The following is a 57671-nucleotide window of genomic DNA, read 5'->3' as shown; positions in this document are numbered from 1 at the left end:
TTGCCGTAACCATATTTGGCATAAGGTCTGCGTGTGCATGTGTATCATTCATATGCATAATCGTTAAGGAATAATTATCATTTGATTCAGCAGCATATGTACTTGTTGGTAGAATTATAGATACCAATAATGCTAATGTTGAAAAAATACTTGCCAGTACAGCCATTTGATTCCTATCTTTCATTCTAAAATTTCCTCCTTTTTTTATCGTTAACACGACATTTATCGCATATTTTGTCAACGATTCTCCTATATTGTAGATATACTGTATTAACCTGTTGTTAAAAGTTTGTAAAACTACGTAAATCTACAATATCCTTTCAAATATTCTCTATAATACGACCTTTTTCCTCCCTTATATTCTATTAATTAAATATGTTAATATAAATGAATGACTAAAATTGTTTTGCCAAAATAGCCAATCGTGATAGCTTAGGAGTGTATAAAAATCATGAACAAGAAAGACGTAGGAAACATACGAAAACAATTCAAGATAAACAATGATAAATTGAAAATCTCTGATATTTTTAATGTCTATATCATGAAAGAATCAAGCGAAATTTTTCATTCCCAAAGCCAGCCATTCGCTATGCTTGATCAAGATCAGCAAGAGCTGTTTTTAAATAATTTTAAAAAAATGCTCGCAGGTCAAATGGATGAAAAGCTCTTTGAACTCAAATTTAAGAGAGATGCTGAGAACAGCAGCCAGCTTATTCTCCATCAAGGACTGCTAAGCAGTGAGGTCGATGATTGGAAAGACCAAATGTTAAAGATTGTAGAAAAAATGCTCGCAATCAGACAATATGAAAAAGATATTGTTGTCACTTTCATTCGCGGAGAGTATATAAAGCCGATGAAACGCCGCAGTGAAGAGTCGGAGGAAAATGAACGGGATACTGTTTTCTCTCATTCGTTTATTTTATGCAGCATCAATAACACACAAGATCCTAAAAAAGAGCTGTTGTTCGATTATGTTGATAGAGAATTTAAATACAATATCGTATTAGATCCAATCATTAATCTTCATGCTCCAATGGGCGGCTTCCTTTTCCCATGCTTTACAGACAATGCAGCGGATGTTAACCATATCCTCTATGCAGCTGGCAAGGTTCATGAACCTGACTATGCATTTATTGAAGAGGTTTTAAACGGAGAAGAAATTATGACAGCACAAGATGATAAAATTGTGTTCGAAGAAATCATAAAAGATGTAACTGGTGACCAATTAAATACCTCCACCCTCTCGAACGTTTATGAAGAGATAAACCGCATGATTACAGAAAATGAAGAAGAAGAACCGCCTAAATTGGACTCTAAAGACGTGGAACAAGTCTTGAAGATGAGCGGAGTAGAAGATATAAGCACAGAAAAAGTCGAATTTGCCTTTAAAAAGATTATCGATGATGACAAATACGAGCTCAAAGCAAGCAATATTTTGCCTAAATTCACCTCTAAATCTATTAAAATCAGTACGAAAATTGCTAATATCGCTATCAGCCCGCCAGATTTACGCTATGTTAAACAAGTAGAATTCAGCGGCAAACGCTATTTAATGATTGAAGTAGAAGAAGATACGGTGATTGAAGGATTTACGATGATTCCAGAGGCTTTTGTAGGGAACCCGAAGGATGAATGATTGAAATAATTTAGGTTCTGACTGTGCAAAGCTGCCGTCGGAACCTAAATTTTAAACTATATTATCTTTTAGTAGTCTCGACTCCTAAAATCGTTAGGAAAACTATTAGTTTTGAAAAATTCATCTGATAATTTCTAACTAACCATTCAAAAAAAATAAAAAAGACGCTTTTTCCAAAGAAAATACGCCTTTCTGAATGAAAACCAACCTGCCTATAGATTGGTTCCTCTCCTATTCATTTGCATTGGCTTCTGCTGCCACCAAATATTTGTCTAACAGTGTATCTAGGTCCTTATCCACCCTGCCATCTTCTGCAAGCTGGCTTGCTTTTGATAAGGCGTCACTCCAGTTGCCGTTATCAATGGCAGATTTAATATCCATTAATCCAGCCACTCTTTTATGTAGATTCTGTGCTGTTTCATCCTTTGGCTTCTGCTCAAGTGCGAGTTCTAGTGACAGCAGAGCTTTTTTTAAGTCCCCGCTCTCAATTGCTGTTTTTGCTGCCTTCATGTCGTTTTCATATGTTTCCGAGCTGCAGCCAGCCAGAAACAGGGCCATTATGCCAATCACAGCCCATTTTCTCATCCGATACCCCTCCACTGCCTGATGTCCTGTCATCAACCAGCAAGGACTAAAGGCAATCTATTTTCCCATATGGCACTTCACCTTTTTTGAGAGTGAAGCATGCCATAATAACGCTTTATTTCTCCCACTATTAATGTTAACAAATAATACATGGTGGTCAATACTTCGGGTACACTACTATATTCCTATCTATATGGTAAAAATAGCGAATAATGAAAACGTTTGTAATTTTAAGGTAGACTAACTTAAGCCGAAGGATACTCTCCTTCGGCTTTTTCCTTATTAATAAGCTTTTGCCCAATAGACAAGTGCATCTGCTTTTTTGCCGCAGCATACACATGTATCACTGATTTTTTCTTGTTCGAAAGGCATGCATCTCGAAGTTGCTCCAGTTTCTTCCTTGATTAAATCCTCGCACGCTCTGTCACCACACCACATCGCTTTTATAAAGCCGGTTTTTGGTTGGTTTGCTTGGTTCTTAAATGCTTCAAAATCAAGGGCTTGATGGGTGTTAGCTTCGCGATGCTCGCTTGCTTTTGCGAGCAGGTTTTTCTGAATATCTGAAAGCAAGTCTTCCAATGTTTTCTCCAAGCCTTCCATTGGCACCGCCAGCTTTTCGCCTGTATCTCTCCTGACAAGCACGACTTGTTTTTGCTCGATATCCTTTGGGCCAACTTCAAGGCGGACAGGAATTCCTTTCATTTCATACTCGTTGAATTTCCAGCCTGGCTTTTTATCACTTGCATCCAAGCCTGTTCGGAAACTGCCTGCTAGCTTATCTTTTAGCTGATAGGTAAAATCAAGCACACCTTCTTTATGCTGAGCAATCGGAATAATCATCACTTGCGTTGGAGCAATCCTTGGAGGCACAACTAACCCTCTGTCATCACCATGCACCATAATCATTGCTCCGATAATTCTCGTTGTAAGTCCCCAGGAGGTTTGCTGTACATAGCTTTGAGCACCGTTTCGGTCCGTAAATTGGATTCCGAATGCCTTGGCAAAATGATCGCCTAAATTATGAGATGTGCCTGATTGCAATGCCTTGCCGTCATGCATCAGACTTTCAATTGTATATGTGTATTTTGCTCCAGCAAATTTTTCCTTTTCTGTTTTCTTCCCTTTAACGACTGGAATGGCTAATATCTCCTCACATATCGCTGCATAAACATGAAGCATTTGTACTGTTTCTTTTTCTGCATCTGCTTCTGTTTCATGACAAGTATGTCCTTCCTGCCAGAGGAATTCTAATGTGCGCAAAAATGGTCTTGTTGTTTTTTCCCATCTAACAACATTTGCCCATTGATTATATAGCTTTGGCAAATCACGATAAGAATGGATAATATCTTTATAATGCTCCCCGAACAGCACTTCAGAGGTTGGACGGACACATAATCTTTCTGCAAGCTCTTCTTCTCCTCCATGCGTCACCCAAGCCACTTCAGGAGCAAAGCCTTCAATATGGTCCTTTTCTTTTTGAAGGAGGCTTTCTGGAATAAAAAGTGGCATATATACATTCTCATGGCCTGTTTCCTTAATGCGCAAATCCAATTCATTTTTAATATTTTCCCATATAGCAAAGCCATATGGCCTGATGATCATTGATCCGCGTACGCTCGAATAATCAACCAGTTCTGCTTTTGTTACTACATCGGTATACCATTTCGCAAAATCATCTTCCATATTCGTAATTTTTTCTACAAAATTGCCCTTCATCTTGTCACTCCCTTTTTTTAAAACACAAAAAGCCCTGCTTTATTAGGGACCGAAAATCGGCGGTACCACCCTAATTTAAAGCAAGGCTTTACACTCAAACATGATAACGGTTTAACACCGCTGCAGCTTATGCAGAACGAAAAAGGCAGGTTCAAAGGCCGTGCTATAGGTCCCTTTCAGCATAAAAGACCCTCTCTTCTAATAGCCGCACCGTTTTACTAATCCTTTTTATTGTTTCGTTATTTTTTTAACATGATAATCAATAGATTCATTATTGTCAATTTTCTAGAAAAATATTACGAATTTATGAATGATTTTTCTTTCTCATATGCATTTAGTGAAGCTTGAATTCCTTCTCCTGCTGAGATTTTTGCTCCATGTCTGATTAAGGCTGCTTCAAGGCTTGCCAATGCAAACAAGACATTTTCTTTTCGGCAGCTGTAGCCCATCGTTCCGATTCTCCAAATTTTCCCGTGCAGAGGACCGAATGAACTTGCAATTTCTACTCCGAAATCATTAAGCATCATGCTTCTGACTGATTCTGCCTCAATGCCTTCAGGAATCTTGATACATGTTACTGTTGGCAGCTTCGAGCCTGCGTCTCCGAACAGTTCTAAGCCCATTCCTTCAATTCCGGCAATTAATGCTTTCTCATGAAGTTTATGGCGCTTGAATCTTTGCTCTAATCCTTCTTCAAGGACAATTCTCAAGCCTTCATGAAGTGCATACAGCATAGATGTAGCCTCTGTATGGTGGTTAAGCCTTCTTGGTCCCCAGTAATCTTGAAGCTGGGCCAAGTCGAAATAATTAGTGCGGATCGCAGAAAATGCCTTTCTTTCTGCTAATTCTTGTTCTGTCGCAATGCCTCGCTCGACCTTTTTCCGTTGATTAAGGATGCGTTCCACCCGCTCATTATACGTAATTGGTGCATTTCCTGACGGGACAGATAAGCATTTCTGGTTTCCTCCGATTATTGCATCAATATACCAGTTATCTGTCTGAACATCTGTGCCGCCAATCGTTGCAACTGCATCAACAATAAACAGGACATCCTCTTCCCTGCATGCCTTGCCTATTTCTGCTAACGGCTGCATGCAGCCGGTAGAAGTTTCGCCATGGACCATCGCAACAATCTTCGGTTTCACCTTCTTCATTTCCGCAATTACTTCTTCTGGATCAAAAACCGTGCCCCAGTCCCGATGAAGCAAATGGATTTCAGCACCATATCTTTCTGCGATTTCTGTCAGCAAATGACCAAACCGGCCGTAAATCGGGATAAGCACTTTATCTCCAGGCTCGATCACACTTGCCAGTACTGCCTCAAGTCCAGATCGGGATGTACCGTCAATTGGAAATGCCCATTCATTATTTGTCTTGAAAAGTTGTTGGAGCATTTTCATCACATTGTTCATAATGTCCGTAAAGGCAGGGTCAAATTGTCCTAGAATAGGATTGGACATTGCCCGGAGCACCCTAGGGTCCACTTCAACTGGACCTGGGGTCATGATGGTTCTTAAAGGTGTATTGAGTTCGCCAAACATTATCATCTCTCCCTTTCTATTAGTAAGCCAGCTTATGCAGCAACTCTATTAATACGGTAACGCCATTTTTCAAGTCTTGAAGATTGGTAAACTCATCTGGAGAATGGCTGATTCCATTTGTACTCGGCACAAACAGCAAAGCTGTCGGACAGTAGGGTCCAAATACCTGTGCATCATGACCAGCACCGCTTGTCATTGTTTTGTATGGAAGACCGGTGTCCTGCAGCACTTCTTCTGCTTGCAGCTGTAATTCGCTGTTCATGGCTACCGGCTTTACATCCAGCCATTGGTCTATCTCAATCTGAAGCCCTTTTTCATCACATTTTTCATGAAAGAATGCAAATAGACTCTCACAATATTGCTGGATTGCTTCTTCTTCATGATGACGAACATCCAATGTAAACACTACTTCCTTAGGGATAACATTCGGCACATTCGGAGAGGCCGTAATACTTCCGACCGTTGCTACTAAACTGTCAACAGCACTAGCCCTGTCCATTGCATGAAGAATTAGCTGTGACGCAATATGCAGGCTGTCTTTTCTGTACATCATCGGTGTTGTACCTGCATGATTGCTTTCACCTGTAATCTTTATCGTAAAGCGGCGCTGGCCGACAATATGGGATACTACTCCAATTGATTTTTCTTCTTTTTCCAAAACCGCACCTTGTTCAATATGCAATTCTATGAAGCAGCCAATATCCGTTCGTTTGAGACTATCACTTTCCGGGATAAACGGAATTTTATTAAGGGCTTGAGCCATAGAAATATCCGCCGTATCAAAAAGTGTCAAGCTTTCGTCCTTTTGATACCTGCCAGTGATTGACCCTGATCCCCAAAAAGCCAGCGGAAAACGGCTTCCTTCCTCCTCGCATAAAGATACTACTTCTATCGTTTTCAGCGGTTTTCCATATTTCCCAGCAAGATAATTAACAGCCAAGCAACTTGCGATAATTCCATATCCGCCGTCATATTTGCCGCCATTGACGACCGTATCGATATGAGAGCCAGTCAATATCGATTTTGCTGATTCATCTGTGCCTTCAAGCTTGCCGAATAAGTTTCCGACCCCATCAAATTGTGCAGATAAGCCAATTTGCTCCATCCTGATCTTTAAGGCTCCTTGTGCTTTTGCCCAATTTTCATCATAAAGGAGGCGCGTTACTCCACCATCTTCCGTTTGCCCATATTCAGACAGCCATTGAAGCCAGCTGTCTATTTCTTGTTCGTTCACTTGAATGGATGTTTTCATCATTATGCCTCACTTCCTCCTAGCCTTCCTACCAAGTTTTTAACTTTATCGCCTGCAAGTTAGTTTTTATTAATTAATGATAAAGACGATATTTCCTGAATTCATTAGAGACTATGTTAGAATTATCTAAATTTTTTGTGCAAATTAACTAAGTTGCCGTTATAATAAAAAGAAATAAAACGGCATATCAGAAGGAGGCTAATATGAAACTGATTGATCTTCTTAATAAACCTGCATTTCATGACATTGAAATCCTTGCTGGAAAAAACGGTTTAGGTAGGGAAATTAAAAATGTCACCATGATGGATGCGCCAGACATCATCGACTTCCTGTTTGAAAATGATTTTCTCGTCACGACTGCCTACCACTTGAAGGAGGATCCGGCACTGCTGTTGGGGCTCGTTCAATCTATGCATAAACAAAAATGCGCCGGATTGGGTATAAAAACACACCGCTTCTTAGAAAGTATTCCGGAAGAAGTTATCCAATATGCTGATACCCATCAATTTCCCGTCTTACAAATCCCGCTGGAGAAATCGCTTGGAGAAATTGTCAATACTACACTGCAATATATGCTAAATGAACGAACGTCTGATTTACTGACTGCTTTTGAAACGCATAGGAAATTTACACAGCATATTTTAAAAGGCAAAGGCATAAAAAAATTGCTTGACGATTTATCTAATATGATTGGTCAGAGGGTCATTCTGCTTGATCAGCATTTCCAAATCCATGCTTCTTCCCATTCGAAACACCCAATCAGTGAAATGATCATGAATTTATATGCAGAGGATTTCCGCCTGTTTTTAAACAGCACTTCCTGTACATGCTTTTCTTCCAGATATACAGAAGAAGTATTTGCGGCATTTCCAATCCATACACCTATCGGCAAACCAGCATTTTTGATTGCGCTTGGCAGCCTGCCTATTCACGATAAAAATTTACTTTTGACAATTGAACAGGCTACAAATGTCCTCACCTTTGAACTTATGCGGGAAAACACGGAAAGACAATATGCCAGAAGAGCACGCAATGAGTTCTTTTTAAACATGGTAGAAGGACGAATAACTTCAAAAGAAGAAATCACCAGCAGAGCCAAAGAGTTTTCCTTAACAAACGAGCTCCCCTCTCTGATGATTCTTGGCAAGGTTGATCAAAGCAATGTCCATAAAACATTCGCACAGCACCAGCTTGAAACAGATTATCTGTATGAATTCCTCGAGACAGAAATAATAAAGGCACCTTTTCTCACGCAGCTGTTTGTAAAAGGAGATCATTGTATTCTCATCATGGAAGCCGGCGATTCTAATGTAGAATTCCGTTCACAGGCAATCGACTATTTAAAAGATCTTCAAGGTAATATAGAAAAAATCTTCAAAAAAACGATGTCATTTGGGCTCAGCAACATCAGTCATCAGCTCGTTAATATGCAGAATGCTTATAAAGAGGCATTGAGTGCTTATCATACAGGTTTGCTGTCAGCAAAATCACAGTTTATTCAAGTGCATCGTCCGAAGGATGTTTCGGAAATGCTGCGAATTATCCCAGAGAAGGATTTACAGGAGTTTTGTGATCATATCTTTCAAGGGCTGTCGAATAAGCAGCAGGAAGAAGATGCCCAAATTCTGCTTCATACATTGTCTGTTTATTTGGAAACACATTGTCAAATATCAGAAACAGCGAAAAGGCTATTTGTTCATCGCAATACTGTTATTTACCGGTTGGAGAAATGCGAAGAGCTTTTAGGAAGAAGCCTGAAAGACGCAGATACAACCTTCCATTTACGCTTGGCATTTCGAATTAAATCGATTTTGCAGGTACAGCAACCAACTGCAGGTGTAAAGTAAACTATATTTTCTAAATATTTTGTACATTATAACCAATGACTTATTTTTACCCACTCTTTAATATGTTAATTAACATAACCTAACATGTTAGATTAATTAACATTAAGTATGAGAGAGTGATAATGATGACAAAAACAAAACTGAACAACGGGAAAATTTTTTCCTTAGGTCTTCAGCATGTGCTGGCGATGTATGCAGGAGCTATCCTCGTGCCATTATTAGTCGGGAGAGCCTTAGAGCTGACAGCAGAACAGCTTGCGTACTTAGTCGCAATTGATTTGCTTACATGCGGTATCGCCACACTATTGCAAGCATGGAAAAACAAGTATTTAGGGATTGGACTCCCTGTAGTATTAGGGAGCTCCTTCGTTGCCGTCACGCCGATGATCTCTATCGGCACTAACTATGGCATTACTGCCATATATGGAGCCATTATCGTAACAGGTTTGTTCATCATCATTTGCGCACCGCTCTTCAGCAAAATTGCGAAGCTTTTCCCGCCTGTTGTCATCGGAACAGTCGTGACAATCATCGGGTTATCGCTAATACCATCAGGAATAAAAAACATGGGAGGCGGAGCTGCAAGTCCGGACTTCGGTTCTATCGAGAATCTCGCCTTATCCTTTAGTGTATTGCTTTTCATTCTTATTTTAAGCCGTTTTTCAAAAGGCTTTGTTCAGTCACTATCTGTATTAGCAGGTATTATCGTTGGAACAGCCGCAGCTGCCTTCATGGGAAAAGTCGACTTTTCTCCAGTTGCAGAAGCAAGCTGGTTCCGTTTGCCGAGTGTTTTCTATTTCGGGACACCTACATTTGAAATCGGTCCGATTTTAACGATGCTGGTGGTTGGAATTGTTATTGTCATTGAATCCACAGGCGTTTTCTTCGCCCTCAGCAAAATATGCGAAAAGCCGCTGTCTGACAAAGACTTGACTAGAGGGTATCGGGCAGAAGGTGTTGCCATCACACTCGGAGGGATTTTGAATGCCTTCCCATATAATACCTTTGCTCAAAACGTCGGCCTTGTACAGCTGTCCAAGGTAAAGACCAAAAATGTAGTAGTTGCAGCTGGCGGTATCCTAGTATTTCTTGGTTTGATTCCAAAAATAGCGGCATTTGCAACCGTCATTCCGACACCCGTTCTTGGCGGAGCAACAGTCGTGATGTTCGGAATGGTTGTATCATCAGGTATCAAAATGCTCAGTACTGTTGACTTCAGCAAACAAGCAAATCTGCTAATAATGGCTTGCTCTGTTTCGATCGGTCTTGGCGCCACTGCTGTTCCTGACTTATTTGCCCAACTTCCTTCCTTCTTGCGCATCATCGTCAGTGACGGCATTATTTCCGGAAGTCTTGTTGCCATCCTTTTAAATCTGCTTTTCAGTATGAAACCGAAAAAAGAAAAAGCTCTCCAAGAAGCAAACCCTGTTCTGGAAGGCCAATCTTCCTAAACAAAAAGGCTGCAGCTCATGCTGCAGCCTTTCATTATTAATTGCCGATGCTTGTCAGCTCAGCAGTTCTGTTTAACACTTGCTGAGGATCAACTGTAATTCTAGCTACCTTTGTGTCCATCGCGGCACTAGCTACCGCTGCAGCTACTGCAGGGGCAACACGCGGATCGAATGGACTTGGGATAACATAATCTGGATTTAATTCGGACTCTTCAATCAAATCAGCAATTGCACCAACTGCAGCTCGCTTCATTTCCTCGTTAATATCTGTCGCACGCACATCTAATGCTCCACGGAAAATTCCCGGGAATGCTAGCACATTATTCACCTGGTTCGGGAAGTCAGATCTTCCAGTTCCGACAACGGCAGCTCCTGCAGACTTCGCCTCAGCTGGAGTAATTTCTGGAACCGGGTTTGCCATCGCGAAAATAATAGCATCCTTATTCATTGTTGAAACCATCTCACTCGTTAATGCACCAGCAACTGATACGCCAATGAATACATCTGCGCCTTTTATCACATCACTTAAAGAACCAGATTCTTTGTTTATATTTGTATAAGCAGCAACAGATTCCTTCACTGCATTCATCCCTTCAGGACGACCTGCGTAAATTGCCCCTTTTGTGTCACACATGATCATATTTGTAACCCCGTATGAGTAAAGCAGCTTTGTAATAGCAATCCCTGCAGCTCCTGCTCCATTTAAAACAATCTTAATATCTTTCCATTCCTTCTTAACAATTTTTAAGGCATTCAGCAGTCCGGCAACTGTGACAATCGCTGTTCCATGCTGGTCATCATGAAAAACAGGAATGTCCAATTTCTGCTTAAGACGCTCTTCGATTTCGAAGCATTGTGGTGCTGCAATATCCTCCAGGTTGATTCCGCCAAAGCCGGCAGCCATTAACGAGACTGTCTCCACGACCTTATCTGGATCTGTAGTGTCTAGAGCAATCGGGAATGCATCCACTCCTGCAAAACTTTTAAAAAGAATAGCTTTCCCTTCCATTACAGGCAAAGAAGCAGCTGCTCCGATATTGCCCAAACCAAGAACTGCAGTGCCGTTTGTTACAACACCAACCATGTTTCCTTTCATTGTATAATCATAAACCGTCTCAGGCTGCTCATGGATTACCTTGCAAGGTTCTGCCACACCTGGTGAATATGCTAAACTCAAATCCTGTGCATTCTTCACCTCTACCTTTGCGTTCACTTCCAATTTACCTTGTTTTTCTTGATGCATTCTTAAAGCATCTTCTCGTAATGACATAGAATTCTCTCCCTTTCGCTTATCCATCAGAAGCCTATCCCAAATAAATACGGAAGCACTTCTGACCATTTTTCCTTTTATAAATTATCCATGTAACGATGATATAACTTACAAAATGAAATGGAAACTTTAATAAAGTAAAAAAAACGGAGATATTGTGAGGATTTTATGAACATTCTTAGACAGCAGGAAAAAACCTCTAACAAAGTTAAAGGTTTTGGTTGGAAGAAGACATTTCTTACTTCTTAAAATAGATTATTCAAGCTTGTCCAAAAGGATTGCCTGTTTATCCTCGCCGATTGTAATTACATGCTTGACCATATCGACAAACAGGCCGTTTTCAACAACACCTGTTATGTTATTCAATTCTTTTTCCAGCTGTTCCGGGTCTTTTATTTCACCGAATTGGCAATCAATGATATAGTTGCCGTTATCGGTAACATAAGGACAGTCCCCTTGCATTCTTAATGCGGTCTGACAGCCAAAGCTTTGAATATACCCTTCTGTTTTACCAGCTCCAAACGGAACTATTTCAACAGGAAGCGGAAATTCCCCTAAGCTTTGCACCACTTTTTTGGAATCAGCAACCACTACAAACTGTTTGGAAGCCTTTGCAATTATTTTCTCTCTCAGCAAAGCTCCGCCTCCGCCTTTAATCGCGTGAAAATAATGATTTATTTCGTCCGCTCCATCAATCGCTACATCAATCGTTTTTACCTCATCTAAAGACAGAAGCGGTATACCTTGCTCTTTGGCCAGTTTTTCTGTTTGGACAGAGGTCGCCACACCTGTAATCTTCAGCCCTTTCCGGACCATTTCGCCTATTTTTAAGATTGTATAGTAGACTGTTGAACCTGTACCTAATCCAACTACCATGCCATCTTTAACATAATCAACTGCCGCCTTTTCACCTACTGCTGCTTTTTCATTCATTGCTTTCACCCCGTTAATTGGTAAGAATGCTTGTCTCCATCGTAATACAAAAAAAGAGGAATTTCCATTAACTCCTCTTTTTTCATTAGATTATCTAACAAATATCGCATCTTTTGAAACATCCACAAGGGGTTTATCGTATAATCAATGATAAGACAATTTCTAGAAGGAGGTTCATAATGACAGGACTAGTCGCAGTAATCATGGTATTCGCCATTCCTATTATCGCCATTGTTACAGAACACTCAAAGGATAAACTCAAATTAAAACGAAAGATGATCCAAGATGAAATCACCCTTGAAAAGTTGAGGCATGAGAATTTTTTGCTGGAAACAGATAAAATGAAGCTTGAAGTAGAAAAAATGGAAATCGAAAATAAAAAGCTTTTAAAATAAGGTAGCACCTTGCTGCTATGAATCTTAAATAACTAGCAGCAAGCTGACTGCCATAACAGCCATACCCGTAACTAGACCGTAAATCGACAAGTGGCCTTCGTCATATTTCTTTGCGGCAGGCAATAATTCATCCAAAGATATGAAAACCATGATTCCTGCAACTGCTGCAAATATTAAACCAAACATAAGATCATTCAAAAATGGCATCAAAATCAAGAATGCCACGACAGCGCCGACCGGCTCTGCAAGACCAGATAAAAAGGATAATTTGAATGCCTTTTTTCTGTCTCCTGTTGCAAAATAGATTGGTACGGAAACGGCAATTCCCTCAGGAATATTGTGAATGGCTATTGCGATAGCGATGGCAACTCCAAGTGCTGGATCCTGCAAGGCAGCAGTAAATGTAGCAATACCTTCCGGAAAGTTATGAATTGCGATGGCAAGCGCTGTAAATGTCCCCATTTTCAACAGAGCTGCGTCTGTCGTTTTCTTAGGAGATGTCAAATCTTCAACCTTCTTCAATTCATGTGGATTCCCCTGTTCTGGTACAAACTTATCAATTAATGCTATCAGTAAAATCCCTGCAAAAAAACCACCGACAGTGAGCCAATTCCCCTGCTGTTCCCCTAAATAACTGACGAGTGAATCCTTGGCTTTTACAAAAATCTCAATCATCGAAACATAAATCATTACACCTGCAGAAAATCCAAGCATCCATGACAGGAATTTAGTATTCGTTCTGGAAGTAAGTAATGCAAGCAAACTTCCGATACCTGTTGCAAGACCAGCTAATAAGGTTAACCCAAAAGCTAGCAGTAAATTATCCGGCATTGTCATTCCCCTTTATTGAAGTTTTTTAAGCATTCAGCTAATTGGCAATTTAACGTTTGTTTACTCCATTTAAAAAAGTTTCCCTTAGGAAAGATTTTAAATGTATATCAACAATACGTCAATTAATATATATGCATTTTTTAGGCAAATGTTCATATATTGCGCAAAAAGGACAGGTTTCTCTAAAAAAAACGCTTTTCCTAAAAGTAAGCCATGCACCTTTAGAAAATAGTACCAGCTAATTAATTTCCTTATTCTGTGGGAATAACCTATATTTTCGTTTATAATGAGACAAAATACCCAATTAATAGTCGTGAGGAAAAAGGATGAGCAAGTTGAAAGTTACATACAGAATCGGTATCGGAGTTTTTATTATTGTCAGCTATATATTAATCTATTATGGTGTTTTGCTGTTTGGAACAGACAGTCACATAACTGTGCTGAGCAGTAATATTTTATCGGCTGCAGGTGCGCTCATTTCCACTGCTGTGTTGTTCTTTTCTTATCGAAAAAGCAGCACACCTGAAAAAAATCTTTGGTTTTGGCTTGCCAGCGGCACATTTACGTACTTTATCGCAGAGCTGATTTGGTTGTATCAGGAAAGTATTTTGCGTCAAACGGTTCCATTCCCAGATTACAGCGACATCTTCTACATGCTGCAGATTTTCTTTTATTTAACTGGTTTCCTCCGTTACTTCAGCATGCAAAGAACCTTGCTCCGCAGTGTTCAGCTAATTTTTGAATTAATGATTGTAATGATTGTTGCATTCTGTTTAAGCTACTACTTCCTTCTTGAACCTTTGCTGAAAACAGAAGGTTATACAGGAATTTTTCTGGCTACAGCAATCGGATACCCATTAGGTGATCTTGCCTTATTGATTGGAGCCTTATTAATCCTATTTTCCATTAAAGAGCTGCCACTCAGAACAAATTTAACGGTAATTTTAATAGGAATACTCGTGCAAATTGCCGCAGATACGGGCTATATGTATTTGCTGTTTGTCACTAAATACAATACGGGAAGCTATTTTGACCCTTTATTTATTTTATCTTTGCTGATTATCGCATTAGCGAGCATTGCTGCAAAAAGGACTCCAGCAGCAGCTATGACCAAAAGACGGAGATACGATTTTTTACAAATATTTATTCCATATTCTGCCCTCTTATTTTTTATATGTTTTATTATTATCGTCGATCATCATCATCCTGTTTTGGCAATTGGAGGCCTCTTATCCGTTTTCCTTATCATGGCAAGACAGATTATCATTTTGGCAAATTATAAAAGGCTGCTTAAAACTGCGAGCACAGACAATCAAAAATTCATGTCCTTGTTCAAGTTTCATCCAGATGCTGCAATGACACTTGATTTACAAGGCAATATTATTGAAATAAACAACGCTTTTGTCAGGATGGCTTATGAACCTATAGAATCCTTTTTAGGAGCTTCCTTTTTTCATATATTCAAAGAAAAAAGACAGGTTGTTGAGAAAAGCTTTCATATCGCTCTTCAAGGCCTGCATCAAAGCTTTGAAGTGGATTATCGGGATGATTTTGGCAAAAGATATTTTTATTATATAACCTTCATTCCAATGTATATAAACATGGAAGTTGCCGGCGTATTTGTCATCTCAAAAGATATTACAAACGCTATTGCAAGCAATGAACGAATCCAGTTTTTAGCTTATCATGATTCACTGACCGGATTAGCAAACAGAGCTTATTTTGAAGAGTCGCTGCGAAAAGGGATTAAATCAGCAAAATCAGGCTTAATGGCTGTTATTTTCATTGATTTTGACCGTTTTAAAGTGATTAATGACTCGTTAGGGCATGATGCTGGTGATGAATTGCTTGTATCAATCTCAACAAGGCTGAACTCTGTCATCCACCCTGGTGACATACTCGCCAGATTGGGCGGTGATGAATTTACGATTTTGTTAAAAAACCGTAAAACAGAGGACGAAATCATAGAGCTGCTTGAGCAAATGATGAAAGCATTAACACCCGCTTACTTCATTAAAGAAAATTATGTTGTCACAACTCCAAGCATGGGCATTTCTTTATCAGAAGGAACAGAAAAAAGCGCAGTCACCATGATGAAACAAGCAGATATTGCGATGTATTACTCAAAAAAGAATGGAAAAAATCAATATAATTTCTATAAGCCTGGAATGGAGGGTGTGTCTGAAAATCACTTAAGACTAGAACAGGATTTGCATCACGCTATTCAAAATGATGAGTTCGTCCTTTATTATCAGCCGCAAGTGGATACTCAGGAAGATCTTATATACGGTGCAGAGGCGTTAATCAGATGGGAGCACCCTAAATTAGGATTGCTGACACCATTTCATTTTATTGATCTTGCAGAAGAAACGAACTTAATCATTCCGATTGGAGAATGGATCATAAAAGAAGCGTGCAGACAAGGCAGAGTTTGGCATGACAGCGGGAATTTAATTCAAGTATCGATTAATATTTCACCGAAACAATTTCAATCAAGTGACCTTGTTGATTTCATTGCTGCTTCAGTAGCTGAATCAGGCTTTGATCCAAACTACTTAATTATCGAAATTACAGAAGCGATTGCCATGAACCAAATTGAAAAAACAGTGGCCACCATGCACAGGCTGAAAGAATTGGGTGTCCGAATTTCAATAGATGATTTCGGCACAGGTCATTCCTCCTTGTCCTATTTAACGGAGCTGCCGATTGATGCCCTGAAAATCCCGAGAGAATTTGTTCAAAATCTTGGGACAGAAACGAATAACGCCATCGTTCATACCATTATCACTTTAGCTAATAACCTGAATCTCAACCTTGTAGCAGAAGGTGTCGAACTGAAGGAACAGCTTCATTTGCTGCAAGAAATGGGTTGCTACAGCATTCAAGGTTTCTTATTCTCCAAGCCTGTTAAAGCACAGGAGGTATTAATGCTAACTGAAAGTCGACAGCTATACTAAAAAAGGAAAATCCATCGAAAATGATGGATTTTCCTTTTTTTTAATGAGCTAATTGCTTTGCAGATACCGCAGAATTAACTGCTTTTTCTTTTTGTGCTGCCAGTCTGATAACCGTGATAGCAAATGTCACAATCAGTATAAGCACAAGGTTCACTGCGAATGATGATACTGAATCTCCTGTATAAATCAACTTCGTGAATCCTTGCACCCCATTAGAAGCAGGCAAGAAGGCACCGAAATGCTGGTAAAACGGTGCAAGCATATTTGCTGGAATAATATTGCCTGCTGTCATTAACTGCAATGGAACCATCGCTACATTAAAGAGCGGTCCTGCATTGCCAAATAAGCTGAAACTCATTTGTGTGAAGCTGATGCATGCTGCTGCTGTTAACACATGGAACAGCCATATCTTCCAGTATGGCGCAGCCACATCTTGAAAGCTGACCGCAAGACTGACAATGATTGTCGGAACAACGAGCGCTACGATGACCAGCAACAGCTGCCTGCTCCAGAAAATTTGCCATTTTGAGTTATGTTTTTTCATGATTTGAGAAACAAGATTAAATTGGATATTCATCGTCATTACAGCTATATAGGTGATAAAGCCAAAAATCATCGGAAGCATAGATGCTGCGAAATTATGAACCTCGTTTGTTTTCACAATATCTGCTTTAACACCGCTATGAACACCTATATTTGCACTGATTTCGGATGCTGCTTTTTCCATCATAGACACAGCTACTTGTGAGTTTGCCTCATTAACATAGAAAGTCAGTTCCCCATTGCCACTGCCCATTTCCTCTGCGAATTTGGCAGGAATAACGATAAGCATTGCATAATTGCCTTTATCAAGCTGCTCCTTCGCTTTTTCAAATCCCGAATTGGTCACAATATGGAAAGGGCTGCTTTTGGCAATTTGTTCTTCTAACGCTTTGCTTGCCGCTCCATCTTCGTTAACAATGCCAACATTAAGCTCATCCAGTCTTTCTGTTGCATGATTATATCCAGTCATCCAGACGATCATAAAGAACACAGGCACAAAAATAGCAAATACTAAACCAATTTTTGTCTGTGGAATTTTCATCATATTTTTAAAACCTTGTAAAATCTTCATTCCTACTCCCCTTTACTACTGTTCACAAAAAAAGTTGCACATGCATGTATATTCTTAAAAAAAATTACGAAAGATTATCATACATTTTATTTAATATGTGGATGAAGCTCTCAACTTCCGATTCCTTAAGACCTTTATATGTCTGGTTTTCAAGCTGCTCGAGCTCTGGCCATATTTGCGCATGCAAATCGAGACCCTTTCTCGTGATAATTAACCGGACCGCTCTCCTGTCAGACGGATCTGCAGAACGACTTACAAGCTCTTTTTTTATGAGCTTATCCAGAATCTTACCAACTGTTGTCTGGTCTCTTTCTGTCAGCTCTGCCAGCCGCTTTTGGGAAACTCCCTCCGTCTTGCTTAATTCGCTCAGCACAGAAAACTGTTCTGGTGTCAGTCCAAAGCTGCTCATCTGACGGGTAGCTGCTCTTTTAAAAGCTAAATAAGTCCTCGAAAGTATCAAGCCTAACTCTTTATTATCCATATACTTATCTGACATATCGGTATCCTTTCCACAAAAAATAGTTGCACTACTTATAATTGCACATGCATGTAATTTTAAATTAGAAGATGCTTACATGTCAATTACTTTTTTATGTAAACACAATTTAAACACTATAAAAGAAACAAAGCTGGCTGTTCTTTGGTGAGTATATTCTTCCAAGTCTTTATAGTAATTAATCGGAGTTATCAATAACCTTTAGGGCTTTTTAGGGCGAGGCATATTAGGCTCTTGAAAACTATCGGTTATCTAAAAAATAATGGTTTGAGTCCCAGAAATTCAGACTTCAAGCCACACTGTTATCTTTTACAAGCAAAGTGCATCCTTCAATAAAAAACAACGAAGGGAGCAAATATTGCTCCCTTCGTTGTTAGATAACTTTAGGTCTATTATTTTTCAGGAATTTCACAGTTATCATCTGTGCAAGCTGCTCCTGCATTTCCTCCTGAAAGGTCTTGCAGTTTAGGTGCGTTTCCTTCTTCTTCCCAAACTTGCTGAAGAGCACGTTTGAATGTTTCAGTCGGCTGTGCGCCTGAGATAGAATACTTTTGATTAATAACAAAAAACGGAACTCCAGTCACTCCCATTTGCTGTGCTAAAGCTTCATCAATTCTGACATCATTTGCATATTTTGTAGAGTCATTTAAAACAGCTAAAGTTTCTGCTTTTTCTATACCTGCAGATTGAGCAATTTCTACTAATACGTCATGGTCGCTTATCAGCTTTGATTCTGTAAAGTAAGAAGCTAACAGCTTTTCTGTCATTTCCTTTTCTTTGCCGACAGTTGCCGCAAACTTCGCCAGGCGATGAGCGTCAAATGTATTTGTTGGCTTCATATCATCAAAGTTAAATTGCAAACCGACACCAGCAGCCTGGCTGCCAATTCCTTCATTTGCTCGTTTTGCTTCCTCAATGCTCATGCCGTATTTTTTTGCCAGCGCTTCATTGATTCCCGTGCCGGAGTAAGGTTTTGCATTTGGGTCTAATTCAAAGCTTTTGAACTCAACCTCTACTTGATCTTTACCAGGAAACTGAGCAATAGCTTCCTCTAAACGGCGCTTGCCTATATAACAAAATGGACATACAAAATCTGACCATACCTCTATTTTCATTGTTTTGACCTCTTTTCATCGAGTACTTTGGAATTCCTTCCTAGTCTTTCTGTTCTATTATAAAATAATCACTTTAAATAAAAAATTAATACGCTCAAAAGAAGTCAAAACTCAATTAAACAGAAGAAGAGCACCATCACGGTGCTCTATCCTTTATTTCGCGTTCGTAAGATTACTTGCCTTCAAAACTTCCTTCTGCATTTTCCCTTTTGCAGTTACATAGTTATTCTTAAACCAAGCAATTGCAGCTGCTATAACTGTAAATGCGTTAGTCAGGTAGTTTGTCCAATCCTCACTTGTCCCAGGAATTTCGTATAAACCAAAGGAAACTAGGACTTGGTTGACCAATGCGATTGCCAACACTAATGTACGAATGAGTGTACCTCTGTCCATTACCATTCACTCCTTGTTATTAATTTTGCCATTCACCTTATAATATGTTAGCTTGTACTATTCTGGTACCGGCATTTGTATTAGGAGAAATGAGGCTTTTCCGCAAAAAAAGATCCCTGCTATTTACAGGAATCTTTTTTACCTATGTTTATACTGCTTGATTGCCTTTCGCCTTTTCATCCTGAATCATCAGAATGCCAAGCTTATGATAGTCTCCTTCGTACAATGCCCTCTGAGTAAAACGAACCTCATGGTTTGTATCGAGAACTTCCATTTTGCAATGAGCTGAGTTTTTTTGCAGTGCAGTGTAAAGCTGAATTTCGTCCTGCACTGGAATGCTGTTCACTTTTGTGATAATTTCACCGATTTTAAGCCCCATCTTATCTGCTGGAGAGTCAGGAACAACACCTAAAATCATGATGCCATTATTTTTTTTCGTGAAATAAAAGCCTTTATTTTTTTCCTTCGCTTTTTGACCTGCCGTAATCCATTCACGGCCGATAATAGCCACAATAACACTACCTATAGCCGCAAGAGGGAAATAATAAGCAGCTGCCGCACTTATTGCAATAAACAGGCCGAGCCAGAACACCCTTTTGCCGACTGCTCGCACTGCAACTGTAGGATGCACTGCTTGTACAGCTTGTCTGAATCCTAGCAAAAACGGCACAAGGATGATGGAGTATGTTTGATCACCAACAGTAAAGACCGGCCATCCATCAACAGGAATAGACAGCACTCCTTCTGGAAGAAACAGAAACAATGGCACAAGCCAAGCTCTTTCTGACAAATGGATGCCGATTGCTTGTCCCCTGCTGCTTTTTGTCAGGCGAGGTGATGTTCCTTTGCTGCCATTCTTCTGAATCAGTAAGCCCTCTGCTGCAAGCAGCAAGCCTAACACCGCAACAGCAGTTGGAAAGATATATGTATCTCCGCCAATTACGCTCTCAGAAAAGAGGAAGAAATCCCATCCCATATACAGAGAAGCGATGCTTGCCAATATTCCAAGACCAACAGTATACACGGGAGAAAGCAAACGTGTCTTCCAAATTAAGCTTAGAAGCAGAGTGAAGATGCCTGTATAGATAACCATTTCCATCGGCACTACGAGAACTAATCCAATCGATATTATCGATAGGCACAATCCTATAATGACGCCAACAGGCAGAAGCTGTTTCAGCTCAAAATAAGCATTCAATGCCCTGATGGTGAAATCCTTTCGCTCCTTCTTCACCCTTGAGACACCTAAATAGGCTGCTAACAAAAAGGAAAGATAAAACAAAGGATGAAGAAATAGTTTTCCAAACCCCTTTAATAATTCAATTAGCCAATCTTGCCACATGAAGAGTCCCACCTTTTTTTAAAACTAGTTGAAATTACTATATGCACAAGAACGTGATATTCCTCATAATATAAATCTATTATATTCTACTAGCAAACTAATAGAAAGCCCAGGAGAGATAATTTCATATAAGAATAATCAAAACCAATAAATAAAGCCTGCCAGAAACGGCAGGCTTCTATTGTTATTTCGCAGCTTCTATAGCTGCTTTCATTTTCGCCTTCACATTCTCTACTGTGAAGCCGTATTCTTGGAAAAGCTTATCAGCTGGAGCAGATGCACCGAAATGATCGATTGTAATATGCTCTCCTTTAGCACCGATATACTCTCTCCATCCTAATGAAGCACCTGCTTCGATTGCTACACGAGCTTGAATGCTGTCTGGAAGCACGCTGTCTTTATAGCTTTGAGACTGCTTTTCGAACAAGTCCCAGCTTGGCATGCTGACAACACCTACAGAAATTCCGTCTGCTTCAAGTTCTGCTTGTGCTTGAATGGCTAGAGACACTTCAGATCCGCTCGCAAGCAGCAAACCTTGCGTCTCCCCTTTTGCGGCAGAAACGGTATAAGCTCCTTTACTTACGCCATTAAATGCCTCAGCCTTAGTTAAATCCAATGTAGGCAAGTTTTGGCGAGTCAGCACTAATGCAGTTGGAGTATCCTTGCTTTCCAAGGCAATTTGCCATGCGGCTGCTGTTTCCTTAGCATCAGCAGGACGAATGACAGACAGACCTGGCATTGCACGCAAGGAAGCAAGCTGCTCAACCGGCTCATGCGTTGGTCCGTCTTCACCGACAGCAATACTGTCATGTGTGAAAACATATGTGACAGGAAGCTTCATTAATGCTGCAAGACGGATAGCAGGACGCAGATAGTCAGAGAAAACAAAGAATGTCGCTCCAAACACCTTCACACCGCCATGCAATGCCATACCATTAATAGCTGCACCCATCGCAAATTCACGTACGCCAAACCAAATATTTTTAGCTGCATAGCCATCCAGACCAAAGTTCTTTTCATGACCGATCAGCGTTTTATTAGAGCCTGCCAAGTCAGCTGAACCGCCGATGAATGCTGGAATTGCTTTTGCCGCTGCTTGAATGCTCTTTCCAGAAGAATCTCTTGTTGCCATTGCGCTTCCAGCTTCGAAATCAGGCAAGCTTTCTTGAAGATTCGCTGGCACTTCCCCTTTAATTGCTGTTTCCAGCTGAGTTGCAAGCTCCGGATATTCCGCTTTATAAGCTTCATACATTTTATTCCACTCATTTTCCTTTGTCTGACCTTCAGCAGCTAAACCTGCATAGTGCTCAGCAACCTCAGTAGGCACATGGAATGCTTCTTCATATTCCCAGCTGTAAGCTTGCTTTGCAAGCAATGTTTCGTCAGCTCCAAGCGGTGCACCGTGGGAAGCTGATTTACCGCCTTTATTCGGCGAACCGTAGCCAATAACTGTCTTAACTTCAATCAATGTCGGCACATCTGATTTCTTCGCTTGTGCAATAGCTGCTTGAATTGCCGCGATATCATTGCCATCCTCAACACGAAGAACCTCCCAGCCATATGCTTCAAAACGCTTTTGCACACTTTCTGAGAAGGAAAGATGAAGATCACCGTCAAGAGAAATATCATTGGAATCATATAGAACAACCAATCTTCCAAGCTTTAGATGTGCTGCAAGGGATGCTGCTTCTGCTGAAACCCCCTCCATTAAATCACCGTCGCCGCAGATGCTGTATGTATAATGATCAACAACTTGATAGTCGCCTTTATTGTATGTCTCAGCAAGATGTCTTTCTGCCATTGCCATACCTACTGCCATCGCAATCCCTTGTCCAAGCGGACCTGTTGTTGCTTCCACTCCAGGAGTGTGGCCGAATTCTGGATGTCCAGGTGTTTTGCTTCCCCATTGACGGAAGTTCTTCAAGTCGTCGATGCTCACTCCGTAGTTGAACAGGTGAAGCAGGCTGTATAACAGCATAGAGCCATGTCCTGCAGATAAGACGAAACGGTCACGGTTAAACCATTCAGGATTGGCAGGGTTATGATTCATTTCCTTTGCCCAAAGCGCATACGCCATCGGTGCTGCACCCATCGGCATTCCTGGGTGGCCAGAGTTGGATTTCTCGATGGCATCAATGGAAAGTGTTCTAATAGTATTGACCGCCATTTGTTCAATATTTGTCTTCGTCAATTCGCTCATCTATACCAGTCCTTTATCAGGTTTTTATTATTTCTTTATAAATGCAATTTCGTCCGTTTGTACAGCCAATTGGCCTGTTTCTTGCTTTTGCTCTAACCAAGAAAGAATCCCGCCTGTCAGTCTGTTAGCTAAAATTCGGTCAGCTGCTGTCGGGTTTGTCCCCATACAAAGTGCCTCATCGATTTCCGTATATTTAAAATCTACTTTCAGATGGTCAACAACTTGTTCTATTGCTGAAGCATGTGCAGCAGCACTATATACAAGGACAGAAGAAGTGTTCCATTCTGTAAAGCTTGCTTCGATGCGTTCCTTTAGTGCGTCCATTTCATCTGCTCCAAATTCAGGAGCAAAGAAATGCCCGTCTCCTGCACTCGAAATGTCCTCCAGCATTTTAATGGAGGGGCTTCCATCTATAGAAAAACCGAATAACCGCGGATTGTCATATTTCAAGGAGTTAATTGTATCCTTCACTCTAAGAATATTATCGACGATGCTGTTCACCGCTGTATCATAACCAAGCGTGGTTTCAGAACCTTCTATATCATTAAAAATTGACACCGGAACAAATAAAGAGCGTACGGAAGAATGGTCAGCCAAATAGCTTGTCCATTTTTCTTTCGCCTCTGCATTTCCAATGACAACAGCAGTATCTACTGCAGAAAAAATTTCTTCCCATTTATCATCTTCAGGATATGCAGACATCATAAGCATTGAATCGCTCAAGTAAGGAGAGTCGCTGTTTATGTTAAGCTCCTTATATCTTGCTGTTCCCGTTCCCTTTTCTATCTCCATTCCAACCAATTCGTGCTTAGGAGTTAAATGAAGCTGCAACTTATACACTATTTGTTTGACCCCTGCAGGCAAACTCCCAAAGACAATTACTCCAACTTTCAAAGCATTTTACCCCCTAATTAATTGCATGCGTTTTTAATTTCATATAATGGTATTATATAGGATTATGAGAGCAATGGAAAAAAACTTGTCTTTTTAGGGGATTTTTTCTGGCAGATTTTTCAGAGTTATCCCTTAAATTATAGCCCTGCCTCCAGTTCACCGATAGCATTGACCCTTTGGGCATGCCTGCCTCCTAAAAACTCAGCATTCAGCCATGTTTCTACTATCGTCAACGCTAATCCTTCACCGGTTACACGCTCGCCAAGACAGAGAACATTGCTGTCATTATGCTCTCTTGTCGCTTTTGCTGTGAATACATCTCCTACTGCAGCAGCACGAATACCTTTGATTTTATTAGCGGCAATGCTCATCCCAATTCCTGTACCGCAACAGAGAATTCCTAAATCAACTTCTTTACAATTAATAGCATCTCCTACTGTTTTCGCATAACCAGGAAAATCAACACTATCTGTGCTCGTGCAGCCAAAATCGAGAACTGTCATACCACTACCCTCCAAGTAGGCCTTAACAGCCTCCTTTAAATGAAAGCCGCCATGGTCGCTTGCGATCGCCAGCTTCATTCACCTATCCCCTTTCCAACTGATTATCTTTTTCTATGGTAAACTTGATGACACGTACATTCTACCATATATTCGTACGTACATGTATAGGTAAATTGGTGAATTAACTTAAAAGTTATCCTTACAACCTTGTTGGTCTGTACATGATAAGAATAGATGGTGATATTAAATTTAAAGCCTTTTACCACTAGCTAATCAATAAAGGCCTGCTCCCATAGTGGAAGCAGACCTTTTTCGTATTAAAAATCAAAATTATCTGGATCTGGACCTACACGCAGATTTTCGTTCAATTCAGTGATTTGCTCCATTTCTTTATCAGTCAATATGAAGTCAAACACATCAGCATTTTCAATAATTCGATGCTCTTTAATAGATTTAGGGATTGTGATAATCCCATTTTGCAAGTCCCAACGGATGATAACTTGTGCTACAGATTTATTGTACTTTGCCCCAATGCTTTTTAACAGCTCATGATCCAGAAGCTGACCTTGCATTAATGGCGACCATGCTTCCACTTGGATACCGTGACTTTGGCAGAAGGCTCTTACTTCTGTTTGTGTAAGTTTTGGATGGAACTCGACTTGATTGATCATCGGCATTATTTCTGCGTCCTTCATTAAATCTTCAAGATGGTGAACCTGAAAGTTGCTGACACCGATTGCCTTAACTTTTTTATTCTTATAAAGAGTTTCTAGCGCTCTCCATGCTTCCTTGTACTTTCCAGCCTTTGGCCAATGAATTAAATATAAATCCAAGTAATCAAGACCTAACTTCTCTAAGCTAGCCTCAAATGCGGCCAATGTTTTTTCATAACCAAGGTCATCATTCCAGACTTTCGATGTAATGAAGAGATCTTCCCGGCTAATTCCAGCAAGCTCGATTCCCTCCTTGATTCCTTGGCCGACACCTGCTTCATTTTGGTAAATAGCTGCCGTATCAATACTGCGGTATCCGTTTTTAATCGCGGCACGAACAGATTCTACAACTGTTGCTCCATCCTCAACTTGAAATACTCCTAATCCGAGCCATGGCATTTTTACTCCATTTGCTAATGCGACTGTATCTTGTAAATGTTTCATATTATTTACCCCATTCCTTTTTATTTGCTTTTTTCTCTAACACTAAGCTCCAGCCAGTCAGCAGTACTGCGGCTGCTACCATTACTCCGCCGACCCAAGCTGTATGAATTAAACCTAATGAGTTAGTAACAACTCCACCTAAATAAGAACCAATCGCGATACCTGCATTGAAGGCAGCGATATTAACAGCAGAGGCGACATCAACTGCTCCAGGCACATACCGCTCTGCAAGCATCACAACATAAACTTGCAGTCCAGGCACATTCATAAACGCCAACAGACCCATTAATATAATCAACGCAAGGCCTGCACCTTTATACGGCAAGGCAAAGATAAGCAAAAATAGGATGATAGCTTGTGCTATAAACATGTAAAACAGAGCTGTGAGCGGCTTTTTATTAGAAAGCCTGCCTCCAATCATATTCCCTGCTGCGATGGCCATTCCATATAAAAGCAGGATGCCTGCAACTGTGCTTTCCTTGAAACCAGTGATTTCATGAAGAAGCGGTGAAAGATACGTAAAGACAACAAATGTCCCCCCGTAGCCTAATGCTGTGATAATGAACAAAAGCAGCAATCTGCTCTTAGTCACTAACAAAAGCTGATCTTTAAACGTAGAAGGCTTGGCCTTTGAAAGATTCTTCGGGACAAGAATGCTATTGGCAATAAATGCGATAATACCAACAAGCACTATTGCAACAAATGCTAATCGCCAGCCGAATTGCTGGCCGATAAATGTTCCAATTGGCACACCAGTTATGGTTGCTACTGTTAGTCCTGTGAACATAATTGAAATAGCACTTGCTCTTTTATCCTTGCTGACAAGATCTGCTGCAATCGTTGAGCCGATTGACATGAAGATACCATGTGATAATGCAGAGATTATTCTTGCTATTAACAAGACAGTAAGGCTGCTCGCTGCTGCAGCAATGCTGTTACCAATAATAAATACGATCATAATCCATAATAATAATGTTTTTCTGGAAACTCTTGAGGTGATGGACGTCAAAACTGGCGCACCGATTGTAACACCAAGAGCGTAAATGGATACTGTCAATCCTGCTGCAGTAATGCTGACATTCAAGTCTGCTGAAATTAAAGGCAGAAGACCGACACTAATAAATTCTGTTGTACCAATTGCGAAAGCACTGACTGCCAATGCAAGCAAGGCATACACGCTTCCATTCTTACGATTACTCATATGTCCTCCTTCTTGATGCTTGATATATAATGATCCACTAGTGGAATGAATTTTTATCAGCTTGCTTTTCGGCCGGCAAATGTTATTATGAATCATATAGATATCTTTGAAAAGTACGTACTTTTTTGTGATATAGGCACCGCAAAGTACTATAGGTACTTTTTAGTGCCTATAATATCATCTGGAGGTTACAGCATGGAAAAGAAGAAATACAATATTTCTGTTGAGGCAACCCTTGAGGTAATCGGCGGCAAGTGGAAATGTGTAATCCTATGCCATCTTACACATGGCAAAAAACGGACAAGCGAACTAAAGCGATTAATGCCTAATATTACCCAAAAAATGTTAACACAACAGCTTCGTGAATTAGAAGAGGACGGCATTATTAACCGAATCATTTATCAGCAAATTCCACCTAAGGTAGAATACGAGCTGAGTGAATATGGTCAAAGCCTGCAAAGTATTCTTGATGCACTATGTAATTGGGGAGAAAGGCATATTACGAAGGTCTATGGCGATAAAACACTCGTGCTGGAGGACAGCATTTTAAATAAGTAAACAACACGAAAAAGCACACCTTCTTTAAGGTGTGCTTTCTCTAATTCACGATATATCGCAAAGCGGTTTGCAGCTGCATATCGTTTTCATCTTTTTGCATTTCCGTTCTGACTGCCTGCTGCATCTTTTCGGCTGTATTTGCGTCTATCGTTCCTGTTTCTGTCAAATTATTGCTTCCTTGAAAGGCCTTCACAGCAATTTCTGTCTGGCTGCTGAAATAACCATCCTGCCTGTCTGTCCGATAGCCAAGACTTGTTAAAATCTCCTGCGCATACTTGACTTGCTCGGTGTTCATTTCCCGCTTCAACGTCTTTTCTATTTGAAGTGGATGAGTTTTGTATAAAGCCGATTTCTCCACTTCCAAGTTTGGTTCTATCCCTTTTTTATGAATCCAATTCCCATCAGGTGTGAGCCATTTGAATAAAGTTAATTTAATTTTGCTTCCATCCTCCATTGGCACAGCTTGCTGAACTGTCCCCTTACCGAACGTCTTTTCACCAATAAGTGTGTAGTTTTCCGCTTCTTTCATAGCACCAGCCATTATTTCTGATGCTGAGGCACTTCCATTATCTACAAGCACAACAACTGGATAATCCTTCTTTTGTTTTAAGTCAGAGTAGAATTGTTCGGTCTCTCCATCTCGATGCTCAATTTGCACATAAGGCTTGTCTGAAGTCACAAACTCTCCTAAAATCTCATTCACACTTGTAAGCAGTCCCCCTGGGTTGCCTCTGACATCCAATATCAAGCCGGCAATTCCTTGCTGCTCTTGCTCCTGTAATGCCTTATGAAATTCAGAAGCTGTCTCCTGTGAAAAGGAGGTAATTTCAATATAACCGATATTTTCTCCGCCCTCTCTTTTAACAGAGGAATGAACCGTAATTTGCGGAACCTCATCACGGACAACGGCTATTTGCAGCGGCTTTTCCAGCCCTTGTCTGACAATCTCCAATTCTACCTTCGTGCCTTTTTCTCCCCTAATCTTTTGCGTCACATCATACAGATCAAAGCCTTGTACACTTTCTCCGTCCACCTTAACAATTTCATCATTTGCTTTAATACCAGCCTTTTCTGCAGGAGAATCCTTTATTGGCGACACAATAATAACCTTATCGTCTTCTGCGCTTATTTCAGCACCAATGCCTTCAAAAGAGGAATCAAGAGCTTGTTCAAACTGTTTTGCGCTGTCCTTGTCCATATAAACAGAATACGGATCATCGAGGGTAGAAAGCATGCCCTTAATTGCACCCTCCTCTAATTCAGCCTTATCTACTTTTTCCACATAATTGTTTAAGATCAGGTTATACGCTTTGTCAACCTTCGATAAGGCTGTCGCATTGCTGCTTGCTGCTGAATCAGACTTCGTTTTATTCTCTTCCCATATATTCATTCCAATATAAGTGCCGCCGGCTCCAACTATGAGGGAGCTTGTCATGCATATCACCAGCAATTTTCGATTCATCTAAGATCGTCCTCTCTTCCTTCTTCATGAGAATAGCCTTACTGAATCTATATGCCGAGAGCAGACAAGTTATGATGACAGCTTTTGCTGTACGCTATTTAAAGTGCACCTATTTTCCCTAGTTGAATAACCTATACAGACGAAAGGGAGGAATGCCTAAAATGTTTTATCATATAAAAGAACTAGCATACCAAGCAAAGCCAGAAAAACCAGATCCACTTTTCGCTAGAAGAATTCAAGAACTAATCGGCGGCCAATTTGGAGAAATGTCTGTTATGAATCAATATTTATTTCAAGCATGGGGTACAAGAGGACATGCAAAATACAGAGATTTACTGTTAGATACAGGTACGGAGGAAATAGGTCATATTGAGCTATTGTCCACAATGGTTGCCCGTCTCTTAGATGATGCACCTGTAACCGAACTGGAGTCTGCAGCTGCTACTAATCCTGCGTTAGCGGCGATTATCGGCGGGATGGACCCACAGCACGCTATCGTATCCGGCTTATCAGCAACTCCAAAAGACAGCAACGGAGTGCCTTGGAACAGCGGCTATATCATTGCGAGCGGCAATCTGCTTGCAGATATGCGTTCTAACCTGCATGCTGAATCACAAGGAAGATTGCAGGCAGTAAGAATTTTTGAACAAACAGATGACAGAGGTATTAAAGATATGCTTTCCTACCTTATCGCAAGGGACACTATGCATCAAAATCAATGGCTTGCTGCTATTTATGAACTCGAACAGCAAGAAGGGGTTGTTGTTCCAAGCACGTTCCCGAAGGAATTGGAAAAAAGAGAGGTTTCTTATTTATTCTTGAACCATTCGATGGGAGACGAAAGCAGCAAAGGAAGATGGGCATCTGGTCCAAGTATGGATGGTATGGGCACATTCCAATACGTAAAGGACGTACCTCCATTCGGTCCTGCTCCAAAATTAAAGCCTGCACCGCCGGCAGAGCATGGTACACCTCCAAATGTAATGTAGCATAAAAAGAGCCACTGTCTAAAAGACAGTGGCTGACTAATTTCATGGAAGATTTTTTATAGATAAGACTCTCATTGCATTCAGCACAGCAATTAAGGTAACTCCAACATCTGAAAACACCGCTTCCCACATTGTAGCAACTCCAAAGGCCCCAAGCAAAAGGAACAGCGCTTTAACTCCTAACGCAAACACAATATTTTGCCAAACAATCTTGCGCGTTTTTTTAGCAATGGAAATGGCAGAGGCAATTTTTGAAGGTTCATCTGTCATAATGACTATATCAGCTGCTTCAATGGCTGCATCTGAACCTAAGCCGCCCATCGCCATGCCTACATCTGCCCGCGCTAATACAGGTGTATCGTTAATCCCGTCTCCTACAAATAAGATCTTCTCTTTTGGCGATTTTCTTTTATCCAGTTTTTCTATCTCTTCTACCTTATCCTGTGGAAGGAGCTCTGCATGCACAACGTCTATATTTAGAGACTTAGCAACACTTGCGCCCACCGCAGCAGCATCCCCTGTAAGCATAACCGTTTTTTTAATGCCAGCTTGCTTCAATGCTGCAATAGCCTGCTTGGCATCCTCCTTCAATTGGTCGGATATGACAAGTGAGCCAATAAACTCCTTATTTGCTGCTACATAGACAATTGTTCCAATCTCTTCTCTTAACTCGAAATCAATTCCTTCCTTCACCATCAGCTTGTAGTTACCAGCTAATACTTTTAAACCATTAACAGCTGCAATGATTCCGTAGCCTGGGATTTCCTCATAATCATTTACATCTGCTTCTGAAACTGCGCCCCCATAAGCCTTTCTGATTGATTCGGCAATCGGATGGTTAGAATGAATCTCTGCACTTGCCGCATTCCGCAGAACATCTTGGTCTGAATAACCGTTAGCAGGATGCACAGACACTACTTCAAATACTCCCTTCGTAAGGGTACCTGTCTTATCAAACACCGCATACTTAACATCATTCAAGGCCTCCAAATAGTTGCTGCCTTTTACAAGAATTCCCGCTTTAGATGCAGCACCTATTCCGCCGAAAAAGCCAAGAGGAATAGAAACAACGAGCGCACATGGACAAGAGATAACTAAGAAAATCAAGGCACGATACAGCCAATCAGAAAATACAGCACCCTCCAAAAATAGAGGAGGCACTACAGCTAATAATGCTGCAATGATTACCACAACCGGTGTATAGTAACGAGCAAATTTCGTGATGAAGTTTTCTGTCGGCGCTTTTCTGCTGCTGGCATTTTGAACAAGTTCCAAAATTTTCGCAACAGTAGACTGACTATATTCCTTCGTTACCTTGACAGTGAGCACTCCATTTTTATTGATGAAGCCGCTGAGTATATCATGTCCCGGCTCTACATCTCTTGGCATGGACTCCCCTGTCAATGCCGAAGTATCAACGCTTGATTTACCCTCAACGACAATACCGTCAAGCGGTATCTTCTCTCCAGGCTTGATAACGATAATATCACCGATTGTTACCTCTTCTGGAGACACCTTTTCAAGGGTCTCCCCTTTCATCACATTGGCATAATCTGGTCTGATATTCATTAAGCTGCTAATCGACTTACGTGAACGGTTTACAGCAGCTCCCTGGAACAGCTCGCCGACTTGATAAAACAGCATGACAGCAACGCCCTCTGGATATTCTTGAATTGCAAATGCTCCTATCGTGGCAATGGCCATTAAGAAATGCTCATCAAATACTTGGCCGCGGACGATATTTGTACAAGCCCGCCATACAATGTCTCCGCCAATAATAAGATAGGCAACAACAAAGGCAGACAGCTTTATAACACCATCCAGCGGAAGAAAATAAGCAAAAAGAGCGATTATCGTCCCGATTACAAGCCGTGTTATCATTCTTTGCATGCTCTTGCTTCCATGGTCATGTGAATGTCCATGGCTGTGACTATGACTGTGACCATGCTGATGATGAGCATGATCATGCTTGTTTGTTTGCCGATTTTCCCCCGCTGTTTTTTCTTTTAATTTTACATGCGGTTCCAACCGTTTTATTGCCTTTTCCGCTTTTGCGATTATCGGGCCTTCTTCGTCACTGAACTGTAAGGACAATGTCTGTGTCGCAAAATTGACTTGGCATTCATTCACACCCTCTATCGTGGCAACACCCCGCTCAATTTTCATGGCACAATTCGCACAGTCCAGCCCTTCTAATATAAAGTCTTTCCTTTGCAGCTGTTTTCCTTCCTCCATGGTTTTCCCCTCTTTCATTAATTGTCTTAAATGAAATTCTTCCCTGTCAGAAAAGGATTGATTTATTTAATATCACTTAATTATCGAGAAAATCATTATATGAACAATTACTCATATATTCATATTATATGTAAGCAGGCTCGAAAGTGTCAATGTTATTTCCAATATGGGTATAGAACAGCAGCAGCCAAACGAGTCTGGCTGCTGCTGTTCTATATCCATATTAATGATGTCTTGCATGGTCAATCATCTGCTTTAAAACACTCATAACATGCTCATCATCGCAAGAGTATATCATCGTTGTTCCTTCCCTGCGATATTTAACAAGGCGAAGGTTTTTCAAAAACCGCAGCTGATGAGAAACTGTCGACTGAAGCATCTGCAGTCTTTCTGCTATTTCATTAACAGAATGCTGCTTTTCTGACAATAGATGGAGAATCTTAATTCTTGTCGGATCTGATAAAGCTTTAAATGTTTGGGAAACAATAAATAATGTCTCCTCATCAAGGATTGCACCAGCACCGCTTATTGGGTTCAACTCTTCATTATCTTTATTATCATTGCCGCTCATTTTCATTGCTCCTCTTTAAAAAACTCATATCTTTATTATAGCATAGTAATATCTGGATACATCCTTACGACCGCTTATGGAAAAACAAAAAAGCTTGTCCATATTGTGGACAAGCTTTTTTAATCTATTAGATTGGAACAATACCAATCGGGTTGATTGCGTTGGATTTAGCTGCATTCCATTCGCCTTTATGCAATTCAAAATGCAAATGCTGTCCTTGGGAATCACCAGTATTACCCATTGTACCGATACGCTGGCCTTTTGAGACAACCTGACCTGCACTAACTTTTCTGCTTCCTGATTTCATATGAGCATAAACAGTTGTGTACTGTTGGCCATTAATAGAGTGTGCAACAAATATCGCTTCACCATAACTGCTTGATGTGTAAGAACGAATAACAACACCGTCTGCTGCTGCAACAATTGCAACATTATCACCTGTTGCTGCTAAGTCAATTCCCGCATGGAAAGTTCCCCAGCGTTGACCTAAGCCAGAAGTAAGCACTCCATTAGCTGGTTTTGTCCAGTTTCCTGAAGATACACCAGGTGTTGATGCTGCAGAAGATGAACTTGAACTGCTTGAGCTTGAGCTTGAGCTTGATTTTGAACTAGAACTAGAGCTTGAGCTAGATTTAGAACTTGAGCTGCTCGACTGTGCTGCCTTTGCTTTAGCAGCTGCTGCTTCTGCTGCTGCCGCCGCTTCTGCAGCTTCTTGTTTCTTTCTTTCTTCCTCTGCTTTTCTTGCAGCTTCCGCTTGACGCTGTTTTTCCAGCTCAATTGCTTTTTCCATTGCTACCTTTTGGTCTGCCAAGATTGCTTCTTCTTCTTCAAGTGAAAGCATTTCTGCATGGACATGACCCTCTTCCTCTTCAAGCTGTGCCATCACTTTATCTTTTTCTTTCTTTTTGGAATCCAAATCTGCCTTCATGTCTTCCAACTCACTTAGCATTGTTTCCAGTGAGCTTAGTTTTTCTTTTAACTCAGCCTTTGAATCTTCCAGAAGCTTTTTATCTGCTTCCTGCTCCTTTAAGATAGCGCGGTCTGCTTCCACAATTGTTGCCACAGCACCGACACGGTCAATTAAATCACTGATGCTTTGAGCGCCCATAAGCACATCCATGTAGCTGACTGCACCGCCAGTTTCCTGCATAGCTCTTGCTCTGTCTTTCAGCACTTCATTTCTTTCATCAATTCTTTTTTGTGTTGCTTTAATTTGTTTCTCCAGCTTTGCCACATCATCTTTTGTTGTTTCAATCTGTTCTTTTTTCTCAATAATGTTAACTTGTGTAGTAGAAATCGCTGTGTTTAATCTCTCCAGCTCTTCTTCAACCGATGCCTGTTCATCATGTATACTGTCTAGTTCTTCGTTTTTGTTGTTCTTTTCACTTTCTACATCTTGCTGCTTGCTTTCGATCTCCTCTTTTTGCTTGTTAAGATCGCTTACGCTTGCTGCATTTGCCGTAGAAAAAGGTCCTTGAGCAACAATACCACCAATGCCTAAAGTAGTAACGACTGTCCATTTAACTATTGTATTTTTCAAGCTCTCATGCCTTCCCCTCTAAAAAAATAGATACGTAGGTTTAACTACTTGTAAACTAGTATTTTAGTACTATACCATTGAAAATAACGCCAATTTAATAGCCTGGCCTTTTATCCAGGCTATTAAGTAGCAGTATATTGTGTTTCACAGGAAGAAGGGACTACTTCTTCCTGTTTTCACCTTACACCTTCAAGAATTTGCGAATACTCATGACACTTCCCCATATACCGATCAATGCACCCATTAGCAATAGCAATGCTCCCACTTGATAAACAAATGGCGTATAATCAAGTATTTGGATGTAGTTGCCTGCCAATCTCGGATTCAAGTATTCATATGCATAATAATAAATGACCGATACAATGCCGATTGGAATAATCGAACCAATGACGCCAAGCCACATACCTTCCAAGAAGAACGGCCAGCGGATGAACCAGTTAGTTGCACCGACAAGTCTCATAATTTCTATCTCTTTACGTCTGGCAACAATGGTGATTTTAATTGTGTTGGAGATTAGGAACATTGCTGTAAACAGAAGCCCTGCAATTAGGACAATCCCGACGTTCCTGCTGACATTAATGACCTTGAACAGCCTGTCGACCGTACCTTGTCCGTATTTTACAGTTGCCGCATTTTCAAACTTCTCAATTTGCTGTGCGACTTTTTTTGTGTCATTTGGATTTTTTGTTTTAACAACAAACACATCACTTAATGGGTTATCCTGCTGAAACAGCTCATAAGCATCCCCATCGTCACCGAAGCTTTCAATCAAGTTGTCTAATTCCTGCTGTTTCGTAGAGAATGTTACGCTGTCGACATCTGATATGCCCTTAATCTTATCCTCTAAGGCAGCCTGATCATCTTTTGAAGCTGTCTGATCAATATGAACACGAATTTCCACGTTCTCTTCTATTGTTGTGGCAACCTCGTTCAAATTCATCATAATGACGAAAAACACACCAACCAAAATTAGCGTTATCGCCACAGAACTTATCGAAGCGAATGTCATCCATCCGTTTCTCCATAAACTTTTAAAACTTTCTCTAGCATGTCTTTTTACTGTTCTAGCCTTCATATCCGTAATCACCTCTCTGCTCGTCACGAACAATTCTTCCACCTTCGATGGCGATTACACGATGTCTAATCGTATTAACAATTTCCTTATTGTGGGTAGCCATCACAACGGTAGTTCCCCGATTGTTGATTTCCTCAAAAATATTCATGATTTCCCAAGAGGTTTCAGGGTCAAGATTCCCAGTTGGCTCATCGGCAATGACAAGCTTTGGGGAGTTTACAATCGAGCGGGCAATGGATACACGCTGCTGCTCTCCGCCTGATAGTTCAGTAGGCAGCATTCTTGCTTTATGCTTCAACCCTACTAGTCCTAAAGTGTCCATCACACGTTTTTTAATTGATTTAGGGTTTTCTTCAATTACTTCCAATGCAAATGCCACATTTTCAAATACAGTCAATGTCGGCAAAAGCTTAAAGTCCTGAAAGACGACTCCCATATTTCTTCGCAGCAAAGGAACCTTGCTGTTTTTCAATTTTGCTAAGTTTACACCGTTTATCAAGATTGTTCCTTGTGTCGGTTTTTCCTCGCGATGCATCATTTTAATGAATGTTGATTTTCCGGCACCACTCGGTCCAACTACATATACAAACTCACCTTGAGCTATTTTTACATCTATCCCATTGGCTGCAATAACGCCATTGGCATATTTCTTTATTACATTTTTCATTTCAATCATCTATTATCACACCTGAATTTTATTTGTAAGAACATGAGAAAAGTGCAATGCGTCTAAGGCAAACATGGTAGACGAATCACATCTGCGAATTGCTATTTATATTTATGCTATACATCCAGAACTTTTCTGACTTCCGTTAACCACCAAAATTCGACATTTACAAACCGACGGAAAGAGACAGCTTTTTTAAAAATAAAAGCTTTCCTTCTAATTACTTACATTATTATAACATTATAGGACAGTAATTTAACGGATAAAATTATTACATTTTCTTTTCAAACATCGCAAAAAGTACTATTATTATCTTGTCTTACCTTTATTTACTATTATAATAGTACTACAATTCGACCATATTCCCCTTTTTTTTTTATTTTTTTCATTAAATTAGGCTTATATACCTAAAAATAATTACGTTTTATGGAATTATTTTCATAATAATTTCCATTCATTACACTTCGACATTATTTATAAAACGGTTACATTTTTAGCTTCTGTTACAAATCTTACAGAAGCTCAACATAATTAATAAAAAAACCGCCCTTTTCAAAAAATGGGCGGTTGCTTCTTATGCTTTTTTCGCGCTGAATCCTCTTCCATGCACCTCAGATGCATCCATGACAATAACGAATGCAGAAGGATCGATTGTTTGAACAAGAAGCTTCAACTTAGTGAATTGAGCTTGATCAACGACACACATTAATATAGGACGCTCAAAATCAGTGTATCCTCCGTGAGCAGTAAGCTTTGTGACGCCTCTGTCGATTTTTGTCAAAATTCCTTCTCTTACTTCCTCTTGCTTGTCTGTTATAATCAACGCCATTTTGCTGCTTCCGAATCCAACTTGAACAATATCAATCGTTTTGCTTGTAACAAACAGAGCAAGCAATGCATATAAACCTTGTTCAATACTAAATACAGCCGCAGCTGTGATGACAATTACTCCATCGATTAAGGCAACACTTTTCCCTAATGACATACCGGTATATTTAGTGATAATTTGCGCAGCAAGGTCTGTCCCGCCTGTTGATGCTTTACCTTTAAAAACAATTCCAATTCCAAGGCCGATTCCGATACCGCCATATAATGCAGCAAGCAGTGGCTGGGTTGTCCAAGGCTCCATGTCTTTTGACAAAAAAACGACAAATGGTAAAAACAAAGTGCCGACAAGTGTTTTTATCCCAAAGTTTTTTCCAAGCAAAATCACTCCTGCAATAAACAAAGGGATATTAAATGCCCATTGTACAAAAGCCGGCTCCCAATGAAACAAGCTGGCAGTGATGGTGCTTATGCCGCTGACACCGCCTGAAGCTATATTATTAGGCAATAAAAACAAGTTAAATGATAATGCTACAATAGCAGACCCGATTAATACATAAATATATTCCCGCAAAATGCGACACCTCTTCGAATGATAAATTCTTTTTTATGGTAAATTTCAGCGAGCATTAGCAGTATGTAAATTCTATGAAAAATGCTCTCTATAGGTTTTCCCAAGCAGAGAGTATATCATTCAAACACAGGGGTGTAAATGGTGACTAATTAGCGTGGTAAAGGGATAAAAAGGTTGCTTGTAAAGGCTGCGAGAAGTAAAAAAAGCTATCCTTGTTTTGCTAGGATAGCTTTTTAAAACTAGTAACCTTATAAAATAAAAATCCAAAATACAATGGCCAGTCCAAAACGATAAAAAGCAAAAGGCACCAATCTAATTTTATTAATTAAGCGCAGGAAGAATTTAATAGCAATCAGCGCGACCATAAATGCTGTCACAAAGCCTGCTGCAAATACGGGAATGTCCTGTACTCCTAAACTGTTCCAGCTTTCAAGCAAATCCTTTGCTGATGCGGCAAACATAATAGGAACTGCCATAATAAATGTAAATTCTGAGGCTGTTTTATGATTCATTCCAGCAAGCAATCCGCCTGAAAGGGTTGCTCCAGAACGGGAAAAACCCGGCACTAATGCAAAGCATTGAAAAAAACCAACAGTCAATGCTTGTCTGTATGTAACTTGATCGAGTGTTTTCGCCGTTGCAGTTGGCTTGAACTTTTCAGCTGCCAGCATCAGCAACCCTCCAATAATTAAGGTAATAACCACTGTCGCTGGACGAAAAAGTACATCTTTAATGAAATCATAAAGCAGCACACCACCAACACCGAAGGGAATAATGCCGACTGCTATGTGAAAAAAGCTGAGCGTTCCTATACTTTCAGAGTCCTGAAACCTCTTCAATCCTAATATGCTTAAAATCCTTTTCCAAAATACAAAAATCACGGCAAGAATGCTGCCAAGCTGAATAATAATTTCAAAGGTTTTAGCACTGCTGCCTGTAAAGTCCAACAGATGACCTGCTAAAATTAAATGACCTGTTGACGATACAGGAGCGAACTCCGTCAATCCTTCTACTATACCCATGATAATAGCCGTTAATATCTCCATAAACACCTCCAGAAATATATATATTTTTGCGATCAACTATTTATACTAAAAAAGTGAATGGATGCTTATCCATTCACTTCATAAAGATATATCTTCCAATAGCCTGTTTTTGTTTCAAATGATTTCTCAAACGTTAAATTATTATCTTTTGCATTTTCAATTGGCAGTGCTGATAAGATATATTGACCGCCCATTTTTTGCAGCTGATTTGTATTTAAGCTTAAATTCTTAATACTTTTTTTAGAATGCTTAGAAAACTGATACTTTTTACCGAGCTCGTCAACAAATATGTAACAGCGTCCGCCCCAGTAATCATAATATTCCCTTAGCGCCTTATTCTTGTTAAGCTCAGGCTCAATGATTTTCCTGAATTCTTCTTTATAGCTTAATGGATAAATATTGCTATATGAATCAAGGGTATAAAAGCCATTGTACTGGGCAACATTAGGGTGCATCCCTATACTTACAACTCTGAAAGAGTCCAATGGCTTGTTTATGTATTCCTTTATTTCTTTAAACTCATCTTCCGCAAAATATTGTGCATAGCTTGGCTGATTTTTATATTTGATTTCTTCATTGTTAGGTATTAATACAAACAGCTGTGCAGCAATTAATGCATACACTACATATTTTAAGCGCCCACCTTTGTCCCAAATCATTTTCAGTGACAAAGCAAAAAGCACATAAATAATCATTGGCCGCAAGTAATGGAATCGCCCGAAGTTAAAGCTTGTCAAAAGGCTGACACGCTCCTTCAGCGGCTGCCATCCTTCAAAAAACCAAAATGCATACCAAGTAGATAGGACGAGGTTTAGTATATGCAAGAAAAGGAATAACCGGTTGTCTTTCGCCTGCTTTTTCATAAGCACCCATATTAAACAAAGAATAGTGAGCGGCATAATAATGAATTGGGAGATGGTCCTGTCTTGATTATGGCTAATCACATAGTTCTTTACAAGAAGACGCAATGTCTGGAATATATCAAGCTTGGACTGATAAAAGACATCTCTGTTTGTTAACTCACTAGAAGCAGGTGCTATCATAGAGATAACTAATCGATAATCAATAACTAAATAGATTGCTAGCATATATACGATGGATAATAAGAAAACGAAATTCCATTTCTTCGTTTTAAAGAGATCGTACAACCATAGTAAACCGACAAATGTTAGAAAGTAAAAAAAGCCGATTACAAAGGTGGAGAAAACCGGCAGAAGTGTCAGCACTAAATAGTTCTTCCAATTGCGCTCGCCCTTCCTAATATTAAGGAAGCTCCATAATGCTAACGGCATTCCGAGTATGCTCAGCATACCTGATGGCCAGTAAGGCGTTAGTGCGAAAGTCAACGCTGCACCGATTGTAATTAAGTATGGATTTGAATTTTTAAATACATGTTTTTTCAGGAGAAGATACATTCCTAAAAAGGCAAAAAAACGGGTAATCGCCTGACTCAATCCATATGCGACTACAGGCGGCAATATGTTGAAAAGAAATACCATCCCATAGTATTCGGAATAGTACGTATCCCGAGAAAACTCACCGTTCATTATCTGCTCCATTGGTGTATTGACAGGAGCAAACATATTGCCGCTGTTTTTCAGGACTTCATACCAGCCGAGATTAGAATCAAGATTATCATGCATACGCATATGCGCCTGTCCGTTCAGGATAAAATAGGGTAATACCCATAAAAAAACAATTAATAATGCCACTGCTAGGAAGATTTTTTCCTGCTTACTTTTTTCTGTTACGTTAATCATTTAACACTCCCAGGAACTTGTTGATATTTAGGTGAAAACACAAGATACTTCTGCCCAAAATAATTTAAAATCGTGTACATTCCGCTTCCAAAAAGGACCGCTATCACTTCTACATATTCCACAAGCAGCGGTGATTTACCAACGGTTTCCTCCACTAGCACCAATCCTAGCTTATAGGAAATGAAATAGGATGCCAGTATAACAATAGCAAACCGAATACTGCTTCCTACGAATCTAGCATTACTTTGAAAGGTAAGATTTTTATTAAGCATATAGCTTACAGCTGCACCTACTAAGTTGCCGATAAAGGTTGAGCTCCAATAGCTGAAATGGAACAGCAGCAGACAGGCATACATAATCGATAGCCCAACTGCTGTGTTAATCAGCCCAACGAGCAAAAACCGTATGAAAGAAGAGCGCAGCATTACACATGCACCTTCGATTTAACAGCATTAGCTTGTTTGTTTCTGCACAAATTATCCTCGATGATATAACGTGGACGCTGTTTAACTTCCTCGTAAATTTTTCCGATATACTCCCCTATGAGACCAATGCTCATCAATAAAAGGCCACCAATCAGCCATAGAGAAATCATTAAGGACGCCCATCCAGATTCTGTTTCACCGATGATTTTTTGCACAAGCACATAGCCTCCTGCCATTATGCTGATAATAGACGATAAAAAACCTATTAAAGTGATAAAGCGAATCGGTTTAACACTGAAGGATGTGATACCGTCTAAAGCAAATGCAAGCATTTTTGCAATTGGGTATTTTGATTCTCCAGCCTCTCGGGCTTTGCGCTCATAGTATACCTTCGCCGTCTTAAAACCAAGCAAGGGAACTACCCCTCTTAAAAACAGATTAGATTCCTTGAACTTAAGCATCTCTATCAGCGCCCTTTTGCTTAACAGACGATAATCGGCATGGTTATATACTAGCGATAATCCCATTTTCTCCATCAGGCGGTAAAAGCCTTGTGCTGTACTTCGTTTGAAAAAGGTATCTGTTTCCCTTTTGCTTCTCACACCATACACAATTTCACAGCCGCTCAAGTACTTCAGCACAAATTCTCTAATCACACTAGTATCATCCTGCAAATCTGCGTCAATGCTAATAACGCAATCAGAAAATTGAACAGCTTCCTCAAGCCCTGCAAGCAATGCCCGCTGGTGACCGAAGTTTCGCGACAATTTTAACCCGCTTACAAGCTTATCAAAATGTGTCGCACTCTCGATTTTTTCCCATGTGGAATCCTTGCTCCCATCATCGATGAAGAGCAATTGGCTCTTGGAACTTACAAGACCTTCGGAAATTAGGGAAGTAAGTACCTTTTTTAGTTGAAAATATGTATGCTCGAATACTTCCTCTTCGTTATAACAAGGAACAGCAATCGTTAATACAGCCTCTTTCATTTCATAACCTCTTTTCTTAAAATAACCAATTACTATAAGAATCTCTAAATAATTCCATTAATATACCTATAAACGAAATTTACAGCAAAAAGTTTCATTTTTCCCTTAAAAAGTAAATTAATTAAGAATTTGGAATATTTTCACGGCAACTTCATGCCCTCCTTACCAACATAATGACTTAAAAAAATTATACGTTACAATTCCTTGCCCAAATGCATACTTGGCAAAACTTTACCAAAATTAAATAATCACTTCATAATTAATTACCTATTGCGAGTATTCTTAAACACAAAAAACGCCATCACTTGTTGTGATGGCGTAAATGTTATTCTGCAATGCTTAGCTTTGAACGCAAGTATGCATTTATGAAGAGGTCGATGTCTCCGTCCATAACGGATTGTGTGTTACCTACTTCTGTGTTTGTACGGTGATCTTTGACAAGAGAGTATGGATGGAATACGTAGGAACGAATTTGGCTGCCCCAACCGATATCCTTTTGCTCGCCGCGAATTTCTGCAAGCTTCTCTTCCTGTTCTTCGATCTTTTTCTGGTATAGCTTTGCTTTTAGCATTTTCATAGCAGTCTCCCTGTTTTTAATCTGAGAGCGCTCTGTTTGACAAGACACGACTACTCCTGTCGGGATATGTGTAATACGAACAGCGGAGTCTGTTGTATTAATATGCTGTCCACCAGCACCGCTTGCTCGGTACGTATCAACCTTCAAATCCTCTGTACGGATTTCAATTTCAATCTCATCATTGAATTCTGGCATAACTTCACAAGATACGAAGCTCGTATGGCGGCGTCCAGATGAGTCAAATGGCGAGATGCGGACAAGTCTGTGTACACCTTTTTCTGCTTTTAAATAACCGAAAGCATTATGACCTTTAATCGCTAACGTTACACTTTTAATCCCAGCTTCATCACCTGGCAGATAATCCAAAGTTTCCACTTTGAAGCCTCTTTTCTCTGCCCAGCGTGTGTACATGCGCAAAAGCATACTGCCCCAGTCTTGTGATTCTGTTCCGCCTGCACCTGGGTGCAGCTCTAAAATAGCATTGTTTTTATCATAAGGCTCACTTAACAGCAAATTCAGCTCAAACTGGCTTAAGCTACTCACTAAATCAACCAGTTCTTCTTCCAATTCACTGCGCAATTCAGCGTCATCTTCTTCTTTAACCAATTCATAAGTAAGTTCCAGGTTTTCAAATGTTTCTGTCAGCTTATAAAATTCATTAACCTGGTCTTTTAAACCATTGCTTTCAGAGATAACTGTCTGTGCCGCCTGCTGGTCATTCCAGAAGTCAGGATGCAGCATTTCATCTTCCAAATGAGCAATTCGTGCCTCTTTGTTATCTAAGTCAAAGAGACCCCCTAAAGTTTTCTAGTGTTACATTTATCTTCTCTAATTCGTTGCGAATATCTGCTAATTCCATTTATCTGTCACCCTTTTTAAAAATTATAGTTCAAAACAGCATACACTTGCTGCTTCCTTCTAGTATTATATGGCTTTTCAAGAAAAATTGCATGCTTTCCTTTCCGAAAGGTGTTTTGCTTAAACTTGACTCTGTATTCAAGCATTTCCAATCTTCATGAAGATATACAATTCCTTTGACTAAGAAAGACCTGCCTCAAAGCAACAGGAGAGGCAGGTCCTTTCATTTATTATAAATTAGCTCCGTGGCAATTTTTATACTTTTTGCCGCTGCCGCAGAAACAAGGAGCGTTTCGGCCAACATCAAGCTTTTTCATAACCGGCTTTTTCTTTGGCTTCTTTTCGCCCTCTTCTTTCGGATTAACTGCTTGTCCCTTCATTACTTCTTCCCTTTGAAGGTTTTCACGGATTTCCGCTTTCATGATGTACTTAGCAACATCCTCTTCAATGGATAAGACCATTTGTTCAAACATCGCAAATCCTTCTGATTGGTACTCGCGAAGCGGATCGATTTGTCCATATGCACGAAGATGGATACCTTGACGCAGCTGATCCATTTGGTCGATATGGTCAATCCATTTGCTGTCAACAGCACGGAGCACGATAACTTTTTCGAATTCTCGCATTTGTTCTGTTGTAAGCTTCTCTTCTTTCTCATCATAGTGGCGCAATACCTTTTCCATGATTGTTTCAACGATTTCATCGCCATCTTTGCCGCGAATATCATTTAGCTCCAATTCACCTTCTTGAAGCAGATTTCCGTTGGCATAATCAAGGACTGCCTGCAGATCCCAGTTTTCCTGATCTTCACTGTCCGGTGTATGTGCCGCCACATGGCGTTCTAAGGATGATTTAATCATCGCTTCTACAATGGTACGAAGATTTTCACTTGTCAGCACTTCATTACGCTGTGCATAGATAATTTCCCTTTGCTGGCGTAGTACATCATCATATTGAAGAAGCTGTTTCCGTGAGTCGAAGTTGTTTCCTTCCACTCGTTTTTGAGCTGATTCAACAGCCCTTGAAACCATTTTACTTTGGATAGGCTGGGAATCATCCATGCCTAGTTTTGACATCATTGCCTTCATTCCGTCAGATCCGAAACGTCGCATCAATTCATCTTCCATAGAAAGGTAGAATTGAGTAACACCAGGGTCCCCTTGACGTCCGGAACGTCCACGCAGCTGGTTGTCAATCCGTCGGCTTTCATGGCGTTCTGTACCGATTACAGCCAAACCGCCGACATCCTTGATTCCTTCTCCTAATTTAATATCCGTACCGCGTCCTGCCATGTTAGTTGCGATTGTAACAGCGCCCTTTTCACCGGCAGTAGCGATGATTTCCGCTTCTCTTTCATGATTCTTCGCATTCAAGACATTATGAGGAATGCCTTTTTTAGAAAGATACTTCGAGATGATTTCAGATGTCTCAATCGCAACTGTACCGACTAGAACAGGCTGTCCATTTTTATGTCTTTCTGCAATATCCTCCACAACAGCTCTGAACTTGCCGTCCATTGTTGCATATATCAAATCAGCGCGGTCATCACGGATGATATCTCTGTTTGTAGGGATGACAACAACACTCATATTATAAATATTGCGGAATTCCTCTTCCTCAGTTTTTGCAGTACCAGTCATCCCGGCAAGCTTTTCATACATGCGGAAGTAGTTTTGGAATGTGATTGTCGCAAGTGTCATGCTTTCATTCTGGATTTCAAGATTTTCCTTAGCTTCAATCGCCTGGTGAAGTCCGTCACTGTATCGGCGGCCCTTCATAAGACGGCCTGTGAATTGGTCAACGATGACAATTTCGCCGTCCTGCACAACATAATCAACATCCTTATGCATGCTCGCATGTGCTTTAAGGGCTTGTGTGATATGGTGGTTAATTGCTACATTGCTGACATCAAACAGGTTTTCAATTTGGAAAACTCGCTCTGCCTTGCTCATCCCTTCTTCTGTAAGCTGAACACCCTTCGTTTTTTCATCGTAAGTATAGTCTTTTTCTACCTTTAGACTGCTCACAAAAACATTTGCACGCACATACAGCTGTGTCGACTTCTGAGCAGATCCGGAGATAATCAACGGTGTTCTCGCTTCATCTATCAGAATGGAGTCAACTTCATCGATAACAGCATAGTATAAAGGTTTTTGAACCTTTTGCTCATTGTAAAGGACCATGTTATCGCGAAGATAATCAAAGCCGAATTCATTATTTGTTCCATACGTAATATCAGCATTATATGCTGCCTGCTTTTCATCTCTTGATAAACCGTTTAAGTTCAAGCCGACAGTTAAGCCAAGAAACTCATACAGCTGTCCCATCTCAGCAGCATCACGTGACGCCAAGTATTCATTGACTGTTACAACATGAACGCCTTTGCCGGAAAGTGCATTCAAGTAAACAGGCATTGTCGCAGTTAAAGTTTTACCTTCCCCTGTCTTCATCTCAGAGATGTTTCCGTCATGCAGGGAAGCTCCCCCCATTAACTGTACAGGATACGGGTATAATCCAAGCACACGTTTTGCAGCTTCCCTCACAACTGCAAAAGCCTCAACAAGCATATCATCGAGCGTTTCACCTTTTTGGTAGCGCGCTTTAAACTCTTCTGTTTTTGCTTTTAGCTGCTCATCGCTTAATGCTGCCGTTTCACTCGCCAAAAGCTCAACCTTTTCTGCAATCTTTGTAAGTTTCTTTATATCGCGCTTATTCTGATCAAAAACCTTATTTAAAATACCAAGCATTAAAAAACGCTCCTTTATTATTGTAATGAGAGATTCTATTTAAAAACTATCATTTGGTTATTATATCAATAGCATAAAAGCTAGTTTATTTAAGCAACTATAGCATATTCATTGTTCATTAAAATCTCATGAAAATGAAGTGACTGTTTTGTAAACACCCTATAAAAAGGATACCATTAAATATATGTAGCTGCACTAGTATTTTCCTATATATATTACCATTTCCGCAATAGAGTGACAACTTTCGTCTGAAGGAAAGATGGAATAGACTAGAAGGGGTTATAAATATGACTTTGTCCTAAAAGCAAAATTCATTATATTAAGAAAATCAACATTTTTTATAGTACTTCATAACCTTTCTCGATTCATTTAAGTAGCGCATGAACCGGTATGGCTTGCTGATCACCCTTATTGGGAGTCTAGCGATAAATCGGCTCAAATCCTGTTTATATTCTTCAGTAATTCTACTCGGCTTTGTTGCGATATGCTCAAACAGTTCCTTGTAGAATTCCCTCATGATATTAACCTTCATGCCTGCTTCATATAAACAGGAATGACATTTGACGCTCGTTATTTCTTCATTTATATAAACAACATCATGAAGACTTTCATTATTGCAGTGTGTACAAAACAAGTTTGCTTCCATTACAGACCTTTTCATTGCCGCTCACACCCCTTGAAAATGAAATTGACACCTAGTAAGAAGATATTCTGGACCCACACTTATTATCTAATATTTATCTATAATACTTTCGCTCATTATATCAAACACTCCTCTTGATTGCAGGAGTATTCAAGTAATTGCCATAATATTATCGCAAAATACTGCGATTTTAAAAAAAGCTTCGTATTTAAACAGAAAAAACCTGCAGTTATATCCTGCAGGTTTCCTTCTTGCTGCTATACGTTTATTTTGCTTCAATAAGCCCGTACTTGCCGTCTTTTCTTTTATAAACGATATTTGTTGAGTTAGTTTCCGCATCAGTGTAAACAAAGAAGCTGTGACCAAGAAGATCCATTTGTAAAATGGCTTCCTCACTGTCCATCGGTTTTAAATTAAAACGCTTCTGGCGGACAATTTCCATCTCGTCCTCTTCTTCCTGAAGTGCTGCTGCACTAGGCTCATCTGCACCGAATAAAGTGTTCAGATTGCCTTTTTCACGCTGCTTGCGGTTCACTTTCGTTTTATGTTTTCTGATTTGACGTTCCAATTTATCAACAATCAAATCAATTGCTGCATACATGTCCAAGTGATCTTCTTCTGCTCTAAGCACAAGCTGGGACATCGGTATTGTTACTTCCACCTTTGCAGTCTTATCATTGTAGGTTTTTAAATTCACATTGACATTTGCATCTGGCGTCTCGGAAAAATATCTTTCCAATTTAGAGATTTTCTTTTCTACATATTCTCTTATTGCTGGAGTTACCTCAATGTTTTCTCCTCTAATGTTGAAATTCATAAGTTACTCCTCCTTTTGTATTCCAGTGCAAGTCTTATTGTTCCCCTCGCAGCTTTAAAACTATGCGAGTAATGAACTTTTTGACTATACATTATATTTCTCGTTTACCCTTCCACATTCCTGCAAAAACTTTTAGAAAATTCGACAAATTTGTGAACAAATAAAAAACTGGCTGTTTTTTAAAAAAAGTTTACGGCAAATTTTTCATCTGCTTTTTTAGACAAATTTTTCAAGAGAATCTTTATTAATATAGCAACTGCCATTTTTCTAAATATCCCTTTTTTTATTCACACTTTTTCATTTCAAGCAGACGCAGGCATGGCGGACATGTTCTTCTCCATAAATAAACATAGTCTTTACTAGCTTTTCGTATCCTGCTTTTGGACTAAATTCTATTTTAGAACAATCTTTTACAATTTTTTTGATATAACTTGGTTTTAAAAAAAAATAGCTGGGGTAATTAAAAACTACATGAAACAAGCCAATAACATCTCAAAAAAAAGAACTGTACCTCTTCAAAATATAAATAAATATTCGAATTTTGTCGGTAGTTGACAGAAAACATCTAATTATTTTAATTGTTAAAGTAATTAAAATCTAATAGAATTACGTCTATATGAATGGCCAAGGAGGAAAACAACATTGAACAACTTGAAAGTATTAACTGAACTTCCAGAGGAACAGCATAACAGCATTGAAGCTGAAGAAGAGCATGAGTACTACTACAAATTATGGGAAGATGACCGCTTATAATACTTCATCTAAACATCAATCTGAAAACGAATACAGGAGGGTTATCATGAAAAAACAATGTATCGCCATGCTTTTAGCCGGTGGAAGAGGAACGAGATTAAAGAAACTGACAGATCATCTAGCGAAACCAGCAGTACCGTTCGGTGGAAAATACCGAATCATCGACTTCACTTTAAGCAATTGCCGGAATTCTGGCATTGATACAGTTGGCGTGCTGACACAATACCAGCCTCATGTATTGCAAAATTATATTGGAGATGGAAAAGAATGGGATCTTAACAGAAGAGACGGCGGTCTTTCCATCCTGCCTCCGTACCAATGCGATACGGAAGAACGCTGGTATGAAGGAACTGCACATGCCATTTATCAGAACACTCCCTTCATTGAACAGTATGACCCAGAGCATGTTTTGATTATTTCTGGCGACCATATCTATAAAATGGATTATGATCTAATGCTGAAACAGCATATCGAGACAAATGCTGATGCAACGATTTCTGTTACAGAAGTACCGTGGGAAGAAGCAAGCCGTTTCGGTATCATGAATACAGAATCTTCAGGCAATCGTATCAGTGAATTCGAAGAAAAGCCAGAAGATCCAAAGTCAAACCTAGCTTCTATGGGTGTATACATCTTCAAATGGAAAACCCTCAAAGCTTACTTGGAAAAAGAAGAAAACAATCAAGACAGCTGCAAGGATTTTGGAAAAGACATTATCCCCGCAATGCTGCATGACAATTTAAAACTCCACGCATACCAATTCAAAGGCTACTGGAAAGATGTCGGCACAATCGACAGCTACTGGGAAGCCAATATGGATCTGCTTGAAAAAGAATCCAATATCTTCTTAAAAGATAAGGAATGGAATGTCTACACTGTAGAACAATCCCATCCGCCAGTATATCTTGATGACTCTTCAGCTGTGAAGCATTCATTAATCAGCGAAGCATGTGAAATCTACGGAACAGTAGAAAACTCTGTCATCTTCCATGGAGTAACGATTGGGAAAGGCGCTGTCATTAAAGACTCTGTACTTCTGCCAGGAGCAGTTGTTGGGGAAAATGCAGTTGTTGAACGCGCAGTCGTTTCATCCAATGTAGAAATCGATGCCTATTCTGTCATTAAATCGAGCAAGCCCTACGATCCCATCGCCTTGATCGGTGAAAATGTCGTTAATGATAAGAAGCATCATGAGCTTTCGAGAGTGATCTAAATAAAATAAAAACCATTCACTTAAAAAAGTGAATGGTTTTTGTGATGTTATTTTCTTTTATCATAATAAATGCCATCTGTTTGCAGAGACTGATACGGATTGACATACTTCTGATTAGAAGCTTTTTTATGCTTTAATTCTTTAATATCTTGCTGAATGTTTTTCTTTTCCGCTTCAAGGAGCCCTAACAGCTCCTTATCCTGCTGAAGAAGGGCTTGACCCAGCTTCTTCTCCACTTCTGTTTCAGGTGTTTTCAAAAGCGTAAGCGTCGCCTGCCTTTTATTAAGAAGGTTATTGATTTTATCAGTATCCTTTTCTGGTTCACCCTTTAAGTGGTCAATCAGCTCTGCAGTAACTGCATAGCATTGCTTGATTGCTTCCATTAAACTTGCCCGCCAGAAGCATATTGTTTTTGACGGTTAATCTGGATAGCCTCTTTCCATGTATCTCGGAATTCTGTCAACAGAAATTCTACATCCTCCAGAATTTTGATGTCACTCACAATATTAGCTTTAATCAGCTGACGGTTCATGAAATCATATAAAGACATAAAGTTTTTAGAAATTGGAATTTCCATATTCAATGTCACCATCAGTTCTTGGATAATGTTTTGCGCCTTTTGAATATTTAAGTTTCTCGTCGCAATATCATTATTTTGGATGGCATTTTTGGCTAAACCGATGAATTTCAGGCAGCCATTATAAAGCATAAGCGTTAACTCGCCTGGTGAAGCTGTATTAACTGAATTCTGTTTGTATGATTGATACGGATTAGTAGTTGCCATTTATATTACTCCTTTTTATTGGCTGAACATGCTTGTCAAATAACCAGACTGGCTGTTCGCTTTATTGATAGCTGTCTCCATTGCCGTAAATCTTGCCCAGTATCTATTTTCAATTGTCGTTAATCTATCTTCAAAATCTGAAATTCTTGAACTGTATTGATTCAACAGTTTTCCTAATGTAAATGTGTTATTAACACTTGAAGAAGAACCAGCCTTCGTCTTGATATCGTCCATTGCTACTTTCAAGTTGGCTCTGACCTTCTGTGCAAACCCTTGATCAGCTGTACCAGTAGCACTGCTGTTTTGGAATAGCTTATAAACACTATTAGGATCGGCCGTAATTGCTTCCTTTAGCTTGTCTTCATCGATTACAAGCTTACCGCCTTCTAAATAGTTGTTAGTCGTTGTGATGCCAATATCAGAAAGTCTAGAGAAAGCACCGCCTGTGTTTACGATAGAACCAAGACTAGAACGCATTCTATTCAACACATTAGAAAGAATCTGATCATTCTTTAATGTCCCGCTCTTCGCCTTCTCTTCCCACTTCTTAATCTCATCCTCTGTCATCTCTTCCTTTTGAGCATCAGTCAAAGGAGTATAATCTCTGTACTTCGTCTCACCGATTTTATCGCTGATTTTTTCGATTATTTCGTTGTATTTGTCAACGAAGCCTTTAACGGAGTCGTAAATAGAATCAACATCAGCTGTTGATGAGAATGTTATCGGCTTGCCGGCTTCTGTTACTTGTTTGAGTGTTAGTTCTACACCGTTGATTCGGAAGGTGTTGGATGATCTTTCTGTTTCGATTCCGTTGTATGTGAATTTAGCGTTTGAACCTGCTGTTCCATTTGTCCCAGTATTGTCAGATGCTACATTCAATTTTGTTAGTAGAGAGCCAGCGGTTCCATCCTGATCTCCACTTAGTATGATTTCACGGCCATCTGCCACTGCTCCTGTATTTTTCGCAGTAAATGAGATTTGTTTAGAAGTAGGATCAAAAAATGCTGTTACACCTGACTGCTGATTGATTTTAGCAACTAAGCTGTCCATCGTGTCTGTATCTGTAATTTCAATATCCTTGCTTGACATAACCCCGTTAGCATCAATCGCAGAAATAGTCAGTTTTGTGTCAGTAATCCCAGCACTGCGCAATGTTGCAGTTGAATCAGTAATAGCTGTAGCACCGTTACTTCTTATTGAACCAGCCGTAGCCAACTTCTCTATTTCAATTGATCCCGAAAAATCAGTCGTAGATGTTACGTTCTTAACAGACAATGCATCTGAATTAGATGAATTGATTGTTTTCTTAATAAATGTTGATTGCTTTTGCAATCCATCAGATAACAATGTATCCAATGACAGCAACAAGGTGTTCATTTCGCGATAGTCGTCTCGCTGCCACTCTGTATATGTTTTCTTTTGATTTAATTTGTCTAAAGGTACTCTTTCCGCAGTCATTAGCTGTTCTACTAAGGAGTCTATATCCATGCCGCTTGCGAGTCCGCCTATTCTTAAAACCAAATTCCTCACCTCGTACTTTTTTTATATTTAAACTAATAAAGCTAATGCTTTTTTTAAATATAATCATTGATTACTATTATTATCGGCGAGTCTTTTTCAGCCTTTAACATTTTATTGAGATATCTTACTTTTTACCTATATTGAATCTGCTAGGAGAAAGAATTAGTTAAGAGGATATGCCTATGCTTTTTTAGGGATGACAGCAGCCTTGCCTATTAAAACAAAGAGCTGCTGTCATTAGTATGAATCAAATTTTCTCGTCTACCATTAAGCCCAAATACTCTTTCATCGCAGCATATATATCGAGCATTTTTTCTGAGGGTATTTCTCTGATTACCTCTTTTGTGTCATCATTAATGACTTGTACATAGTACTCTTCCAACTTATCGTGAAGCTGGAATTTAAGAGATGTGTGTGCAGGCTGAATAAATTCATTCATGCTGTTAATCAAGCTTTCCAGATCTTTTCTCTCTTTTTCCTTGCTTGCAGGATCAACAGGCTTATTCTCCTCTATGAGCGGATTAGCAGCTGGTTCGCTCACCTTTGTCACACTATTCTCATTATTCTTGGGTTGCTGAGCTGTATAGACGCTATTTGAAGTATACTTTTCTATCATTGGCATTCCCCCCTAAAAAATATATACTACATCTGTTATATCGGCTGCTTTTTTCTGCTTTTAATACAATGAAAAAGGCAGTTCGGATTTATTGCCGAACTGCCTTTTTCTATTCAATTAAATTGCTGCAAGCCTTTTTTTAGCTGGTTCATAGCCCAAATTGGCAGACTTCATATAATTTCTTTTTGCCTCAACCATGTTGCCGATTGCCTCATGATATACTCCTAAATTATACAATGCTAAAAAACTTCCTGTTCCATTCAAATATTCTATATGCTTCCCCTTGTTGATTTCTAGACAAGCAGTAAAGCTTTCCTCAATTTTCGGAAGTAAGTGAATAGCTTCATTCAAATGTTTTAAACAATAATCCAAATAGAAAAGGCCCTTATAAAAGTGAAAATCAGTAACATTGTTTAATTTTAGTTCATTTTCAAGAATAACAGAGAAGGTATCTTTGTCTACCAACTCCTTCCCTGTCTGGAGAAGTTCTAATATAACTTGATTATAAAAAAGATCTCTCTCACTAATTAATTGATAGCTTTTTCGTAAATAAGTTATTGATTTTGTAAAGTCTTTAACAATTCTATATTCTTTTCCAAGTTGATAATAATAGTAGGGATCATTAGGGGTGTTACTCAACTCTTTAAGAAGCAACGGTATATTTCTTGTATTTTTCGCCTTATTCAAATACCCAAAGTGAGAAATCGTTATTTTCATTTCCACCCTTGGTAAATTTGAAACTAGTTGTTCATGGATTGTTCCTTTATAACGAATGTAGTTAGGAAAAAATCTTGAAATATAGATGCTTGACGAAAAAATATTTCCATCCTTTTCAAAAGTATTTTCCTGTTTAAGCTTACCGATTTGATGGTTATCCCCTATTTCTTCCAATACTTCACGACTACCTTCTGTAATATACTCATCAGCATCTAAAACTAAAATATAATCTCCTCGGCATTTATCAATCGCAAAGTTTCGAGCTGCTGCAAAGTTATTATTCCATTGGTAATGATATATAAATATATCTCGGTAATTCCCTAATATATTTAGTGTATTATCTGTTGAACCTGTATCTACTATTACTATTTCATCGACTAAATCACTAACACTCGCAAGGCATTTTTCAATATATTTTTCTTCATTTTTTATTATCATCGCTAATGAAATTTTCAAGATTATCAACATCCATAGATTTTAGTTTTCGTTTTATTTAATAGTAATACAAAAACTTACTTATCAGATATTATCCATCATCTCTAATAATTCTCTGGCTGCATTATCTCCATTGACTTTCTCCAAATAATGTCGCGCTAAATCAAGTTCTCCTATCGTATACAGGAAGTAACCTAAATTGAATATGGTGTCTTGATGGTCTGGATTAATCTTTAATGCATACTCTAAAAATGGGATTACATAGTCATGGGCACCATTTTCAAAGCATTTTGTTGCCAGGATATTTAGTACACTTTCTTTATTAATGACAGCTTCATCAACTATGGATATAACTAACTGCTCTGAAATGAGATTATCTGTTAAGTTTTTAATGATTTTGTTAACATTTTCATCAATGCTAATACTCTTTTCAATATTAATTAAACTATCCTTAAGGTCATTTGCTGAATCTACATTAGGATTATTTTTAAACACCTTCAACAAATATTGGTAGGCACTGAACTGATCTTTAATTTTTGGATTTCCTAATTCAGATAGTTTTTCAATGAAGAGTTTATCTTCATCTGATTCATAAGTAGTGACACTTCCTACCTCCATCTTGCCGTAACCAGCTTGATAGAACATTTTAGTTAATTCATTCAGTGTAAAAAATCTTAAATGTGTTCTGTCAAGAATTCCAGAATCCGTATACGTCCAATGTCCATTTAATAATGTTCTCATATTACTGAAATGCATAACATTGGGAATGCTTACTAAAAGCTTACCATTACTTTTTAAATATTTTTTGAAGTTATTTACTGTTTTCCATGGGTCATTTAAATGTTCTAATATATCCCCTAGAATGATATAATCAAAAAATTCTTCCTGATAATCAAGACCTTTTTCTATATCTTGCGCCCTCACATCTGCAATAAGCGAGGCAAAAAATGCTGTATGTTCATTTAGTTCAATTCCAAATAAGTTTGCATTTTTGAATGTTTCTTTAATTTTTAACAAGGTTGCTCCACATGCACAGCCAACTTCTAGAATATTTAGCTTTTCTTCCTTTGGAGCATCTATTAATGAAATTAAATCTCTTCGTGTATGTGTTGTATAGTCTAGATTAAAGCCCCACTTAGCCTCGAATTTTTCCTTGTTTTTTCTTAATAGCTGTTGATAGGCTTCCGGTTTATCTCTAAAAGACGTACTTCCAAAATGATGAATAAATGTATCACCACATAATAAAAGCTTATATCCTGCCTTTCTTATTCTGAAAGAATAATCATCATCTTCAAAATTACCTGGTGAAAATTGCTCATCTAATAAGCCAATTTCATCAACAACTGATTTTTTAATCAGCATGCAAAACCCAACTAGTTTTAAGCGTTCCTCCCATTGAACTGGATTGCTTTTATTAAACTCCTGAGCAAATAACTGCATATCTTCAATCGATTGATAGTTAGTAGGTACAGTCTGGAAGTTTGAACAGTTATTTGTGACTGCACCGACACATCCAACTTTTTCAGAGCTATTTAAGGCAACCAACAAATTTTCCAGCCAATTATTTGTTACAATCGTATCATTATTTAATAGAAGGATATTATCTCCTTCTGCTATTTCTATCCCCTGATTGCATCCTTTTGGAAATCCAAGATTTTCTTCATTAAATATTGTCTTTAAATCCTCTTGTTCCTTTAACCATTGAACAGTGTCATCAGATGAATTATTATCTACAACGATTATTTCATAGAAGCCCTTTTGTGTGTATTTTCTGATACTCTCAATACACAATTTTGTATACTCCAATTTATTATATGTTAATAAAATTATACTAGTGATCATATTAGAATGCCTTCCTGTTATTAAATTTAGAGAGACCGAAACCTTATTCTTTAATGGACAAACACATATCCATTAATTCATATTCCAAAATTATGCTTTATGCTCGTTCAAATAGTCGCTATCTTTAAAAATCTCCATTGCTTTAGTAACAGTTGAGTCAAGAAGCTGTTTATCACCGTGTTCTAAAATTATCTTATAAAATCTAAAGTCATTTTCAAACAGCAGCATTGCATACTTCGAAAACTCTAAAGCATTAACAATATTTCCAGTCTCCAATAGCCCATTAATTATATTGAGATAGTCCTGTTCTGTATAAAAATCCCAATCACATTTATTATATAGTTGTAATGCTTCTCCTTTAAAATCATTGCCATATAAAGTGGCTGCTGCTTTTGCGAAAGACTCCTGTCCTAATAAATCCACACTCTTCAGAAGTGTTATAGCCAAATTATAATTTTTATAACTCAAAAGGATTTGCAGCGTACCTAAAAAGACTTCATCATTAATCGTAGAGTTGTTTATTTGACCATCAAGCAATTGGATGACCGCATGAAACTGCTCATTTGTTTCGAGTCCTTGAATCAAATTATCCACTTTATTATTACCTTTAAATCTATCCCTTAACAAATAAAGATCTACGATATTAATTAGTTGTTTTTGATTCAATTTTTCAATAACTGAAACTTTTAGTAAATCTTCAAAATCTTCTATTGTCCCGTTACCATTTACACAAAAATCCTTGAGGCTAGCTATTTCCTTTAAAGTTTTCTCATCTTCTAGAATAAATGAATTGATTATATTTGGTTTTCCAACATTAAAGCATGCATTCATATAGTAATGAATATTATTTTTATTTATTAAATCATTTGTTTTAATAAAATCGATAATTTCCTCTTCATTGTGGAATTTCGCTAATATATAGACTACTTTTCTGATGCTATCAGAATCTAACTTATTTATATTTAATACACTTACATAGTGGTATATTGCTTTTTCATAATTTTTCTCATAGAAGTATATTTCACCAAGTCTTCTATTAGGCAATAACTCCTTTAAATCTGCTCTTAAAATGGTATGATTATATTCATTCGGATTGTCAAGTATCTGATTAAAATGAATCTTAGCATCATCAAACTGTCCTCTTAAGAAACAGACCTCTCCCTTTAAGGCAACCATTTCATAGGAACCAGGATATAGTTGAATCGAGTCATTAATTACATTTAATGCATCATTATATCTTTTCAGCTGAAGCAAGCAAGCAATTATTTGAATAACTGTACTAGCTACCCAAGCGAAGTTAGGATTAGTTTTTAAACTATACGCAGTCATAAACGCTTTTAATGCTTCTCCATATTCACCAAGAGAAAAATACTCATTCCCTAAATTGAAATAGTCAAATGCATTTTTTGTTTCCTTCATTTCTATATCAATTAACTCTTTATTACGTTCACTTTTCCCTTTTTCTTTTACTGTTTTATTAAGGTATCCGGAATGAAAAATTAATAGTTTAGCTATATGACTGTTTACAGGTGAGCCGTCAGCTGCATGCAACTGCTCATGTATAGCACGATAGTACGATAATTTTCCATTATTTTTATATACACGGTCATGAAAGTTCTGAATTAGACTTTCTCCATATAATCCTGTAAAGTTTAAAATTCTCACACCATACTTGTCATATAACCCATTATCTTCTTTTAAACCAGCAATAAATTCCTTATAACTTTCTTCATCTATATACTCATCTGCATCCAGCACTAAAATCCAGTCACCAGTAGCTTGTTCTGCTGCATAATTTCTTGCCGCCGCAAAATCATTAACCCATTTAAAATCAAATATTTTTGAAGTGTATTTGCTTGCGATTTCTTTCGTTCCATCTGTAGACCCAGTATCAACGATAATCACTTCATCAACAAGATGTGCAATAGATGCAAGACAGCGATCCAATACATTCTCTTCATTTTTTACGATCATGCATAATGATACTTTAATACTCATAGTATTTCCTCCTGTTAAATAATAGTGCTAATAAAAATATCGTGCTTTAACAAAGAAAAGCACGATATTTCAATAGAACTACTAAAATATTTTATTATTGAAGTAATTGAAGTACGCCTTGTGGCTGTTGGTTTGCTTGAGCAAGCATTGATTGAGCTGCTTGAGCAAGAATAGAGTTCTTCGTTTGGTTCATCATTTCTTTCGCCATGTCTACGTCACGAACGCGAGATTCTGCAGCAGTCAAGTTTTCAGAAGATGTATCCAAGTTGTTGATAGTGTGCTCTAGGCGGTTTTGAAGTGCTCCTAGGTTTGAACGTTGTGTAGAAACAGTTTTGATTGCTTCATCAATTGTAGAAATTGATTGACTTGCTAGTTGGTTAGTTCCAACACTCATTGCTCCAGAAATACCCAAGCTAGTAGCGCCCATTCCGCTGATAGAGAAGTTGATTACTTGTCCATCATTTGCTCCTACTTGAAGTGTTGCAGAGAATGATCCTTTTAATAGGTTTTGCGTGTTGAATTCTGTTGTATCAGCAATACGGTCGATTTCTTTTGTTAATTGATCTAGCTCAGTTTGGATTTGAGATCTGTCGTCAGTAGTGTTC

49 protein-coding genes (1 of these 49 running past the window's edge) are annotated in these 57671 nt (G+C 39.0%); 8 read left to right on the top strand and 41 right to left on the bottom strand.

Annotated features, from left to right (window positions below; all coding sequences use genetic code 11):
- Window positions 1-184, bottom strand: partial view of a 5'-nucleotidase C-terminal domain-containing protein gene (locus LXM54_RS24660; RefSeq protein WP_233318537.1) — the 5' end (the start) only. It extends 1901 nt beyond the left edge of the window; 184 of the gene's 2085 nt are visible here — the first part of the coding sequence; the start codon lies at window positions 182-184; its stop codon lies beyond the left edge, outside the window.
- A gap of 267 nt (window positions 185-451) precedes the next feature.
- On the opposite strand from LXM54_RS24660, the gene LXM54_RS24655 reads away from it, so the two are divergent.
- Window positions 452-1636, top strand: a complete 1185-nt coding sequence (locus LXM54_RS24655; RefSeq protein ID WP_233318536.1) for a DUF4317 domain-containing protein — start codon at window positions 452-454, stop codon at window positions 1634-1636.
- A gap of 231 nt (window positions 1637-1867) precedes the next feature.
- Here LXM54_RS24655 and LXM54_RS24650 read toward each other — a convergent pair whose 3' ends face one another.
- The 4 genes from LXM54_RS24650 to allC form a co-directional block, all read right to left on the bottom strand.
- Window positions 1868-2221 (bottom strand): hypothetical protein, encoded by a 354-nt coding sequence (locus LXM54_RS24650; protein ID WP_233318534.1) that lies wholly within the window; start codon window positions 2219-2221, stop codon window positions 1868-1870.
- A 282-nt stretch (window positions 2222-2503) separates the two neighbouring features.
- On the bottom strand, window positions 2504-3937 hold the full coding sequence (gene proS, locus LXM54_RS24645) for a proline--tRNA ligase (RefSeq protein ID WP_233318532.1): 1434 nt from the start codon (window positions 3935-3937) through the stop codon (window positions 2504-2506).
- A 296-nt stretch (window positions 3938-4233) separates the two neighbouring features.
- Window positions 4234-5484 carry a pyridoxal-phosphate-dependent aminotransferase family protein gene (locus LXM54_RS24640; protein WP_282581402.1) on the bottom strand — a complete coding sequence of 417 codons (1251 nt, stop codon included), beginning with the start codon at window positions 5482-5484 and terminating at the stop codon, window positions 4234-4236.
- Window positions 5485-5497: 13 nt separating this feature from the next.
- Window positions 5498-6733, bottom strand: coding sequence for an allantoate deiminase (gene allC, locus LXM54_RS24635; RefSeq protein WP_311315879.1), 1236 nt, complete (start codon window positions 6731-6733; stop codon window positions 5498-5500).
- A 200-nt stretch (window positions 6734-6933) separates the two neighbouring features.
- On the opposite strand from allC, the gene LXM54_RS24630 reads away from it, so the two are divergent.
- Both LXM54_RS24630 and LXM54_RS24625 read left to right on the top strand, forming a co-directional pair.
- Window positions 6934-8577: a PucR family transcriptional regulator gene (locus tag LXM54_RS24630; protein WP_233318528.1), complete on the top strand. Its 1644-nt coding sequence runs from the start codon at window positions 6934-6936 to the stop codon at window positions 8575-8577.
- A gap of 125 nt (window positions 8578-8702) precedes the next feature.
- Window positions 8703-10028 carry a nucleobase:cation symporter-2 family protein gene (locus tag LXM54_RS24625; RefSeq protein ID WP_396953781.1) on the top strand — a complete coding sequence of 442 codons (1326 nt, stop codon included), beginning with the start codon at window positions 8703-8705 and terminating at the stop codon, window positions 10026-10028.
- A gap of 37 nt (window positions 10029-10065) precedes the next feature.
- Here the strand turns inward: LXM54_RS24625 and LXM54_RS24620 are convergent, their stop codons facing one another.
- Both LXM54_RS24620 and rpiA read right to left on the bottom strand, forming a co-directional pair.
- The gene (locus tag LXM54_RS24620) at window positions 10066-11298 is read right to left on the bottom strand and encodes an NAD(P)-dependent malic enzyme (protein ID WP_233318524.1); all 1233 of its coding nucleotides are present in this window, start codon (window positions 11296-11298) and stop codon (window positions 10066-10068) included.
- A gap of 255 nt (window positions 11299-11553) precedes the next feature.
- Window positions 11554-12231 (bottom strand): ribose-5-phosphate isomerase RpiA, encoded by a 678-nt coding sequence (gene rpiA, locus LXM54_RS24615; protein WP_233318522.1) that lies wholly within the window; start codon window positions 12229-12231, stop codon window positions 11554-11556.
- A 179-nt stretch (window positions 12232-12410) separates the two neighbouring features.
- Here rpiA and LXM54_RS24610 point away from each other — a divergent pair, with 179 nt between their 5' ends.
- Window positions 12411-12626 (top strand): hypothetical protein, encoded by a 216-nt coding sequence (locus LXM54_RS24610; RefSeq protein ID WP_233318520.1) that lies wholly within the window; start codon window positions 12411-12413, stop codon window positions 12624-12626.
- A 24-nt stretch (window positions 12627-12650) separates the two neighbouring features.
- On the opposite strand, the gene zupT is transcribed toward LXM54_RS24610, so the two are convergent.
- Window positions 12651-13457, bottom strand: coding sequence for a zinc transporter ZupT (gene zupT, locus LXM54_RS24605; RefSeq protein ID WP_233318518.1), 807 nt, complete (start codon window positions 13455-13457; stop codon window positions 12651-12653).
- Between the two features lie 326 nt (window positions 13458-13783).
- Between zupT and LXM54_RS24600 the strand changes: the two genes are divergently transcribed.
- On the top strand, window positions 13784-16414 hold the full coding sequence (locus tag LXM54_RS24600) for an EAL domain-containing protein (RefSeq protein WP_233318515.1): 2631 nt from the start codon (window positions 13784-13786) through the stop codon (window positions 16412-16414).
- Between the two features lie 40 nt (window positions 16415-16454).
- Here the strand turns inward: LXM54_RS24600 and LXM54_RS24595 are convergent, their stop codons facing one another.
- The 10 genes from LXM54_RS24595 to LXM54_RS24550 form a co-directional block, all read right to left on the bottom strand.
- Window positions 16455-17528, bottom strand: a complete 1074-nt coding sequence (locus LXM54_RS24595) for a YhgE/Pip domain-containing protein (RefSeq protein ID WP_233318513.1) — start codon at window positions 17526-17528, stop codon at window positions 16455-16457.
- Window positions 17529-17592: 64 nt separating this feature from the next.
- A complete protein-coding gene (locus LXM54_RS24590; RefSeq protein WP_233318511.1) occupies window positions 17593-18024 on the bottom strand; it encodes a MarR family winged helix-turn-helix transcriptional regulator in 432 nt (143 codons plus the stop codon).
- 392 nt (window positions 18025-18416) lie between these two features.
- The gene (locus LXM54_RS24585) at window positions 18417-19139 is read right to left on the bottom strand and encodes a DsbA family oxidoreductase (RefSeq protein ID WP_233318509.1); all 723 of its coding nucleotides are present in this window, start codon (window positions 19137-19139) and stop codon (window positions 18417-18419) included.
- A gap of 153 nt (window positions 19140-19292) precedes the next feature.
- Complete coding sequence (locus LXM54_RS24580; RefSeq protein ID WP_233318507.1) at window positions 19293-19532, bottom strand: phage holin; 240 nt, start codon at window positions 19530-19532, stop codon at window positions 19293-19295.
- A gap of 148 nt (window positions 19533-19680) precedes the next feature.
- The gene (locus LXM54_RS24575) at window positions 19681-20874 is read right to left on the bottom strand and encodes a PDZ domain-containing protein (protein WP_233318505.1); all 1194 of its coding nucleotides are present in this window, start codon (window positions 20872-20874) and stop codon (window positions 19681-19683) included.
- Window positions 20875-21058: 184 nt separating this feature from the next.
- Window positions 21059-23074 (bottom strand): transketolase, encoded by a 2016-nt coding sequence (gene tkt, locus LXM54_RS24570; RefSeq protein WP_233318503.1) that lies wholly within the window; start codon window positions 23072-23074, stop codon window positions 21059-21061.
- A gap of 27 nt (window positions 23075-23101) precedes the next feature.
- Window positions 23102-23968 (bottom strand): 6-phosphofructokinase, encoded by an 867-nt coding sequence (locus LXM54_RS24565; RefSeq protein WP_233318501.1) that lies wholly within the window; start codon window positions 23966-23968, stop codon window positions 23102-23104.
- 137 nt (window positions 23969-24105) lie between these two features.
- Window positions 24106-24549: a ribose 5-phosphate isomerase B gene (gene rpiB, locus LXM54_RS24560; RefSeq protein WP_233318499.1), complete on the bottom strand. Its 444-nt coding sequence runs from the start codon at window positions 24547-24549 to the stop codon at window positions 24106-24108.
- A 239-nt stretch (window positions 24550-24788) separates the two neighbouring features.
- Entirely contained in the window at window positions 24789-25628 is an 840-nt protein-coding gene (locus LXM54_RS24555) for an aldo/keto reductase (protein ID WP_233318484.1), read from the bottom strand.
- Between the two features lies 1 nt (window position 25629).
- A complete protein-coding gene (locus tag LXM54_RS24550) occupies window positions 25630-26829 on the bottom strand; it encodes an MFS transporter (protein WP_233318482.1) in 1200 nt (399 codons plus the stop codon).
- A 195-nt stretch (window positions 26830-27024) separates the two neighbouring features.
- Between LXM54_RS24550 and LXM54_RS24545 the strand changes: the two genes are divergently transcribed.
- Window positions 27025-27387: a winged helix-turn-helix transcriptional regulator gene (locus tag LXM54_RS24545; RefSeq protein ID WP_233318481.1), complete on the top strand. Its 363-nt coding sequence runs from the start codon at window positions 27025-27027 to the stop codon at window positions 27385-27387.
- 40 nt (window positions 27388-27427) lie between these two features.
- On the opposite strand, the gene LXM54_RS24540 is transcribed toward LXM54_RS24545, so the two are convergent.
- Window positions 27428-28849, bottom strand: a complete 1422-nt coding sequence (locus LXM54_RS24540; protein ID WP_233318479.1) for a S41 family peptidase — start codon at window positions 28847-28849, stop codon at window positions 27428-27430.
- Window positions 28850-29010: 161 nt separating this feature from the next.
- Here LXM54_RS24540 and LXM54_RS24535 point away from each other — a divergent pair, with 161 nt between their 5' ends.
- A complete protein-coding gene (locus LXM54_RS24535) occupies window positions 29011-29838 on the top strand; it encodes a manganese catalase family protein (RefSeq protein WP_233318477.1) in 828 nt (275 codons plus the stop codon).
- 42 nt (window positions 29839-29880) lie between these two features.
- On the opposite strand, the gene LXM54_RS24530 is transcribed toward LXM54_RS24535, so the two are convergent.
- The 14 genes from LXM54_RS24530 to hpf all read right to left on the bottom strand — a co-directional run bounded on the left by LXM54_RS24530 (window position 29881) and on the right by hpf (window position 47187).
- On the bottom strand, window positions 29881-32073 hold the full coding sequence (locus LXM54_RS24530) for a heavy metal translocating P-type ATPase (RefSeq protein WP_233318474.1): 2193 nt from the start codon (window positions 32071-32073) through the stop codon (window positions 29881-29883).
- Between the two features lie 223 nt (window positions 32074-32296).
- Complete coding sequence (locus LXM54_RS24525; RefSeq protein ID WP_396953779.1) at window positions 32297-32644, bottom strand: ArsR/SmtB family transcription factor; 348 nt, start codon at window positions 32642-32644, stop codon at window positions 32297-32299.
- Window positions 32645-32771: 127 nt separating this feature from the next.
- Entirely contained in the window at window positions 32772-34184 is a 1413-nt protein-coding gene (locus LXM54_RS24520; RefSeq protein WP_233318471.1) for a murein hydrolase activator EnvC family protein, read from the bottom strand.
- 181 nt (window positions 34185-34365) lie between these two features.
- A complete protein-coding gene (ftsX, locus tag LXM54_RS24515; RefSeq protein ID WP_233318546.1) occupies window positions 34366-35259 on the bottom strand; it encodes a permease-like cell division protein FtsX in 894 nt (297 codons plus the stop codon).
- Window positions 35249-35935 (bottom strand): cell division ATP-binding protein FtsE, encoded by a 687-nt coding sequence (ftsE, locus tag LXM54_RS24510; protein WP_233318469.1) that lies wholly within the window; start codon window positions 35933-35935, stop codon window positions 35249-35251. The genes ftsX and ftsE overlap by 11 nt, the downstream gene beginning before the upstream one ends.
- A 565-nt stretch (window positions 35936-36500) precedes the next feature.
- Complete coding sequence (locus LXM54_RS24505) at window positions 36501-37325, bottom strand: YitT family protein (RefSeq protein ID WP_245399891.1); 825 nt, start codon at window positions 37323-37325, stop codon at window positions 36501-36503.
- A gap of 248 nt (window positions 37326-37573) precedes the next feature.
- Window positions 37574-38371: an undecaprenyl-diphosphate phosphatase gene (bacA, locus tag LXM54_RS24500; protein WP_233318467.1), complete on the bottom strand. Its 798-nt coding sequence runs from the start codon at window positions 38369-38371 to the stop codon at window positions 37574-37576.
- A 65-nt stretch (window positions 38372-38436) separates the two neighbouring features.
- Window positions 38437-40131 (bottom strand): DUF6044 family protein, encoded by a 1695-nt coding sequence (locus tag LXM54_RS24495; protein WP_233318465.1) that lies wholly within the window; start codon window positions 40129-40131, stop codon window positions 38437-38439.
- On the bottom strand, window positions 40128-40556 hold the full coding sequence (locus LXM54_RS24490; RefSeq protein WP_233318455.1) for a GtrA family protein: 429 nt from the start codon (window positions 40554-40556) through the stop codon (window positions 40128-40130). The genes LXM54_RS24495 and LXM54_RS24490 overlap by 4 nt, the downstream gene beginning before the upstream one ends.
- Entirely contained in the window at window positions 40556-41545 is a 990-nt protein-coding gene (locus tag LXM54_RS24485; RefSeq protein ID WP_233318453.1) for a glycosyltransferase family 2 protein, read from the bottom strand. Before LXM54_RS24485 ends, LXM54_RS24490 begins: the two co-directional genes overlap by 1 nt.
- Window positions 41546-41870: 325 nt before the next feature.
- A protein-coding gene (prfB, locus tag LXM54_RS24480) for a peptide chain release factor 2 (RefSeq protein ID WP_233318444.1) occupies window positions 41871-42981 on the bottom strand; the annotation gives its coding sequence in 2 pieces (ribosomal slippage) (window positions 41871-42908 and window positions 42910-42981; 1110 coding nt in all).
- A 229-nt stretch (window positions 42982-43210) separates the two neighbouring features.
- Window positions 43211-45727, bottom strand: coding sequence for a preprotein translocase subunit SecA (gene secA / locus LXM54_RS24475; protein WP_233318442.1), 2517 nt, complete (start codon window positions 45725-45727; stop codon window positions 43211-43213).
- 328 nt (window positions 45728-46055) lie between these two features.
- Complete coding sequence (locus tag LXM54_RS24470) at window positions 46056-46388, bottom strand: bh protein (protein ID WP_233318440.1); 333 nt, start codon at window positions 46386-46388, stop codon at window positions 46056-46058.
- A 247-nt stretch (window positions 46389-46635) separates the two neighbouring features.
- Window positions 46636-47187 carry a ribosome hibernation-promoting factor, HPF/YfiA family gene (gene hpf / locus LXM54_RS24465; protein ID WP_233318439.1) on the bottom strand — a complete coding sequence of 184 codons (552 nt, stop codon included), beginning with the start codon at window positions 47185-47187 and terminating at the stop codon, window positions 46636-46638.
- Between the two features lie 799 nt (window positions 47188-47986).
- On the opposite strand from hpf, the gene LXM54_RS24460 reads away from it, so the two are divergent.
- Window positions 47987-49153 (top strand): glucose-1-phosphate adenylyltransferase, encoded by a 1167-nt coding sequence (locus LXM54_RS24460; protein WP_233318437.1) that lies wholly within the window; start codon window positions 47987-47989, stop codon window positions 49151-49153.
- A gap of 47 nt (window positions 49154-49200) precedes the next feature.
- Here the strand turns inward: LXM54_RS24460 and LXM54_RS24455 are convergent, their stop codons facing one another.
- The 8 genes from LXM54_RS24455 to LXM54_RS24420 form a co-directional block, all read right to left on the bottom strand.
- A complete protein-coding gene (locus LXM54_RS24455; RefSeq protein WP_233318435.1) occupies window positions 49201-49536 on the bottom strand; it encodes a flagellar protein FliT in 336 nt (111 codons plus the stop codon).
- Window positions 49536-49937 (bottom strand): flagellar export chaperone FliS, encoded by a 402-nt coding sequence (gene fliS, locus LXM54_RS24450; RefSeq protein ID WP_233318433.1) that lies wholly within the window; start codon window positions 49935-49937, stop codon window positions 49536-49538. The genes LXM54_RS24455 and fliS overlap by 1 nt, the downstream gene beginning before the upstream one ends.
- Before the next feature lie 15 nt (window positions 49938-49952).
- Window positions 49953-51458: a flagellar hook-associated protein 2 gene (locus tag LXM54_RS24445; protein WP_233318431.1), complete on the bottom strand. Its 1506-nt coding sequence runs from the start codon at window positions 51456-51458 to the stop codon at window positions 49953-49955.
- Between the two features lie 247 nt (window positions 51459-51705).
- Entirely contained in the window at window positions 51706-52074 is a 369-nt protein-coding gene (gene flaG / locus LXM54_RS24440) for a flagellar protein FlaG (RefSeq protein ID WP_233318429.1), read from the bottom strand.
- 117 nt (window positions 52075-52191) lie between these two features.
- Window positions 52192-53247, bottom strand: a complete 1056-nt coding sequence (locus tag LXM54_RS24435) for a glycosyltransferase family 2 protein (RefSeq protein ID WP_233318427.1) — start codon at window positions 53245-53247, stop codon at window positions 52192-52194.
- Between the two features lie 63 nt (window positions 53248-53310).
- Window positions 53311-55068: a bifunctional glycosyltransferase family 2 protein/class I SAM-dependent methyltransferase gene (locus LXM54_RS24430; RefSeq protein WP_267913483.1), complete on the bottom strand. Its 1758-nt coding sequence runs from the start codon at window positions 55066-55068 to the stop codon at window positions 53311-53313.
- Window positions 55069-55158: 90 nt separating this feature from the next.
- Entirely contained in the window at window positions 55159-57066 is a 1908-nt protein-coding gene (locus LXM54_RS24425) for a glycosyltransferase (protein WP_233318423.1), read from the bottom strand.
- A 94-nt stretch (window positions 57067-57160) separates the two neighbouring features.
- Window positions 57161-57671: flagellin (locus LXM54_RS24420; RefSeq protein ID WP_267913482.1), on the bottom strand; the 511-nt coding region annotated here is incomplete at its 5' end.

Origin of the sequence: Bacillus sp. Au-Bac7 (assembly GCF_021341655.1) — a bacterium.
In the GTDB taxonomy this organism is placed as follows: Bacteria; Bacillota; Bacilli; order Bacillales; family Cytobacillaceae; genus Niallia.
The sequence above is the reverse complement of the archived record's forward strand: the minus strand, read 5'-3'. Positions and strand labels throughout refer to the sequence as shown.

What these genes read in the sequence shown, in the direction of transcription:
- LXM54_RS24655 (WP_233318536.1), top strand. Translation starts at nt 452, where the DNA reads ATGAACAAGAAAGACGTAGGAAACATACGAAAACAATTCAAGATAAAC.
- LXM54_RS24650 (WP_233318534.1), bottom strand. Translation starts at nt 2,221, where the DNA reads ATGAGAAAATGGGCTGTGATTGGCATAATGGCCCTGTTTCTGGCTGGC.
- proS (WP_233318532.1), bottom strand. Translation starts at nt 3,937, where the DNA reads ATGAAGGGCAATTTTGTAGAAAAAATTACGAATATGGAAGATGATTTT.
- LXM54_RS24640 (WP_282581402.1), bottom strand. Translation starts at nt 5,484, where the DNA reads ATGATAATGTTTGGCGAACTCAATACACCTTTAAGAACCATCATGACC.
- allC (WP_311315879.1), bottom strand. Translation starts at nt 6,733, where the DNA reads ATGATGAAAACATCCATTCAAGTGAACGAACAAGAAATAGACAGCTGG.
- LXM54_RS24630 (WP_233318528.1), top strand. Translation starts at nt 6,934, where the DNA reads ATGAAACTGATTGATCTTCTTAATAAACCTGCATTTCATGACATTGAA.
- LXM54_RS24625 (WP_396953781.1), top strand. Translation starts at nt 8,703, where the DNA reads ATGACAAAAACAAAACTGAACAACGGGAAAATTTTTTCCTTAGGTCTT.
- LXM54_RS24620 (WP_233318524.1), bottom strand. Translation starts at nt 11,298, where the DNA reads ATGTCATTACGAGAAGATGCTTTAAGAATGCATCAAGAAAAACAAGGT.
- rpiA (WP_233318522.1), bottom strand. Translation starts at nt 12,231, where the DNA reads ATGAATGAAAAAGCAGCAGTAGGTGAAAAGGCGGCAGTTGATTATGTT.
- LXM54_RS24610 (WP_233318520.1), top strand. Translation starts at nt 12,411, where the DNA reads ATGACAGGACTAGTCGCAGTAATCATGGTATTCGCCATTCCTATTATC.
- zupT (WP_233318518.1), bottom strand. Translation starts at nt 13,457, where the DNA reads ATGCCGGATAATTTACTGCTAGCTTTTGGGTTAACCTTATTAGCTGGT.
- LXM54_RS24600 (WP_233318515.1), top strand. Translation starts at nt 13,784, where the DNA reads ATGAGCAAGTTGAAAGTTACATACAGAATCGGTATCGGAGTTTTTATT.
- LXM54_RS24595 (WP_233318513.1), bottom strand. Translation starts at nt 17,528, where the DNA reads ATGAAGATTTTACAAGGTTTTAAAAATATGATGAAAATTCCACAGACA.
- LXM54_RS24590 (WP_233318511.1), bottom strand. Translation starts at nt 18,024, where the DNA reads ATGTCAGATAAGTATATGGATAATAAAGAGTTAGGCTTGATACTTTCG.
- LXM54_RS24585 (WP_233318509.1), bottom strand. Translation starts at nt 19,139, where the DNA reads ATGAAAATAGAGGTATGGTCAGATTTTGTATGTCCATTTTGTTATATA.
- LXM54_RS24580 (WP_233318507.1), bottom strand. Translation starts at nt 19,532, where the DNA reads ATGGACAGAGGTACACTCATTCGTACATTAGTGTTGGCAATCGCATTG.
- LXM54_RS24575 (WP_233318505.1), bottom strand. Translation starts at nt 20,874, where the DNA reads ATGTGGCAAGATTGGCTAATTGAATTATTAAAGGGGTTTGGAAAACTA.
- tkt (WP_233318503.1), bottom strand. Translation starts at nt 23,074, where the DNA reads ATGAGCGAATTGACGAAGACAAATATTGAACAAATGGCGGTCAATACT.
- rpiB (WP_233318499.1), bottom strand. Translation starts at nt 24,549, where the DNA reads ATGAAGCTGGCGATCGCAAGCGACCATGGCGGCTTTCATTTAAAGGAG.
- LXM54_RS24555 (WP_233318484.1), bottom strand. Translation starts at nt 25,628, where the DNA reads ATGAAACATTTACAAGATACAGTCGCATTAGCAAATGGAGTAAAAATG.
- LXM54_RS24550 (WP_233318482.1), bottom strand. Translation starts at nt 26,829, where the DNA reads ATGAGTAATCGTAAGAATGGAAGCGTGTATGCCTTGCTTGCATTGGCA.
- LXM54_RS24545 (WP_233318481.1), top strand. Translation starts at nt 27,025, where the DNA reads ATGGAAAAGAAGAAATACAATATTTCTGTTGAGGCAACCCTTGAGGTA.
- LXM54_RS24540 (WP_233318479.1), bottom strand. Translation starts at nt 28,849, where the DNA reads ATGAATCGAAAATTGCTGGTGATATGCATGACAAGCTCCCTCATAGTT.
- LXM54_RS24535 (WP_233318477.1), top strand. Translation starts at nt 29,011, where the DNA reads ATGTTTTATCATATAAAAGAACTAGCATACCAAGCAAAGCCAGAAAAA.
- LXM54_RS24530 (WP_233318474.1), bottom strand. Translation starts at nt 32,073, where the DNA reads ATGGAGGAAGGAAAACAGCTGCAAAGGAAAGACTTTATATTAGAAGGG.
- LXM54_RS24525 (WP_396953779.1), bottom strand. Translation starts at nt 32,644, where the DNA reads ATGAGCGGCAATGATAATAAAGATAATGAAGAGTTGAACCCAATAAGC.
- ftsX (WP_233318546.1), bottom strand. Translation starts at nt 35,259, where the DNA reads ATGAAGGCTAGAACAGTAAAAAGACATGCTAGAGAAAGTTTTAAAAGT.
- ftsE (WP_233318469.1), bottom strand. Translation starts at nt 35,935, where the DNA reads ATGATTGAAATGAAAAATGTAATAAAGAAATATGCCAATGGCGTTATT.
- bacA (WP_233318467.1), bottom strand. Translation starts at nt 38,371, where the DNA reads ATGGAGATATTAACGGCTATTATCATGGGTATAGTAGAAGGATTGACG.
- LXM54_RS24495 (WP_233318465.1), bottom strand. Translation starts at nt 40,131, where the DNA reads ATGATTAACGTAACAGAAAAAAGTAAGCAGGAAAAAATCTTCCTAGCA.
- LXM54_RS24490 (WP_233318455.1), bottom strand. Translation starts at nt 40,556, where the DNA reads ATGCTGCGCTCTTCTTTCATACGGTTTTTGCTCGTTGGGCTGATTAAC.
- LXM54_RS24485 (WP_233318453.1), bottom strand. Translation starts at nt 41,545, where the DNA reads ATGAAAGAGGCTGTATTAACGATTGCTGTTCCTTGTTATAACGAAGAG.
- secA (WP_233318442.1), bottom strand. Translation starts at nt 45,727, where the DNA reads ATGCTTGGTATTTTAAATAAGGTTTTTGATCAGAATAAGCGCGATATA.
- LXM54_RS24470 (WP_233318440.1), bottom strand. Translation starts at nt 46,388, where the DNA reads ATGAAAAGGTCTGTAATGGAAGCAAACTTGTTTTGTACACACTGCAAT.
- hpf (WP_233318439.1), bottom strand. Translation starts at nt 47,187, where the DNA reads ATGAATTTCAACATTAGAGGAGAAAACATTGAGGTAACTCCAGCAATA.
- LXM54_RS24460 (WP_233318437.1), top strand. Translation starts at nt 47,987, where the DNA reads ATGAAAAAACAATGTATCGCCATGCTTTTAGCCGGTGGAAGAGGAACG.
- LXM54_RS24455 (WP_233318435.1), bottom strand. Translation starts at nt 49,536, where the DNA reads ATGGAAGCAATCAAGCAATGCTATGCAGTTACTGCAGAGCTGATTGAC.
- fliS (WP_233318433.1), bottom strand. Translation starts at nt 49,937, where the DNA reads ATGGCAACTACTAATCCGTATCAATCATACAAACAGAATTCAGTTAAT.
- flaG (WP_233318429.1), bottom strand. Translation starts at nt 52,074, where the DNA reads ATGATAGAAAAGTATACTTCAAATAGCGTCTATACAGCTCAGCAACCC.
- LXM54_RS24430 (WP_267913483.1), bottom strand. Translation starts at nt 55,068, where the DNA reads ATGATCACTAGTATAATTTTATTAACATATAATAAATTGGAGTATACA.
- LXM54_RS24425 (WP_233318423.1), bottom strand. Translation starts at nt 57,066, where the DNA reads ATGAGTATTAAAGTATCATTATGCATGATCGTAAAAAATGAAGAGAAT.